Genomic DNA, 57,671 nt, shown 5'->3' on the forward strand with positions numbered 1-57,671 from the left:
ACGTCCGCCACGACGTGAACAGCCCGACACCACCTCCGCCGAAACGAGCGCCCGGCGTCGTCCCGCCCCCGCTCAGCCGCCCGCGCCCGAACGCGGCGACATCGAACCGCGACGCCGCGCCACTCGCACCGCGCCGGCCGCCGCGACCGCAGCAGGCTCGGCCGGGGCCGCGGAGACCGTGGCCGTCGCCGCCGAAGGCGCCGCGCCACCGCCGAACCGGCGGGCCCGCCGCGCCCGCACCGCACCGCCGCCGCGGCCGAATCGCGGCGGTAGGGCAGTGCGGGTCGGTGGTCGCCTGCTGGCCGCGGTGACGGCCGTGGTCGTGGTCAGCGGCACCGGCCTGGCCTACTACACCGAGCGCAGCGTCGATCAGGGTTTCACCCGGTCCAACGCGATCAGCGAGGCCGATGCGGCCGCGCTCGACGGCGATCTGAACATCCTGCTGATCGGCCTGGACACCCGCAAGGACCAGAACGGCAACGACCTGCCCAAGAACATCCTCGACCAGTTGCACGCCGGTGACGGCAGCGAAGGCGGCTACAACGCCAATTCGCTGATCCTGGTTCACATTCCGAAGGATCTGAAGAAGGTCACCGCCTTCTCCATCCCGCGCGACGACTACGTCTCGGTCTCCGGTATCCCCGGCTACGACCACGCCAAGATCAAGGAGGCCTACGGGCTGAAAAAGGCCTCGGTGGAACAGAAACTGGAGAACCAGGGCGTCAAGGACAAGGTCGAACTCGAACGCCAGGGCCGCGAGGCCGGGCGCGAATCGATCGTGCAGACGGTCAAACAGCTCACCGGGGTGCCGATCAACCGATTCGCCGAGATCTCGCTGGTCGGCTTCTACGATCTGGCCAACATCCTCGGCGGCGTCGACGTCTGTCTCAACCACGCCGTCGACGACGAGTACTACTCCGGTGCGGTCTTCCCCGCGGGCCGCCAGCATCTCGACGCCGCCAACGCGCTGTCGTTCGTGCGCCAGCGGCACGGCCTCGACAACGGCGACCTGGACCGCACCCACCGCCAGCAGGCATTCCTGACCTCGGTCGCCAAACAGCTCAAGGATTCGGGAACGCTGACCAATATCGGCAAACTGCAGGACCTGATCGCCGCGGCGCAGAACGACATCGTGCTCTCCCAGGGCTGGAACCTGCTCGACTTCGCCCAGACCCTCGGTCGCGCCGGATCCATTCCGATCGAATTCCAGACCCTGCCGGTGAAGGCCTACGACACCGTCGACGGCCAGGATGTCAACATCGTCGACCCGGCCGCGATCAAGAAGACCGTGCGCACCGCCTTCGGGGTGGCCGAACCACAGTCCAGCGCTCCGACCACCACCCCCACCAGCACCATCGACGTGGTCAACGCCGGCGGAGCCGGTGGAATGGCGGCCAAGGTGTCCGCGGCGCTGGTGGACAAGGGCTTCCGCAAGGGCAACGTCGGCAACGCCACCTACAGCGACGGATCCAGTTCGGTCGTGTACTTCGGCTCCGGCGCCGACACCGACGCCACCCAGGCCGCCGACATGCTGGGCGGACTGCCCACGGCCGCATCGAAATCCCTCGATCCGGGGACGGTGAAGATCGTCATCGGCAGCGATTTCAGCATGCCCGACAGCCTCACCTCCTCCGCGTCGACGGTGACCACCACCGACCCCACGACCGGGCTCACCACGACCAGCAGCGGCGGCTCGGCGTCGACCACGGCCACCACCGACGACCGCCCCGACTCCGGTAAGCCGGTCACCACCAGCATCGGATCCGACATACCCTGCGTGAACTGAGGCGCCGCCGCGGCGGCCGTCTACGATTCTCCGGTGACCGGATACGACGACGCATACGACCACCTCGACACCTCCCGGCTGCCCGAGCGGCAGCGGCGCATCCTCGGCGTGATCCGGGATGCGGTGCAGCGCAACGGGTATGCGCCGTCGTCGCGGGAGATCGCGGCCGCCGTCGGACTGAAATCGGGCTCGTCGGTGTCGAAACACCTGAAAGACCTCGAGGACAAGGGATTCCTGCGCCGCAGCGCGAGCGTCTCCCGGCCCATCGATGTGCGCCTGTTCCTCGCACCTGCGGAAAGCCGTGGCGGCGAACAGGATTCGGTGACCGTGCCGGTGGTGGGCGATATCGCCGCCGGCACCCCGATCCTCGCCGAGGAACACACCGACGACCAGCTCACCCTGTCGCGGCAACTGGTCGGGCGCGGAACCGTGTTCGGGCTGCGGGTGCGCGGTGATTCGATGATCGACGCCGCGATCTGCGACGGCGACATCGTGGTTGTGCGGCAGCAACACGAGGCCCACTCCGGTGACATCGTGGCCGCCATGATCGACGACGAGGCCACCGTGAAGGTGTATCGCCGGCGCAACGGCCACGTCTACCTCGAACCCCGCAATCCGGCCTACGAGGTGATCGACGGTGACCGCGCGGTCGTGCTCGGCAAGGTCGTGTCGGTGATGCGCCGAATGTGACGAGCTGCTCGACGCGCCCGCCGGACCGATCGCCAAACGGTTGCCGCTGAATTAGTCTGCCCAGGCAGGCAACCGCGCAAGACCGAACGGGATTCGGAGGTGCACGTGGCGAGCAGTAATCGGGCGGGCAGATTTGCGGGGCGATACCGGGTGCGGCGGCGCACCCGGGTCGCGACGGTGGCGGCCGCGGCAGTTCTGGCCGCGGTATCGGCGAGCATGGCGGCAGGACCGGCCGCCGCCGCAGGCGATCCGGTCGTCGATTCCGGTGCGCCGCTGGCACATCCGGTGTCCGCCGACGGATCGAAGATCGTCGGCTTCTCCGTCGTCGACGGCCGCAACGTCACCCTGCAGGTGTACTCCGCGGCCATGGACAAACCGATCACGATCAACGTGCAGCGACCCGCCGACGCCTCCACACCGCGTCCCGTGCTGTACCTGCTCAACGGCGCTGGCGGCGGTGAGGACAGCGCCACCTGGGACAACAAGGCGCCCGACGCGCTGAAGTTCCTCGCCGACAAGGACGTCAACGTCGTCCAGCCCGTCGGCGGCGCCTGGAGCTACTACACCGACTGGCGCGCGCCGGATCCGAAGCTGGGCGTCAACAAGTGGAAGACGTTCTTCACCGAGGAACTGCCGCCCATCATCGACGGCGCCATGGGCACCAACGGCCTCAACGCCATCGCCGGGCTGTCCACCTCCGGCACCTCGGTGCTGCAGTTGCCGATCGCCAAACCCGGGTTGTACAAGTCGGTGGCCGCCTACAGCGGGTGCGCCCAGATCAGCGACCCTGTCGGCTACACCGCGGTCAATCTCGCGGTCAACGTGTGGGGCGGTGGCAACACCGTGAACATGTACGGGCCGCAGAACGATCCGATGTGGGCGGCCAACGATCCCTACGTGCACGCCGATCAGCTGCGCGGGCTGAACCTGTTCATCTCCAGCGGATCCGGGCTGCCCGGACAGTGGGACACCCTCAACGGGCCCTACACGCTGCCCGGACCGGGTGGACTGGCCAATCAAGTGATCATCGGCGGCGTGATCGAAGCCGCGGTCAACTACTGCAGCCACAACCTGCAGGCCAAGCTCGACGGTCTCGGCATTCCGGCGACCTACGACTTCACGCCGACCGGAACCCATTCCTGGGGCTACTGGCACGACGCGCTGATCCAGTCGTGGCCGGTCCTCGCGGCCGGGCTGCAACTTCCCGCCTGAGTGGCCACCGCCGGGTTCGACCGTCCCCTACGGACTGCCGGACCCGGCGGCAGGCGATTACGGTGACGGCGTGGCAGCCGGATCCGCGCCGGGCAGCATCACCGGCTCGTCGCAACTGGCCGGCGGATCGACCTGAGAACACCCGACAGGGGCGCGGGTGGGCCGGTAATCGGCGGGCACCCCGCCCGCGCGGACGAGCGCCGCGAACGCCTCGACCGCGTCGGTGGGCCGGCGCACCAGATCCGGATCCGAGGTGACATCGACGGTGTAGAGGCCGAAACGCGGGGTGTAGCTGCCCCATTCGTAGTTGTCGGTGAGGCTCCAATAGTTGTAGCCACGCACATCGATACCGTCGGCCTTGGCACGCTGGATCCAGTACACGGTGTCGCGCAGTTGATCGGCGCGGGTGTAGCCGTCCGGGCGGGGTTTGCCGTCCTCTGTCGGCATCCCGTTCTCCACCACATACAGCGGCTTGCCGGGGAACTGGCGGGCATAGCGGCGCAATGCGTAGTAGACGCCCTCGGTCTGCAGCGGCAACTCCCACATGGCGGGCGCACCGGCCGAAGTCGCCGGCGAACCGTCCGCGGCCGGGGTGGGGCCGAAGTAGTAGTCGACGCCGACGAAGTCGAGTTTGTCGCGCACCTGGTCGATATACGGCTGATTCACCTCGGTGTCGACGCCGGGAACATAGCCGATGTTGCTGGTGACCATCGCCTTCGGATAGGCGGCGTGAATATCGTCGTAGATCCGGTTGTGGGCCTGCGCGAGCCGGTCCATCGCCGCCGGCCACTCCTCGTGGGAGAGGGCGCCGATGCGGATCTCGGTGCCGAGATAGGCGGCCGGTTCGTTGACGGTGACCCAGATCGGATCGCGAGAACCATAGCGCTGCACCACTTTCCGCGCGTTAGCCAGCCAGTCGTCGACCATGCCCTGGTTGCGCCAGCCGCCGCGGTCGGCCGCCCAGCCCGGATACACCCAGTGATCCAGGGTCAGCATCGGGGTCATGCCCGCGGCGTAGACGGCGTCGACGATCCGGTCGTAGCCGGCGAACGCCTGGTCGTCCCATTCGTCGGGATGCGGCTGTACCCGGGCCCATTCGATACTCATCCGGAAGCTCTTCGCGCCCAACTGCGCGGCGCGCTCGATATCGTCGGCGTAGGTGTCGAGGAAGCGCACCGAATCCCGATACGGTTCGGCCGCGCCGGTCGCGATGTAGCGGGTCCAGTTGCTGTCGGGGGCCTGGCCTTCGGTCTGGAACCCGGATGTGGCCACCCCCCACACGAAGTCGGGGCCCAGGGGAGCGAGGGCCGACGCCGCCCGGCGGACGGGGTCGGCGCCCGCGCGGCCCGGCAGCAGCAGTGCGGCTGCTGCTGCCAGGCCGGTGGCCAGCACCTGGCGGCGGTTCGGCTCTCGCATCCAGCAATCGTAGCTGTGAGATTGCTGAATTCCGGTGTGCGCAAGGGCGTGTCGAGCGGGCGATCGGCCCCTCACATCGTGATCAGTGCGGTGGTGCGGTGAGGTCGAAAACCTCGAGGCCACCGAGGTGCTGCGGCGTGTAATGCGCGGCCACCCAGGCATAGATATCGGTGTTGCCGACCGGATGCCACAATTCCGGCTCCGCTGGTGCGGCCGACGGGTTGTGCGCGGTCGCCGGGGTGGGCGTGGCGCCGGGGGTTCGGTGCTGGTCGCGGGTTCGCCACGAGTCCGGCAGCTTCATCTCGGGCGCCAGATAGTAGGTGATCCGGTGGTCGCGGACCAGGTCCTGGAATCCCGCCACGGTGGGGACCGGATCCTCGGAGGTGAATCCACCGATGGCGATCACCGGTGTGCGGCTGGCCAGTTCGAGCCCGGCCGCCGGTCCCGAGCGGTCGATGGCCGCAGACCACGTCGTATGCGTCGCCCGCAACATCTCCACCAGGTGCGGATCGGTGTCGGTGCCGCCCATCAGCATGCCGATCTGGCTGCGGAACGGATTCAGCGCCTGCGGTAGCTGCGGACGTGCCGGCCCGACGACCGGGCTGCCGCCGGTATGCGACTGCGGCAGCGTCGCCACCGCGTAGGCGCTCGACCCGGCCGTCGCGGCGAGCACACCGGCGCCCACGGCCACCGCCACCGCGCGGGCGGGCGCCCGGCGCGACACCGCCGGTAGCACTGTCACCAGCAGGGCGGCGGCCGCCGCGACGGTCACCGTGAGGATCGACCACCGCAGCCACGGCTGCCAGTCCGGATTCCGGTCGAGCAGCACGAAACCCCAGACACCGCCGGCCGCAACGAGTCCCGCCGCCCCGGCCCGGCCCCACGCCCGGTCCCGGCACCGCCACACCTCGGCCAGTCCCAGGACGAAACTGCCGACCACCGCGGGCGCGATGGCCAGGGTGTAGTAGGCGTGCATGCCGCCCTTCATCGCCGAGAACGCCACCCCGTCGATCAACAGCCACAGCCCGAAAACCAGTGCCGCCCCGCGCACGATATCGGTCCGCGGCGTGTTCCACCGCGTGACGAGCACGACGACGAAACCGAGCACGGCCGCGGGCAGCAGCCACGAGATCTCGAATCCGATCTCGCCGGTGAACAACCGGTCCGGACCCGACCCGAACCCGCCGCTCCCGCCACCCAGATGCGGCAACTCGTAGCCCGGGGGCAGTTCGAAGGGTTTGCGCCCGGCGTGGTTGTGTCCGAGGTAGCGGGCGAAACCGTTGTAACCCAGCACCAGATCCATGAACGTGTCGTCCTTGGAACCCGCCAGATAGGGCCGGGAATCGGCGGGCCACAGAATCGTCAGCAGCACATACCACCCCGACGAGACCACCAGCGCCACCGCCGCGGCCAGCAGATGCACGATCCGTTTGCCGAATCCCGCCGGCGCCACCACCAGATACGCCGCACCCAGCGCGGGCAGCACCATCAGCCCCTCGAGCATTTTCGCCAGGAACGCGAAACCCAATGCGACACCGGCCGATACGAGCCAGCGCGGGTTCGCGTGCCGCAACGCGCGCACGGTGCAGTAGGCGGCCGCGGTCATCAGCAGCACCATCACCGCGTCCGGATTGTTGAACCGGAACATCAACGCCACCACCGGTGTCAGGGCCAGCAGCAGACCCGCCAGCAGGCCCGCGCCGCGGCTGCCGGTGGCGCGGGCGATCGCGCCGTACATCAGCGCGACCGCCGCCACCGCCATCAACGCCTGCGGAATCAGCATCGAGGCGCTGGAGAAGCCGAACAGCTGCCCGGACAACCCCATCACCCATTGCGAGACCGGCGGCTTGTCGACGGTGATGAAGTTGGCCGGGTCCAGCGAACCGAACAGCAGCGCCTTCCAGTCGCGCGACCCCGACCAGGCCGCCGCCGCGTAGAACCCGTTGCCCATCCCGTTGACGGTGATGTTCCACAGATACGCGGCCGCGGTGGCGACCAGCAGCAGCGCGAGCACGATCCGGTCCCGGCGCCGTGGCGGCGGCAGATCCGGATCCGGCGGACGAGCCGATTCGGGCGATACGGGCACGGCGGTGTCGGCAGTCGTCACTGTCACCGCGGGAGCGTCTCAGCCGATCCGGTGACCACCCTGTCCGAACCCTTGGAACTTGCTGTGAGTTCGGTGCGATCGGGCGAATCGGACGCCGCAATCCGTCGCGGTCAGTACCGGCCGAACAGCACCGCCGCGTTGTGGCCGCCGAATCCGAACGAGTTGTTCATCGCGAACTCCACATCGGTGTGCCGCGGTTTGTCGCGCACGATGTCGAGGTCGATCTCGGGATCCTGGTTGTCGAGGTTGAGCGTGGGCGGAATGACCTGATCACGCAGTGTCAGCACCGAGATCGCGGCCTCCAGCGCGCCCACCGCGCCCACCGAATGCCCGAGCGCCGACTTCGGCGCGTACACCGCCGGGTGGGTGCCGATGGCGGCGGCGATGCCCTTGGCCTCGGCCAGATCGCCGATCGAGGTGCCCGTGGCGTGGGCGTTGACGTGATCGACATCGGCGGCGGCCACGCCCGCGGTCTCGATGGCCCGGCGCATCGCCCGGGCACACCCCAGGCCCTCCGGATCGGGGGCGACCATGTGATAGCCGTCCGCGGTCAATCCGGCGCCGAGCAGCCGGGCCAGCGGTCTCGCCCCGCGTGCCAGCGCATGCTCCTCCGATTCGACCAGCAGCAGCGCGGCCGCCTCGCCGAAGACGAAACCGTCGCGATCGCGGTCGAACGGCCGCGACGCCCGTTCGGGTTCGTCGACGCGGGAACTGAGCGCGCGCGCCATGGTGAATCCCGCGATCGCCATCGGATTGATGTAGCCCTCGACCCCGCCGGCGACGACGATGTCGGCCTCGCCCAGCACGATCGAGCGCCACGCGTGCACCAGCGCCTCGTTGCCCGAGGCGCACGCCGACACCGGCGTCACCAGGCTCGCGCGCGCACCGATCTCCAGGCCGACCACGCCCGAGACGCCGTTGGGCATACTCATCGGCACCGCGAACGGCGACACCTTGCGGTAGCCGTGTTCGCGCATCGTGTCGTTGGCGTCGACGATGACGTCGGCGCCGCCCAGGCCGGTGCCGATGCACACGCCGAGGCGGTCCTTGTCGACCTCGGGCGCACCCGCGGTCTCCCACAGCCGGTTACCCATCGCGTACGACATCTGCTGGACGTAGCACATGCGGCGCTTGCGTACCCGGTCCAGATCGGTGGTGGGATCGTGGATCAGTTTGCCGCCGATGGCATTCGGTAGATCCTGGCGCAGGATTTCCTCATCGGTGAGGACCTTGATCCCGCTGGCGCCGGAAAGCAGCGCCTGCCACGTACTTTCGGTATCCGCGCCGATGGAGGTGGTGATTTCCAGCGCGGTGACGACTACCTCGCGGAAGCCGCCGTTGCGGGTGTTGAAACCGGTATCGAGCGTGCGCACGGTCGTCGATTCCTCCCTGTCGGTCCCTCATTTCCCCGGACACGAAACTCGGCAGCACCCGCGAGCGCCGATGACCTCGCCGTCATCGGCCGCCCGTCCCGCCGCGCGGGCGGTGGGTGCGCCTCGGTCAGCGTAGCCCTCCCACCGCTCTCAGGGGTGCGAGAAACCAAGATGCCAGAAATTTGCCGCAGGGGTACCGTTGAGGGTCACGGATGGGTGCGTCCGCAGCGGTGCGCCCGACCGGACGGGCTAGGGAAGGGCGTGCCCGAGATGACTGTCAACGCTGTTCACGACGTATTCACAGCTCAGCTGGACAATGTGGGGCCGCAGGCTCCACCGGGCGCGGGGGTGACGACGGCGCTGCTGCGAAATCTCATCTGGTTGCATTTGCTGGCAACGGCGATCGCGGTTGGTTGCTGGATCCATCTGGCGAACCGGCGCGGGGTCGCGCGAGCCACGGTGTCGCGGGTGGCCGTCGGTGTCGTCGCGATCGGGCTGGCCACCGCGGGAGCGGGGGAGATCCTCGGCGCGGCCATGCACTGACCGCGCCGCCGACTCTGCTGCGACTAGACGTAACCAGAAATAACACGTAACCTTCGGGTATCCGGACGGCGAGGTCCGGGCTGACATTCGGACGAAACGGATACCTCAATGACGCGGCATGTCGACGTGTTGATCATCGGTGCGGGCCTGTCCGGGATCGGGATGGCCTGCCATCTCAGCCGGGAGAACACCGGACGCAGCTACGCGATCCTCGAACGGCGCAGCGCGATCGGCGGCACCTGGGACCTGTTCCGCTACCCGGGCATCCGCTCGGACTCCGACATGCTGACCTTCGGCTACGGCTTCCGCCCCTGGATCGGCACCAAGGTGCTCGCCGACGGACCGCACATCCGCCAGTACATCGCCGACACCGCCGAGGAATACGGCGTCACCCGCCACATCCGCTTCGGCCGCAAGGTCGTGAAGTCGAGCTGGTCGAGCGCCGAGCAACTGTGGACCACCGAGGCCGTCGACGCACAGACCGGCGACACCGAGACCTACACCAGCAACTTCCTGGTCGGCTGCACCGGTTACTACGACTACGACAAGGGTTTCCGTCCGCAGTTCCCCGGTGAGGAGAACTTCGGCGGGCAGATCGTGCACCCCCAGCACTGGCCCGAGGATCTGGACTACCGCGGCAAACGCGTCGTCGTCATCGGCAGCGGCGCCACCGCGATCACACTGGTCCCGGCCATGAGCGAGGACGCCGCGCACGTGACCATGCTGCAGCGCTCGCCTACCTACATCGCGCCACTGCCCGCGGAGGACCCCGTCGCGGTCGGCATGAAGAAGGCCAAACTGCCCGCCGCGCTGGCCTACAAGACCGGCCGAGCCCGCAATATCGCCCTGCAGCGCGCCAGCTTCGCCCTCTCCCGCAGCAACCCCGCCCTGTCGCGGAAACTGCTGCTGCAGGCCGTGCGGGTCGCCGTCGGACCCAACGTGGACATGCGTCACTTCAGCCCCAGCTACAACCCGTGGGATCAGCGGCTGTGCATCGTGCCCAACGGCGACCTGTTCAAGGTGCTGCGCAGCGGGCGGGCCTCCATCGTCACCGACCGCATCGCGACCTTCACCGAAACCGGCATCCGCCTGGAATCCGGCGAGGAACTGCCCGCCGACATCATCATCAGCGCGACCGGGCTCAACATCCAGATGCTCGGCGGCGCGGCGATCGATGTCGACGGCACCCCGATCGCGACCCGCGATCTGGTCGCCTACAAGGGCGCGCTGATGAGCGGGCTGCCCAACGCCATGATGATCATCGGCTACACCAACGCCTCCTGGACGTTGAAGGCCGATCTGGCCGCCGAATACTTCTGCCGGCTGCTCAATCACATGAAGGCCAAGGGGTATTCGAGCTTCGTCGCCGAAGCCGAGGACGCCGACCGGGCGCCCGAGTCGATGATGGGCGGCGCGCTGACCTCCGGCTACATCGCCCGCGGCGACGCGGTGATGCCGCGTCAGGGCCGCCGCGGTCCGTGGAAGGTCATCAACAACTACTACCGCGACCGCGCGCTGCTGCGCAAAGCCGATCTCGAAGACGGCATCCTGCGCTTCGGCACTCGTTCGGCGGCCGCTCGCCCGGTCGTCGAATCCCGTTCCGCCTGAACCTGTTCCGGCGGAACCCCGTCCGGTCGCGGCAGCGCACGCCACGACCGGACGGCCGAGACCTCAGCCCAGCAGATACGGGGGAGTCGCGGGCGGCTTGGTGTTGGCGACGAACTCGCGCCGCAACCGGTGATAGGACTCGCCGTCGCCGAAGAAGTTGCGATGCATATGCGCGAGCTCTTCGGCCCGATACCGCGCCAGCGGCCGCACCGCCTCGTCGGCCGCGCGGCGCTGTTTCTTCGCCAGCAGTAGATTCTGCAACTCCGGTGCGGCCGCGAGAATTTCGGCCTCGCGGCGAACCTGTGCCCGGAACCGCTCGGTGGAGCCCTCGAACACCTTGTCCACCAACCCCACTCGCGCCGCGGCCCGCGCCCCGACCGGCAGGGTGCGGCTGGTCAGCTGCGCCGCGACCTCCGGGCCCACCCGCTGCGGCAGCGTGTAGGTCCAATACTCCGAACCGTGCAGGCCCATCAGCCGGTAGTGCGGATTGAGCACCACCGATTCCCGGCACCACACGTGATCGGCGGCCAGGGCCAGCATCACCCCACCGGCGGCGGCATTGCCCGCCAGCGCCGCGATCACCAGTTTGTCGGTGGTGGTGAGGATCGCCTCCACCACATCGTCGATCGCGTTGATGTTGCGCCACGACTCCTCGGCCGGATCGGCGGCCGCCTCGATCACGTTGAGATGGATACCGTTGGAGAAGAAGTCGCGCCGCGGCCCCAGCACCAGCACATCCATCGGCCGATCGCAGGCCTCGCGATAGGCGGCCAGCAGCCGCCGGCACTGCCGGGTGTCCATCGCGCCACCGGGATAGGCGAATTCGAGATATCCGACGCCCGCGTCCTCGTGGTAGCGCAGCTCCGACCAGGTGTCGCGCACCGCCGCCTCCGCGGCGGAGACCGGTACCTCGGGGACTCCGGCGGGCAGATCGGCGCCCAGTGCGTCGGTGGCCGGCATCTTGAACGTCACAGGTCCGCCCGGCACGCGACGCGGACGCAGCTGCGGCAACCACACCGCACCGTCGACGGTGGCCCGGCAGATCGCGCCGTCGCGGGTGGCGATCACCGCACCCGGCTCACCCCGCAGCCGGTCCTCGTGATGACCGCCGTGGACGAAGTATTCGCGGCCGAACAGTTCGTCCAGCACACCCGGCTGGGAATCGGCCGCGCGCAGCGTGCGGATCACGGTCGCGGTATCGGCTGTGGCCCAATCGATGCGGCGCACCTGCTGAGTGAGGAACGGCCGCAGCCGGCCCGTGACATCGGGGCGGTCGTGGTCCAGCGGTTCGGGCACGTAGTCGCCGGATGCGAAGCGGCGCACCGCGGTCAGCACCGCCTCGACCGCCGCGTCGGACACCTCGTTGCGATACAACTCGCTCTTACCGCACGGCGCCACATCGAATCCCACCGACGCCCAGATCGGACCGGCGTCCATCTCCGCCACCGCCTGCAGCACCGTCACACCCCATCGGGTCGCGCCCTCGGTGATGGCCCAGTCCAGCGAGGACGGCCCCCGATCACCCATCGGCCCCGGATGCACGATGAACACCGGATGTTCGGTCCACACATCCTCGGGAATCGCCGTGGTGAGCATCGGCGCCAGAATCAGATCCGGCCGGAAGCGTGCGACCCGGGCGCGGAGCAGGTCGTCGCCGAGAGCCAGCTCGACTCCGACCTCGTGATCGCGTTCCCGCAATTCGGCATGCACTCGCTGGGTGAGACTGTTGAATGCGCTGGCGACCAACAGGATGCGCACGAGCTGTCCTCCATCAGGGTGGTTCGTCGGTCCGTGACCGGACCGCAACATTTGCCCCTCCGAAACTAGCCCAGCGCCCGGTGCCCGTATACCCGGTGGGGGAGATCAGTGCGGCACGGTCACCGGATCGGCGCAGCTGCCGGGGATATCGACCAGCGAACACGCCACCGGGCCGCGCGTGGGACGGTAGTCCGTGGCAACACCTCCGGCCCGCGTGATCGCGCGATAGGCGTCCACGGCGTCGGTGGGGCGCCGTGTCAGGGCGGGGTCGCTCAGCACGTCGACGGTGTACAAACCGAAGCGTGGTGTGTAGCTGCCCCATTCGTAGTTGTCGGTGATCGACCAGTAGTTGTAGCCGATCACGTCGATGCCGTCGGCCTTGGCACGCTGCAGCCAGTACACGGTGTCGCGCAGATCGTCGCCGCGGGTGTAGCCGTCGGGGCGGGGCGCACCGTTCTCGGTCGGCATGCCGTTCTCCACCACATACAGCGGCTTACCGGGGAATCGGCGCGAATAGTATTCCAGCGCATAGTAGACGCCCTCGGGCTGCAGCGGCATCTTCCACAATCGGTCGAGGTCCTCCGGCGACAGCCGGGCCAGGTCCTGCGGGGTGTGGCCGTAGTAGTAATCGATGCCGACATAGTCGAGTTTCGCGGCGATAGCGTCGATCATCGGGCCGTTGACCACCGGTTCCGCCGTGCCGACGATGTAGGCGAGATTGCTGGTCACCATGGCGCCCGGCTGCGCCCGATGGATGTCGTCGTAGATGGTGTTGTGCGCCTGGATCAGTCGCTGCTGCATCGCCGGGACGTCCGCCGGCGACAGCCCGCCGTTACGGGTTTCGTTGACGATGTAGAACGCCGGTTCGTTGAACGTGACCCACAGCGGATCGCGAGAGGCGTAGCGCTGCACCACCGTCCGCGCGTTGGCCAGCCAGTCGTCGAGCATCGCCGGATGCGCCCAGCCGCCGCGGTCGGCGGCCCAACCGGGATACACCCAATGATCCAGCGTCAGCATCGGGCGGATGCCGTGCGCGGCCATCGTGTCGAGAACGCTGTCGTAGAAGGCGAATCCGGCCTCGTCCCATTCGCCCGGCCGCGGCTGCACCCGTGCCCATTCGACGCTGATGCGGTACACGCCGACGCCGAGCCCGGCGGCCAGGCCGATATCGGAGCGATAGCCGGTGAAGAAATCGACCGCATCGTGGTAGCGGTCGTAGTCGGGATGCGTGGCCACGTACCGCAGCCAGTTGCTGTCGGGCGCATGGCCTTCGCATTGAAATCCGGCGCTGGCCACACCCCACAGGAAGTCGGCGCCCAGATTCGGCACGGTGGCCGGTGCGGCCGGGCGGGCCTGGGCGAAGGCGGCGGGACCGGCCACGGCGGCGGCGGTCCCGGCGGCGAGCAGACCGAAAGCCTGGCGACGGCTGAGATTGCGCATCGAACTCCTCGGTATCCGGCGGGGTACGGTCCGGCAACGGTAACCCCGGTCACCGCTTCCGCAGGGCCGGACGCGGCGCAGTCATTCTCACCCGCAATTGGGCGAGTGTCCAGATGTTGCGGAATTCGGTCGAACACTGTCGGTGCGCGCGGCTAGGGTGGCGGCCATGGTCACGCATATGACGCATTGGGGAGCGTTCGACGCCGTCAGCGACGGTGAGCGGCTGACCGCGGTACGGCCCTGGCCCGGCGACCCGGAGCCCACCCCGCTGATCGGCAATGTGGCTTCGGCGCAACATCATCCGACCCGCATCGATCGGCCCTACGTCCGGAAATCATGGCTCGAACACGGGCCGGGCGCATCCGGACGCGGCGGCGATGCCTACGTCCCGGTGAGCTGGGACCGGGCCCTCGATCTGCTCAGCGGCGAATTGCGCCGCGTCTACACCGAATTCGGCCCCGAAGGCGTCTACGGCGGCTCCTACGGCTGGGCCAGCGCGGGACGTTTCCACCACGCCCAGAGCCAGCTGCACCGGTTCCTGAACTGCCTCGGTGGCTACGTGCGCCACGTCAACAGCTACAGCCTGGGGACCTCCACGGTATTGCTGCCCTACGTGGTGGGGGACCTGTTCGCGCTGCTGGGACGCTTCACCGCCAAATCGGTGATCGCCGACCACACCGAACTGGTGGTCGCCTTCGGTGGTATCTCGCCGAAGAACGCCGCGGTCAATCCGGGCGGTGTCTCCCGTCACCACAACAGGGACTGGATCGAGCGGGCCCGGCGGCGCGGCTGCCGGTTCGTCACCGTCGCCCCGCTGCGCGACGACACCGCCGATATCGCGGAGGCGGAGTGGATCACCCCGCGACCGGGCACCGACGCCGCCCTGATGCTCGCGCTGGCCCAGGTTCTCGACGCCGATGGCCTGACCGACACCGCCTTCCTGAATTCCCACACCGTCGGCTACGAACAGTTCGCGCGATATCTGCGCGGCACGGCCGACGGCGTCGTGAAGGATCCCGCGTGGGCCGCCGCGATCACCGGGGTGCCGGCCGAACGCATCCGTACGCTGGCACACGAGATGGCCGCGGCGCGCACCCTTGTGACGGTGAGCTGGTCGCTGCAGCGAGCGCAGTACGGGGAGCAGCCGACCTGGCTGGGTGTGGTGCTGGCCGCCATGCTGGGCCAGATCGGATTGCCCGGAGGCGGTTTCGGCCACGGCTACGGCTCTTCGGCGAGCATCGGCGAACCCAGCCGCACGCTGCCGCTGCCGCGACTTCCGCAGGGCGCCAACCCCATCGACCGCTTCATTCCCGTCGCGCGCATCGCGGATATGCTGCTCGCGCCCGGCGCAGCGTTCCGATACGACGGGCGCGAGCTGCGCTATCCCGATATCCGGCTGGTGTATTGGGCAGGCGGCAACCCCTTCCACCACCATCAGGACTTGGCCCGTCTGCGCCGCGCGTTCGACCGGCCCGAGACCATCGTCGTCCACGACTCGTTCTGGACCGCCACCGCCCGCCACGCCGATATCGTGCTGCCGGCCACCATGACCATCGAACGCGACGACTACGGCACCGGCGACAACGACGGCATCCTGTTCCCCATGCCCGCCCTCACCCGCCCGCACGGACAGGCTCGCGACGACTACGACATCCTCGCCGAATTGTCCGAAAGACTCGGCACCGGTAAGGAATTCACCGAGGGACGCACCACGGGCGACTGGCTGCGGCACCTGTACGGGCAATGGTTGTCCGACCTGGGCGAACGGGGACGGGACTTCCCGGACTTCGACCGGTTCTGGTCCGGTTCCGGTATCGAACTGCCCGTCGCCGACCCGCCGCAGGTGGTGTTCGCGGACTTTCGTGCCGACCCCGGCGCGCATCCGCTGCCGACACCCTCCGGTCGCGTAGAGATCTTCTCCGAGACCATCGCCGGCTACGGCTACCTCGACTGCCCCGGGCACCCGGTTTGGATCGAGCCCGACGAATGGCTGGGTGGCGCTGCGGCACAACGGTTTCCGCTGCAGCTCGTCGCCAACCAGCCGCGTACCAAACTGCACAGCCAGCTCGACGTCGGCGCGCACAGCCGGTCGGTGAAGATCCGCGACCGCGAACCGGTGCGGCTGCACCCGTCGGAAGCGCGGGCGCGGGGAGTGGCCGACGGCGACATCGTGCGCCTGTACAACGACCGCGGCTCCTGCCTCGCCGGGCTCGTCGTCGACGACGCGGTCGCACCGGGCATCGCGCAGTTGTCCACCGGGGCCTGGTACGACCCGGATCCGGAAGATCCGTCGTTCTGCCGGCACGGCAACCCGAACGTGCTCACCGCCGACCGCCCCTCCTCCACGCTGAGCCAGGGCAGTACGGGACAACTGGCGCTCGTGCAGATCGAGGCCTATCACGGCGCGGTGCCGAACCTGACGGTGCTCAGTCCACCGCAGATCGTGGCAGACCACGACAGCTTGTAACCGGCTGCTGGACAGGAACATTCACTCCGGTTGTCAACCCGGTGGTGTGCCGATGATCCGGTCAGTCCTTCCGGCCGGTCAACGCCAAGCTGGTACCGAGTCCGATCATCACGAGCCCGCCGGCTCCGCCGACGGCGGCGAGTCGCCGTGGCGAACGCGCGAACCAGGCGCGTGCCGCGCCGGCGGTCAGTGCCCAGGTGGAGTCGAAGATCAACCCGAACAACGGGATACACAGGCCGAGCACCAGCATCTGCCCCGGCACCCACCCGTCCGGGTCGACGAATTGCGGTAGCAGCGCGGCGAGGAAGACCACGGACTTCGGGTTGGCAAAACCGACGACGAGGCCGTCACGCAGCATGGACACAGTGCCGCGCCGGATCGCGGGCGCCTCCGTGGTGAAAGCCTCGGCCAGACCGGCACGATGGCGGATCGCCTGAACGCCCAGATAGATCAGGTAGGACGCACCCAGAAGTTTGACCGCGGTGAAGGCGGTGGCCGACGCCGCAACGATTGTCCCGAGCCCGAAGGCCACCGCGGCGACCTGCAGGTAGACCCCGACCGCGTTACCAGCCACGGTGAACAGCGCCTCCCGCCGCCCGATCGTGATCGCCCGGGTGATCGCGAACAGGACGCTCGGCCCGGGAACGACGACGAGCACCAACGCCAGTCCGGCGAATTCGAGCAGATGATCGGGCGCCACCATGCGACGACCATAACGAGCGGAAGCCGAGACCGGCCACCGCTTTCCGCGGCAGGTTCCTCAGCTCGTTCCCGCGATGACCTCGCGCACCCAGTCCACCGGCACCGGCGCCAGATCGTGCGCGTCGAGACCCACGTGGATCATGCGGCCGCGGACCCGCACCGAACTGTGGGTGTGACCGTGCAACAGCCAGCGCCCGGCATTGTCGCCGGTCGCGGGCAGCCGCCACTCCTCGAATCGACTCTCGGCGGTGTGGTCACCGTCGGCGACGCCGTGAAACGGAAAGTGCGACAACAGCACTCGCTGACCGTCGATCCTGCGGACCGCGGACTGCTGCACCGAGGCGAACACCTCCAGATAGATCCGCTGCCACCGATGGGCCCGGCTGCGCATCGGATGGCAGCCGTCGTGATTGCCCGCCACCAGATGTTTTTCCCCGGGCCGCCGCGACATCCACTCCAGCGCGGCCATCTGCGCCCGTGTCCCGCCGACCGAGATGTCACCGAGCACCCAGATCTGATCCCCGGCGCCGACCCGGCTGTCCCACCGCTGCGCCAGCTCGGCATCGTGCTCCTCGGGCGTATCGAATCCGCGCAGGCCCGACACGAGACGATGGCCCACGTGCGGGTCGGCGAGAAACCACACCTCGCTCACAGTGTCTCCTCTTCCAGATGGGCGCGCCGGATGCGTTGCAGCAACGACTCGATCGGTTCCTCGTCGGGCTCCTGCGGAAGCGCCGAGGTCGCCTCCGCGAAAGCCGCCTCGTACTCGCCGAGCACCGCCCGCACCCGAGTCGCCCCGTCGACCGCGGCGCGCTGCCCGAAATCCAGATAGCGCTGCGGATTCGGCACCCGGATCGGCAGGAAACCGGTGGTATACAGCTGATGTCCCTGCCACAGCAGCCGCAACGTGTGCCGAGCCTGCTTGGCGCGCCGCTCCGGCGACGGATGCGGGCGCTGCTCCAGATCGCGCAGCTGCGCGGCCGCATACCCGACATACGCACGACGGACCCGGCTCGCCGACGCGAAACACCCACGCAGCGAGACGAGTTCACGTCCGAAATCCGTGGCGACCGTGTAGGTGTCGAGCCACAGCAGTTCGTAGGCGGTCGGATTGCACGACAGCATCAGCGTCATCGCCTTGCCGATCTCGTGGTAGACGGCGTCGTCGCCGTCGCGGCCGGTGCGGCTGGTTCGCGCCGGCGGATGCAAACCCAGCAGCGCGTTCGTCGGTTCCGCGTAGATCCCGGCATAGTCGGTATCGCTGCCCGCGGTCGCCAAGCCGTACGCCTGCGACCCGACCACTCCCTCCAACAGCAGATTCCGCACCTGCCCACCCCCATCCGTACGCCCTGTCGCAGGCTCCCCGAAGCTCACCGGCACGATCGCCGGAGAGGCAACGATAGTGCGGGCGAACGGCTGCGCGCACACGAATTTCCGGCGGCCGATCCGCGTAGGGAGGCAGGTCAGCTGTGGCTGCGCTCGTGCCAGCCGTGCGACAGCCACACCTGTTCGGCGCGGAGGGCGGCCTGTGGGGTGAAGTAGTCGCCGGTCCGCAGGTCGTCGAGCAATGTCGCGTGTTCGGGTGCCCACCCCAGCAACGCTCGGGTGTGTTCGCTGGAGACCGGGACGTCGAGGGAGAAGAATCGAGCCAGGAACGGGTTCCCCAGATGCGCGGCGGCCTGTTCGAGGGTCAACGAAGCGGTGGGAATGTCGAGCACGTGCGCGATCTGCTCCGCGAGACTTCTGATCGTGACAGCGCTTTCGCCGACGCCGTGCAACACGCTGCCGGCGGGCGCCTTCTCCAGCGCCAACCGGAACAAGACCGCGGCGTCGGCACGGTGGACCGCGGGCCACCGATTGGCGCCGTCGCCGATGTAGGCCGAGACGCCTGCCCTGCGCGCGGCCGCGATGAGCGCCGGAACGAACCCGTAATCGCCGGGTCCGTGCACGGTCGGCGCCAGTCGGACCACACTGGCGCGCACCCCCGATCCGGCGAGACTCAGACAGCTCTGCTCGCCCGCGATGCGGAAAGCGGCGACCGAATCGGGGTCCGGCGCCTCCTGCTCGGTGCTGACCTGCCCGGCCCTGGTCACCAAGGTGCCCGACGTGCTGACAAGGGGCTTGCCGGTGCCGGCCAGCGGCTGCCCGAGCGCCTCGATCGCGGCGCAGTCGCGGCGGATGAGGTCATCCGGATCCGCGTAGTCGCCCCCGTAGGCCATGTGCAAGACGCCGTCGGCGGCCGCTGCGCCGCTGCGCAGGCTGTCGAGGTCGTCCAGGGAGCCGCGATGCGGTGTCGCGCCCAACGATTTTAGCCGGGCGGCTGCGGCCTCCGAGCGGGCCAGACCGGTCACGGTGTGACCGGCCGCGATGAGCTCGGCGACGACAGCGGGTCCGGTCTGACCGGTGCCGCCGGTGACGAAGACATGCATGGAACTCTCCCTTTTGCGCCAGTGACTGACGCTAAGTAGTGTCAGTCACTGACTCTACGGGAAGTGTCAGTGACTGGCACCACGTTGTGCCGGTCACTGACGCATCGCGGTAGGCTCGGCGAATGCCACGAAGCGGAGCAGAGGTGCGTCGCCGCCTGCAACAGGCGGCCCTCGGGCTGTACCGGGAACGGGGATTCGACCAGACCACCGCCGCGGAGATCGCCGCCCTGGCCGGGGTCAACGAGCGCACCTTCTTCCGGCACTTCCCCGACAAACGCGAAGTCCTCTTCGACGGTGAAGCCGACCTGCGCACCACCCTGATGCAGGCAGTTGTCGAAGCGCCCCAGGGACTGAGCCCGTTCGAGGTTCTGCTGCGCGCCTTCCGGGAGTCGGCTCGGAACTTGGAACGCAACCGCCCGTTCTCCGATCCACGGTGGAAGGTCATCGCCGTGACACCGGCACTGCGCGAACGCGAGCTGGCCAAACACGCGGGGCTCACCGATGCCGTGGCGGAGGCGCTACGACAACGGGGTATCGACGCCGGCCCGGCCGACTTGGCCGCTCGCACCGGCTGGGCCGCCTATCAACACGCGGTCCGAGCCTGGATCGACGACCCCACGGACAATCTGGAGGCGCGTCTCCGCCGGGCCTTCGACGACCTGCGCGGCCTTGCCGCCGACATACTGACACGGGCGGATCGAGAGGGGAGATCGGGTCGGGTCCCGGATCCGAAGTGAGCCGGCGGCGGTGGGGGACCGCCGCCGACGATCGGTGCGCGCTACGGTGCCCGGAAGCCGCCGATCTTCTCCTCGAGCAGTTCGGCCAGCCGCAGCGGGGTGCGGTCCTCGAACATCGGACCGATGAGCTGGACACCCACGGGCAGGCCCTCGGGGGAACGGCCCGCGGGTACAGCGGTGGCGGGCAGGCCGGGCATGGTGGCCATACCGGCCCAGACGAGCTGGTCGAAGTACGGGTACTCGACGCCGTCGATGTCGATGTGCCGGTCCTCCAGCCCACCGTTGTGGTTGTGCGGATAGGCGGGAGTGGGTGTGATGGGGCAGACCACGGCATCGAATTCAGCGAACAGCTGCCGCCAGCCGTGGCGATGGAGTTCGCGACCGTTGTCGGCCCCCACCCAGTCTCGGTGGCTGAGCACCATGCCGCGCAGCCTCGCCGCATCGAGACTCCGGTCGTCGGCGCTCAACGCGGCGGCTCGGGTCTGCAGCTCTCGATACACCTCGAGCGGAAGACCCGCGGCGGCATTCGACAGCATCAGCTGCATGTAGAGCGTCGCCGCTTCGGCCGGATCGGGCAGCAGCGGGCTGTGCCGTTCGACCCGGGCGCCCTCGTCGACGAGCGCCTCAGCGACCCGGTTCACGCCCGCCCGCACCGCCGATCCGGTCGGAATCAGCGGATGCTCCTCGAGGACCAGTACGCGGAAGTCGGCCAGCCGATCGTGGCGCGCGGGCGGCAGTGCGAGGTCGTAGGCGACGCCGTGGGTCAGCGGGTCCGGTCCGGCCATCACATCGAGCAGCAACGTGAGATCGCGAGCGGTACGCGCCATCGGACCGGTGACAGCCAGGTCGAGATCGACCGGCAATGCCGGTGCGGGCGGCGCGACCATGCCGCGGGTCGGGGCCAGCCCGAGGGTCGGCTTGTGCGCGTAGATGCCGCAGAAATGCGCGGGGGTGCGCAGCGAACCGGCGAGGTCCGAGCCGATGGACAGCGCGCCGAATCCACATGCCAAGGCCGCCGCCGAACCGCCGGACGATCCACCCGACGTACGGTCGTGGTCCCACGGATTGTTGGTGGTGCCGTAGATCTCGTTGAAGCTCTGGATATCTCGCAGCATCTCGGGCACGTTCGTCTTGCCGAGGATCACCGCGCCGGCGGCCTCCAGCCGCGATACCTGCACCGCGTCCTCGGTCGGTATGTAGTTCGCGTGCTGTGGTATGCCCCAGGTCGTGGGCAGCCCGGCGATGTCGTAGGACTCCTTGACCGTCACCGGCACACCGAGCAGCGCGCGGTCCTCACCACGGGCGCGTGCCTGGTCGGCACGCTGCGCGGCCGCCCGCGCACGGTCGAAGGTCGGCACACAGATCGCGTTGATCGCCTTGTCCTCGCGCTCGATACGCGCGATCGCGTCCTCGGTCAGTTCCACCGAGGTCACCTCGCCCGCACGCATTGCCGCCACGATTTCTTCGGCTGACTGAAAGTTCCGCTCCATGAATCCGACGGTATGGGCCCGTCGCAGGGGGCATAAAACCCTTCTTCACGCAAAGCGCAAATTCGAACGGATCGACCTTCGGGGCGAATCGACGCATGCGTTCCGTCATATCCCAGGTCACGGCGTACGCTGCGCACGACGCGAGGCGTGCAGGCCATGAAATGCCCTTTCGCACAACAAGACAGATGTCACAACGGCTACCGCGTCTCGACTCCGGTCGCGGACCGTTCGGCCGGAGGGCCGGTCACGACGGACGGCGAGACACGCGAATCCGTGCAGGGCGGGAAATCGCAGGTCGTTGCATCAAGAGTCGGCCGGGATCACATCGACGACCACAGATTCGGGGTGCCCTCCGCCAGCCGCAGCACAAAGGTGTGCCGCATCGGGCGGATCGGCTCACTCCATGGTGTTGCATGGAATACAAGGTTGTACCTTGTCGAGGGAACGCTGGAATTACTCGGGGCGGACACGAATTTCACGACTACTCACCGGAGGGTGAATTCCACAGACCTGTGGGTCAGCCTTCGGCGCCGCAATTCCCAGAGGTGCATTCGATGCACTTCGAACCAGGTCCGGATTCACAACCCGAGTTTGGTTACCGCGTTGTCCTCCAGGGGATTCGCGGTGCGGATATAGCCGTGCACGGTGCGCGGGTTGGACCAGCGGCCCTGGCGCATGATCTCGCGGTCGCTGGCGCCGCCGAGTGCGGCCTGGGTGGCGAATCCGGCGCGCAGTGAATGTCCGGAGAACAGGGCCGGATCCAGTCCCGCCCGTGCGGCGTAGCGTTTCACCAGCTCGGCCACCGCACGTCCCGAGATCGGCTGCGCGCCGATACCGCCGTGCCGCGACACCGGCGGGAACAGCGGGGCCTGCGCATCCACGCGGGTGGCGCCGGTGAAGCCGTGGCAGCGGTGGATATCGCCGGTGGCGCAGGCGCGCTCGGTCCAGGACCGCAGATCGTCGGTGCCGCCCGCGGCGTGGATGTCGCGCAGGTCGATCCACTCGGCGAAGGCGCACACCGGGCACGTCGAGGGTCGCGCCCCACGCGGCAGGGCCACCGACTGGGCGCCGGCGCCGGTCGGATCGGTTTTGGTCGCCGGCAGCCGCACCAGCAGCACGGGTTCGCCGGTGCGGTGATCGAGGGTGACCGCCACATCGCCGACGCGGAGTCCGGCGAGTTCGCTGCGGCGCAGCGCCCCGGCGAATCCGACGAGCAGCATCAGCCGGTCGCGTCGGCGGGCCGGCTCGGTCGGCCAGCCCGGAGCCGGCAGTCCGTCCAGCAGTTGTGCCAGCGTGTGCAGCAGCACGGGACGTTTCCGGTTGGGAACGCTGCGACGCGTGCGGCGGATGCCGCGCAAGGTCAGCCGCACCACATCCGATCGGGTGGGGGAGGGTAGCCCGTTGGCGGCATGGACCGCGGCGATGGCGGCGCTCTTGCGTTCCAGCGTGGCCGGCCCGAATGCCCACTCGCCCGACGGTTTTCGCGCATCCGCGGCCGCGGCCAGATACACCGCGACATCGAGAGCGTCCGCCGGCAGTGCGCACCGCGCCTCGGCCGCGCACCACGCCGACCACCCGACCCAGTCGGATCGGTAGGCGCGCACCGTGTTCGGCGACTGCGAGGCCTCCAGATAGCGGCCCAGCGCCCCGGCCTGCTCGGTGTCGAAGCGCTCCCGCACCATCCGCAGGGCGACCGTGTCGACGAGTACGCTGCGCACTCCCCGCCGTAATTCGGTGCGAACCGCCTCCGGCACGGCGATATCGACGATCACGGGATCCGGTGAGACGCTCATCGCGAGACAGGTTACCGGGCAACGACGTTCGCCGCGCCCGTCCGCGCCGGGAAGAATGATCGACCGTGCCGCCCGTGACAGTTGCCGCCGATGATCCCGCCCGCGCCGATGTGCGAGCGCTGGCCGCCCGCCATCTGGCCTTCGCGCGGGCGCACACCCCGGCCGACGCCGTGTTCGCGCTCGACCTGGACGCGTGGGCCGATCCAGCGCTCACCCTGGTCGCCGCTCGCCGCGACGGGGTGCTACTGGGTATGGGCGCGGTGCGCGATCTCGGTGGCGGGCACGGGGAACTGAAATCCATGCACACCGACGAAGCGGCGCGCGGACACGGTGTCGGCACCGCGATCGTCACGCATCTGCTCGCGCTGGCGCGCGCCCGCGGCTGGGTGCGGGTGAGCCTGGAAACCGGTGTGGGCGAAGCGTTTCGGCCCGCACGGACGCTGTACGCACGGTGCGGATTCGTCGCCTGCGGCGCCTTCGGGGACTATCTCGACACCGGGACGAGTGCGTTCATGACTCGCGCGCTGTGAGCGCCGGGCGAAACGGAAGCAGGAGAACAGAAAGACATTCCCTCCCACTTCAATATATAGCGCACGGGGGGCCTTGCGGCAAGGCCCGGGGTGTGCTGCACAATCGTCGGGCCAACGCCACGACCTGCGGAAATCGGCTGTTCCGTGGGCTGTGCCCTCACCGTGTCGAATGGGGTTTCATGATTGACGTGATCGTTGCCGGTGCCGGACCCACCGGTCTGATGCTGGCGTGCGAGTTGCGGTTGCACGGCCTGAACCCGGTCGTGCTGGAGAAGGAGACCGAGCCGACGAAGGTGGTCCGCGCGCTGGGCCTGCACGCGCGCAGTATCGAAGTGATGGATCAGCGCGGGCTGCTGGAGCGGTTTATCGCGCTGGGCACGAAGTACCCGGTCGGCGGGTTCTTCGCAGGTATCACGGCACCGCAGCCGGAGCTGGACTCGGCGCACGCCTATGTGCTCGGCATTCCGCAGACCGTCACCGATCGGCTGCTCGCCGAGCATGCGGCCGAACTCGGCGTCGACATCCGGCGCGGCTGTGAGGTGGTCGGCGCCATCCAGGACGCGGACGGTGTGACAGTCGAACTGGCCGACGGCAGCCGGCTGCGTGCGCAGTATCTCGTCGGCTGCGACGGCGGGCGCAGCACCGTGCGCAAGCTCGCGGGAATCGATTTTCCCGGTGAACCGTCGCGGGTGGAGACGCTGCTGGGGGAGGTCGAGCTGGACGCGCCCCTGGAAACCGTGACCGCGGTGGTGACCGAGGTCCGCAAGACACAGCGGCGCTTCGGGGTCGGGCCGTCGGGCAACGGGACGTTCCGGTTCGTGGTGCCGGCCGAGGGACTGTCCGAGGACCGCACGGTGCCGCCGACGATGGAAGAGGTGAAGCGGCAGCTGGTGGCCACCGCCGGCACCGACTTCGGCGTACATTCACCACGCTGGCTGTCGCGTTTCGGCGACGCGACCCGGCTGGCCGAGCGGTATCGATCCGGGCGGATCCTGCTGGCCGGAGATGCCGCGCACATCCATCCGCCGGTCGGCGGGCAGGGCCTCAACCTGGGCATCCAGGACGCGTTCAATCTGGGATGGAAGCTGGCCGCCGAACTCGCCGGGTGGGCCCCGGCCGGTCTGGTGGACAGCTATGAGTCCGAGCGGCACCCGGTCGCCGCCGACGTGCTGGACAACACACGCGCCCAGATGGAGCTGATGTCGCTCGAGCCGGGCCCGCGGGCGGTGCGCCGGCTGCTCACGGAGCTCATCGATATCGACGAGGTCAACCGGCGGCTCACCGAGAAGATCACCGCCACCGCGATCCGCTACGACTTCGGTACCGGACACGAACTGCTGGGCCGGCGCCTGCGGGATGTGCGGCTGAAAGACGGGCGCCTCTATGAGCTGATGCACGCGGGCCGCGGACTGCTGCTGGATCAGACCGGCCGGCTGTCGGTGGCGGGATGGGCCGATCGGGTCGATCACGTCGTCGATGTCAGCGAGGAGTTGGATGTGCCCGCGGTGCTGCTGCGGCCGGACGGGCATGTCGCATGGGTCGGCGGCGATCAGGACGATCTGCTCGCCCATCTGCCGACGTGGTTCGGCGCGGCCTGATCACGCGCCCGAGCTAGGTCGCGGCACCGAAGGTGCGGGCGGTGGCGATGGTGGCGAGCCGGTCGTCGCTGCCGGTGTCGCGCAGATCGACACGCCCGACGCCACCGCGCACCGTCGCGGTGGCCGTCACCGGACCCACCTTGGCCGGTTGCAGATAGCGCAGACCGAGGAAGCCGAGGCTGTCGCCCGGAGCCAGGGACAGCACGGCTTCCTCGGCCGCGACGGCGATGAGGCCGCCGTTGACGCTGTCCGCGGCGTTGAGTACCTCGTCGGTGCGCGGGAGTACGGCCACGCCGGGGCGCACGCGTTCGCAGCCCAGGCGTTCGGCCAGGGGAGTGGTGAGCCGGTCGCGCCCGGCCGGCATATCGAGGCTGAGCGCGCGGGGAAGTTGCAGGTCCGGGTCGGGTGCGACCATGAAGGAGGCACCGGCCAGTGCCAGCGGTTCGCCGTCGACGGCGAAGTCGATCTCGGCCACGAAGACCGAGCGGCCCACCTTCACGGTGCGGCCGATCGCCTCGAGTTGCCCGGCGGCGGGCGCGGGCCGGTAGAGGTGGACGTCGAGTTCCAGGGTCACCGGGACCCGTGGATGCATCACCAGCGACGCCAGTAGTCCGGCCACGGTATCGGCCCAGGTGGCGAGGATGGAGGTGCGCAGATGCGTGGTTCCCGGCGCGTGCAGTTCCGGCACGATGGTCGCGGATCCGTGCACATCGTCGCCGGCGCGCCGGGTGGCGAAGCCGAGTTCGAGCAGCACGTGGCGGCGCGGGGACAGTCTGCTTTCGACACTCACGGCATCTCCTCCGGTGCGGTGCGTCCCGGCCGGGCCACACGCGAGCGATCTGATTCTACTTCAAGGAGAATTGCATTCTCGTCGGCTATCGCGGGGCGCTGATACGCGCCTTCATCGCGGCCAGCCGGGCGGCGAATTCCGCGGAATCCAGCGATGCCACCTGGGGCACGATCTCCGCGTCGACGGCCTCGGCATGCGAGTCCAGTGTGCGCGTGTGGCGCATGGTGCGTTTGGTGGTGATCAGCAACTCGCGCGGCGCCTCGGCCGCGCCGGCCGCCAATTCGACTGCGGCGGAAACCAAGTCGTCGTGGTCACCGAGCACGACACGATGTACCAGGCCCGCACTGTGCGCCGCGTCGGCATCGAGGATCTCGCCCAGCAGCGTCATGGCCGCGGCCCGCTGCGCACCGACGGCGCGCTGCAACATCCACGTCATGCCGCCGCCGGGATGGATACCCAGCCGCAGGAATCGCGCATCGAACCGGGCGCGGGGCCCGGCGAGGCGCACATCCGCGGCCAGAGCCAGATTCAGTCCCGCGCCGACCGCGGCCCCGCCCACCGCCGCGACGGTGGGCAGCGAACATTCGGCCACGGCGAGGAATCCGGCGTAGATGGCCCGCAGACCCTCCTCCGCCGCCTCGCCCAGTGCGCTGAGGTCGGCGCCCGCGCAGAATGCCGGGGGAGCCCCGGTGATCACCACCGCGTACACGCCGGCATCGGCCTCCGCCTCGGCGATCGCCGCCGCCAACTGCTCGGACAGCCCGAGTGTCAACGCGTTTCGGCGCTGCGGGTCCGATACCGTCACCACCGCGACCGTATCGCGCCGCTCCACCGTGATCTCCGCCATGGCGTCATCGTAAGGGAGTGTGCGGTCGATACGATCCGGGAATCCCGGTCGAACCGGCCGAGCAAGGGAGACCGCATGAAGGCCGTCATCGTCTGTGTCTCGGTATCGCACGGCAATACCCGGCGTATCGCCGATGCCCTGGGCGAGGTGCTCGGCGCCCGAGTCGTCGGGCCCGACGAACTCGATCCCGGCGAATTGGCCTCCTGCGACCTCGTGGGATTCGGGTCCGGAATCTTCACCATGAACTTCCATCCCCGTTTGCGCGAGCTGATCCGGGCGTTGCCGACGCAGTCCGGCACCAAGGCCTTCGTCTACGCCACCAGCGGCATGCCGGAAACGCCCCTGCGCCGCTACACTCGTTCCCTCGCAACACTTCTCACCGATCGCGGCTTCACGGTGGTCGACACGTTCACCTGCCGCGGGCTCGATACCTGGCTGCCGATGCGGATAGTCGGCGGGGTCAGCAAGGGCCATCCCGACGCCGCCGACCTCCACGCTGCGCGTAGCTTCGCCGAAGGATTACGCGCCCGCATCACGGCAGGGTCCTGACGCTTCCGCACCCCGATCATTCGCCCGGCGGGCAGACAGCACCCGGCCCGCCGCGGCGATCGGCCGGTCAGCCTGCGGTCCGGCCGTCCAGTGACTCGCGGATGATGTCGGCGTGGCCGGCGTGCTGCGCGGTCTCGTGGATGAGGTGCATCAGCACCCGGCGCACGCTACGGACCGCCCCCGCCTCGTGCCACGGCGCGTCGGGGAGCGGGTGCGTGGCAGCGAGATCGGGTACCGCGGCGATGATCTCCTCCGTGCGCGCGGCGATCTGCTCGTAGCGGGCCAGAATGTCGGCGAGTGTTTCGCCGGGCAGCATCACGAAGGTGTTGCGGTGGTCGATGGCCCACTGCGGGAACTCCCGCGCGGTGCCGGAGGCGAAGTCCGCCCAGGTGACGCCCTCGGGCAGCTCGTATTTCATGGCCGAGGGGCCCTCCACGACGAACCGCTGCCAGTTGTCCTCCATCGCCGCCACGTGTTTGACCAGCCCGCCCAGGCTCAGCGCGCTGACGGTGGGATGCGCGCCGGCCTGCTCGTCGGTCAACCCGTCGACGGTGGCGCGCAAGGCGCTGCGCGCGGCGGCGAGCTGGGCGAGCAGATCGGCCCGTTCGCCGTCGAGTGCGGCCGCCGGGGTGTTCTCGATGGTCATCGTGGTCCTTTCGGGTTGTTGTCGACTCGGCACCGACGATCGCAGGGAACTAGGTCGGATCATGTCCGCTTGTCGCCGATGTAAGAAATTCACGGCGCGGGGCGACCACCACGCGCCTGCGGGCGACGGCTTGCGCTATAGGTCACCACCTCATCCTCGTCGCCCGGCCCGCCGCTTGACGAGATTCGGCTCGGCGCCTCGACCCGGCAATCCATGAGGCGCCGCACCCATCTGCTGTCGCGCCCGCCGCGCCGGAGGCTCCGAGACCAGCAGCCGCGTCGATCTGGTGTTCGACTCGAACTCACAGCTGCGGTCGCTGGCGGAGATGTATTCCGACCTGTGAGTCGATTGGTACACACGTACCACCGAGCACAGTTTTCCGGCAGTTGCGTTGGGGTTACGTTTGGTTGATTGCGACCAAACGTAAACGTAACAGCCAGGGCGGATTCAACGGAGACGTGTGGGCTGACCTCCGATAAGGTTCACTTATCGGGGGTCAGACCCACACGGAATCATGTGGCGTCCACCCTCTTTCGTTTCGTGTCATTCCGTTGGGTACGACGAAACAAACGCTACGATTCCTCTGTGTCGAGCATCTGTAACTACCCGGGCTGTACGCGCACCATCACCCGCGGCGGAACGCCGGGACGGCCCTCGGAATATTGCGATCACCCCGAGCACACCCGATGGCGGGCATGGCGGGAGCGACAGCGCCGCCAGGAGGAGGGCGACGAGCGGGAGGCGAACGTCACTGTGACGCAACCGGGTCCGGTGACCGCCGCCCGGTTGCGGGCCGACGAGATGCTCACTCAATTCCGGAGCCTGGCCGATCAGCTGAGTAACACGTTGTCCGTAGCCGTGGCCGAATTGTCGACTCTGGCCGACCCCTCGGTGGCGGAGGCGCAGGTCCAGGCCGTGCAGGCCGATGCCGCGCGCCGCATCGCCGAAGCCGAGGTGGCGACCGTGGCGGCGGAGAAGGCGCGACGCGAGGCCGAGGAAGCCCGCGCCGCAGCCGAATCCGCGGCCGAGGATGCCGCTGCGGCCGCCGAGTCCGCCGAAGCGCGCATCGCGGAGGCGCTCACCGCACGCGACGACGCACTGCGAGAAGTGCAGCGCGTCAGCAAACAGGCGGCCGACGACGTCTTCGCCGCACGCACGGAGGCCGACGCCGAGATCCGCGCGGTTCGCGCACAGTGTGCCCACGACATCGAGGAGGCGCGGCGGCAGGCCGCCGAACAGACCGACCTGGCGCGCACCACGTTCACCGCCGAACTCGAACAGGTGCGTCGCGACAGTGCCCAGCGCATCACCGCCGCCGGCGCCGAACGCGACCTGGCCGTCCAGCGCGCCGCCGACGCCGAACGCGCCATCGAGCGCGCCGAATCGGCTGTCGCCGAACGTAACCGGACCCTGGACGAGGTCAGGGCGGAATTGGTCCGCGCCCGCGGCGACATCGACCGGATGCGCGCGGAAGCGATTGCGGCACAACAGCGCGCCGCCGACGATATCGCCGCCGTGCGCGCCGAAGCCGCCGCGGCCGCCGAACATGTCGCACAGCAGACCGCGGCCCGGCTGGCGGCGGTCGAGGACGCGCGCCGCCAGACCCTGGCCCGAGCCGAACGCGCCGAGGCGCAACTCGATGCCGAGCTGTCGCGGCGTACGGGCACGCGGACCGGCGATGCGCGCGAATCCGGCACTGGCGCACCAGAAATGGCCGATCCCCGCTGATGTGGTGAACATTCTCGCAATCAACCGGCGCCAGGTATCGAAAACCACGCCGAGACCGAGTCGATCGTCGGCTTCGGTCGGGGCCGACCGCTATGCTCGACAACTGAATCAGCCACGGCTGCGACGGGCGTCGTGGGAATCGAGAGGTGACTAGTGAACGACGACGCCATGCGAGCGCGGCAAGCAAGGCCGAGCGTGGCACGGGTATACGACTACATTCTCGGCGGGCGCGACAACTACGGCGTCGACCAGAACCTCGCCGATTACTTCATCGACTTCCTGCCCGGTTCCGAGCAGGTGGCGATCACCGCCCGGGCGGCCACGCTCCGCGCCGTACGTAGCATGTGCGCCAACGGAATTCGCCAGTTCATCGATCTGGGGTGCGGACTGCCCACCGCCGAGAACGTGCACGACGTGGTGCGCCGCCAGCATCCCGACGCGCCGATCGTCTACGTCGACAACGATCCGTTCGTCGTCGCCCACGGCCGCGCGCTGTTGTCGGTCGACGATCGGATCGCGGTGCTGGGTCGTGATCTGTGCCAGGTCGCGGACATCGCCGGCGATGCCGATGTGAAGCGGCTGATCAACTTCGACGAACCGGTGGGCCTGCTGTTCGGGGTCGTGCTGGCGTTCGTGGAGGACAACGAGAATCCGGTCGGTGTGGTCGGCGACTGGGCCGCCCGTGTTCCGGCCGGCAGCCAGGTCTACATCTCGCATTTCCGTTCCGGGCACAACCGCGAGACCAACACCACCGAGCGGAAGGTGCTCGACGCCTTCGGGCGCGGTCGCTGGCGCAACGACGACGAGATCGAGGCACTGTTCGGCGATTTGGAACTGATCGATCCGGGCCTGCAGCCGTGCGCGCGCTGGTGGCCGGAGTCGGCCGCCGACGATTCCGGCAGTGGACGCGAACTCAGCGTGTGGGAGCAGCTGATCGTCGCGGGGCTGGCCCGCAAATCCGCCTGAGCCGCAGCAGGATCGGCGCCCGCGCTCAGCGCAGGGTGCCGATCCAGCGGCGCGTCTGCGCCGGATCGATCACATCGTCGAGTTCGAGTACCGTCGCGGCGGTGAGCGCCTTCCCGCTCTCGTAGGCCGCGCGCACCAGATTGTCGAACGCGGCGCTGCGCTGCACCGGATCCTCGATCGCCGCCAGTTCCTTCGCGAAGCCCAGCCGCACCGCTCCCTCCAGACCCATCCCGCCGATTTCCCCGGTCGGCCAGGCGACGACGAACCGCAGGGCACGGAACGAGCCGGCCGCCATCGCCTGTGCACCCAAGCCGTAGCCCTTGCGCAGGATGACGGTGCCCCACGGCACCGACATGGCGGCCGCGTCGATGAACAGGCGACTGAACTTCGTGACCGTGGCATGCTTTTCTGCCTCCGGACCTACCATGAAACCCGGTGTGTCACACAGTGATACGATGGGCAGGCCGTGTGCGTCGCACAGCCGCAGGAAGGCGCTGAGTTTGTCGGCGGCGGGGGCGTCGATCGCGCCGCCGAGGTGATGGCAGTCGTTGGCGATGAGCCCGAAGGGTCTGCCCTGTACGCGGATCAAGGCGGTGACCACGCCCACGCCCCAGTCGCGGCGCAATTCCAAGACCGAACCGGTGTCGGCGATCGCGGCCACGGCCGCGCGGATGTCGTAGGCCCGCAGCCGATCCTCGGGCACCACATGGCGGGCCAGGCGCGGGTCCGGCTCCTCCCACGTGTCCACGGTCCCTTGGAAATAGCCGAGATAATCGCGGGCGATCGCCACCGCCTCGGCTTCGTCGGCCGCGACGATGTGCACCACACCGTTGCGGCGCTGCACCCGCACGGGGCCGATCTCCTCCGGTGCGTAGACACCCAGTCCACCGCCCTCGATCATCGCGGGCCCGCCCATGCCGATATTGGCGTCGGGGGTGGCGATGACGACGTCGCACATCCCGAGCAACGCCGCGTTACCGGCGAAGCAGCGCCCGGACACGATGCCGATCAGCGGGACCGTGCCCGACAGCGCGGCCATCGCACGGAAGGTCGTCACGTCCAGTCCCGAGATACCCCCGTGATCGGTGTCGCCGGGCCTGCCGCCGCCGCCCTCGGTGAAGAACACCACCGGAAGTCGTTGTTCGCGTGCCAGTTCCAGCATCCGGTCGGTCTTGGCGTGATTGCGCATGCCCTGGGTGCCGGCCAGCACCGTGTAGTCGTAGGACATCACCACCGCCCGCGCGCGGTCATGCCCGAATCGGGCGGCGTCGACGGTCGCGACCCCGGCGACGAGCCCGTCGGCCGGCGTATTCGCGATGAGATCCTCGATGCTGCGCCGGGACCGCTGCGCCGCCACCGCCAACGCCCCGTATTCGACGAAACTGTCGTCATCGACCAGATCCGCGATGTTCTCGCGGGCGGTGCGCCGCCCCAGCCGGTGCCGTTTGGCGACCGCCTCCGGGCGTGCCTCGTCGAGTCCGGCACGATGGCGGGCCCGCACCTGCGCCAGATCGTCGCGTTCGGCGTCGAGATCCACGGCCGTGACGTCGGCGTCCTCGCCGTCGTGATCCGCGTCGTCCCACACCAGCAGTGCCGCATGCGGATCCACCACCGTCGCGGGCTCGGCCAGAACCCGCACCACCCGCAACGGCTGTCCGGCGCGGACCACGTGATGCATCTTCATCGCCTCGACGACGGCGACCTCGGCGCCCGCGGCCACCACCGTGCCCGGTTCGACGACACTGATCACCGTGCCACCCAGCGGTGAGCGCAACACCTGCTCGTCGCCGTCGTACCGGTCCACCGCCACCGGCGCAGCCTCGACCGGCGGCGCCGGCGGGGGAGCCGATTCCTCGGCCCGGGCGGTCAATTCGGCGCTGTGGCGTTCGAACCACAGTGTGTCGACCATGGTGTCGCCGGGCAACGCGTCGAGGACGGCGCGTTGCAGGGCGACCGTGGTGTCGACGCCGTCGATCGTGGTTTCGGCCAGGGCGTCGGCGGCCCGCCGCAGCGCCGCCGGGAAGGTCGGTCCGCGCGCGATGATCTTGGCCAGCAGGGAATCGAAACCGGCGCCTTGGCGCATACCGCTGTAGGCGGCGGTGTCCACGCGCACACCGGATCCGGTCGGCGGGGTGAACCGGGTGAGCACACCGGTACTGGGCAGGACATCGCCTGTCGCGCTGAGGATTTCGGCATTGACACGCACCTGCACCGCATACCCGCGGCCGGTGGCGGACAGCTCGAGATCATCGAGGGCGCGGCCCTGCGCGAGATCGAACTGCACGGCCACCAGATCCAGGCCCGTCACCTCCTCGGTGACGGTGTGCTCGACCTGCAACCGCGGATTGACCTCCAGGAACCAGGCGGTGTCGTCGCGCACCAGGAATTCGACGGTGATCACGCCCCGGCAGCCGACCGTTTCGGCCAGTCGTACCGCCTCGGCGTGCAGGCGCTCGCGCAGATCCGGCACGAGGGAGGGCGCGGGCGCGATCTCGATCAGTTTCTGGCGGCGCCGCTGCACGCTGCAATCGCGATCGCCGAGCGCGACCGCGCGCGAACCGTCGGCGATGATCTGGACCTCGATGTGGCGGGCGTGTTCGACCAGCGCCTCGGCGTAGACGGTGTCGTCACCGAAACCCGCGCGGGCCTCGGCCCGGCAGTGCGCGTAGGCCTGCGCCAGCTCCTCGCGGCGGCGCACCACACGCATGCCGCGACCGCCGCCACCGGCGGTCGCCTTGATCATCACGCCCTCGGGGTGGGCGGTGAGCAGCGCCTCGATCTGCTCGGGCCCGGCGGCGCCGGAGGTGGCGGGCAGTACCGCGACACCGGCCTGTTCCGCGGCGCGCCGCGCGGCGACCTTGTCACCGAAAATCCGCAGCACCTCCGGAGCGGGCCCGACGAACACCAGACCCGCCGCCGCACAGGCGGCGGCGAAATCGGCGCTCTCGCTGAGGAATCCGTAGCCCGGATGGACCAGCGCGCCCGGTCCCGCGATGGCGGCGGCCGCGACGACGGCGTCGATGTCGAGGTAGGCCGCGGCTCCCGCGCCGGGGAGCCGGACCGCCTCGTCGGCCAGCCGCACCGGCATCGCGTCCGGTTCGTCCGCCGTCGACAACGCCCGTGTGCCGTAGCCGCGCTCTCGCGCCGTACGCAACACCCGGACCGCCACTTCACCCCGGTTCACCACCACCACCTGCATGCCGCCAGTCTGATTGACATTGACGTCAACGTCAATATGCTGGACGGTATGACGTCGGCGTGGAGAGTGCGCGCGGCCCGGGAACGCTCGGAGACCGACCGGCATCGTGGCCTGCTCGATGCCGCGGCCGACGTCTTCATCGAACGCGGCTACGCGGCGACCACCGTCGCCGCGATCACCGCCCGGGCCGGCGTCTCCCGCGCGACGCTGTATGTGTACTTCGCCTCCAAGGACGAAATCTTCCACGCCCTCGCCACGCGGGTGCGCGACGAATTCCTCGCCGCCCAGGAACCCGATCTGACCGACTCCGATCCGCGAGAGATGTTGCGCGCCACCATCGAATCGTTCGCCGAAGCGGTGCTGCACGCCGGGCCGCTGCTGCGATTGATCGAGGAGCGCGGCACCGTGGACCCCGAGATCGGCGAACTGGCCGCCGAAATCTCCGAACGCCCCATCCGCCGCTTCACGCGCTATCTGGACCGCGAACACCGCGCCGGCACCATCGCCCCCACGGCACCGGTCCGAGTCGTCGCCGAAACCGTCGGCTACGCATTGACCCGCGGCATACTCGACCGCCGCGCCGATCCGCCGCACGAGCGCGCCCGATACCTGGGGGAGATGCGGCGCATCGCCGAAACCCTGCTCGGGCTGCGTCCGGCCGCCGAGAATTCGGCTTGACCTTCACGTTACGGCAACTTCTACCGTCGAAGACGAGGCCGGAGCGACCGGCCTCAGGACAGATGGGAAGCACCATGAGCTGGTCGATCGCGGAGGTGGCGAAGATGTCGGGAGTCACCGCCCGCGCCTTGCGCCACTACGACGACATCGGCCTGCTCACCCCGGCTCACGTGGGCAGCAACGGCTATCGCTACTACGACGAGCACAGCCTGCTGCGGCTGCAGCAGATCCTCGTGCTGCGCGAGCTGGGGCTCGGACTCGCCGAGATCGCCGAGGCGGTCGACTCCGAACCGGACACGCTGGCGGCGCTCAAACGCCAGTACGCCCGGCTGCTCGCCGAACGCGACCGGCTGGGACGGGTGGCCGAGACCGTGGCGCGCACCATCGCCGAACTCGAAGGGAACAAGGAGATGTCAGTGCAGATCAATCGCCCGGAGAATCTGTTCGCGGGCTTCGATCACACGCAGTACGACGACGAGGCCCGGCAGCGCTGGCCCGAACAGTTCGAGCAGTCCCGGCAGGCGAGCGCCGACATGACCGCCGAGGATGTCGAGCGCATGCAGCGGGAACTGACGGCGACGATGATCCGGATGGCCGAGTTCATGGCGGCCGGGACACCGGTCGAGGATGCGGCGGTACAGGCCGAAATCCACACCCAGTACGAGGGAATCCGCTGTTTCTGGACCCCGAACCGCAGCGCCTACACGTGCCTCGGCCAGATGTACGTCGACGACGAGCGGTTCAAGGCGAACTACGACCGGATCGCGGCCGGCCTGGCCGAATACCAGCGCGACGCCATGGCCGTCTACGCCGAGCAGCGGCTCACCGACTGATCGGCGCCGGCGGTGGCCGCCTCGCCGCGGCGCACGACGAGCACGCCGGTGAGGACCAGCACCCCGCCGAGAAGCTGAACGGGGCGCGGGGCCTCACCGAGCAGTGCCCACGCGAAGATCAGGGCCGCTACCACCTCGAGCAGGCCCGTGAACGCCGCGGCGCGGGAGCCGAGCACGCGGGTGGCGGCAATGCCGGCGACGTAGGCGAGGGCGGCGGTCACGGTGCCGAGGATCGTGAGCGGCAGCCACCACGGCACCGTGACATCCTGGTACACAACGGGATTCGTGCTCGCGACCAGTGGAAGAACGCCCGCTCCGCCCGCGGCGAGCAGCCCGAGCCCACCCACCAGCAGTCCGCCCGCGGCCAGCACAGTTCCCGGCAGTGTGCCGTCACCGCGCGCGGAGAGCAGGAAATAGGCGACCCCGCAGGCCATGGCGAGCAGGGCCCACGCGATGCCGATCCGATCGGCTGCGCCACCCGAACGCAGATCGATCACCAGCACCAGCCCGGCCAGGCCGAGGAACGCGCCGACCACTGTCGGCACCGCCGGCCGTTGGTGATGACGCAGCCACAGCCAGCCGACCACCGCGATCGGGGAGGTGTATTGAATCAGCAACGCCTGCCCCACCGCCAGATGCGCGACGGCGGTGAAATAGGCCAGCTGCACCCCGGCGATCGCCACCAGGCCGTACCCGATGAGCAGAAACGCGTTGACACGCAACAATTTCCAGTTCCCCCGGAGCTGGGCGACCGCGAGCGGCGCGAGCACCGCCGCGGCAATGAGGACCCGCACGATCACCACCGCCGCGGAACTCCACCCGGCGTTCATCAGGGCGCGAGCCACGGGGCCGGACAGTGCGAACGACACCGCCGACACCACCGCGCAACTCGTGCCGGAGCCCAGCCGCCGCCCGGCGCCGGCGTCGGGCGCCATCCTCGACATGCGAGAACGCTAGGCCCGGCGTCGACGGCTGTCACATGATTTTCGCGGGGGCGGCGCCACGGTCAGCTACGGGGAGTGGTCACGGCCACGAGTTCCGCCACCGCATCGGCGGCGGGAGTGCTGCCGCCGGTGAGCTCCACGATGACCCGGTTCAGCGCCGGTTCGTGCAGGGCCGCGTCGATGAAGGCGGCGACATCGTCGCGGGCGACCGACCCGTATTCGATGGCCGGCCCGGCGGTGACGGTGCCCGAACCCGGATCGTCGAGCAGCGTGCCCGGGCGCACGATGAGCCAGTCGAGCGCGGTGTGGGTCAGGTGGACGTCCGCGGACTTCTTCACCCGCATGTAGTGCTCGAACCCCTCGGAGGTTTCGCGGTCGCGGCCGGCATCGGGGAATACCGATACCAGCACGAAGCGCGAGACGCCCGCCTGCGCCGCGGCGGCGGCCGCCTTCTCCAGGCCGGCGCCGTCGATCGCCGTGGTCTTGTCGGGGCCGGTGCCGTGTGCGCCCGCGGAGAACACCACGGCGTCGTGCCCGGCGATCTTGGCCGCCAAATCCTCGACGGTGTCGTGGATCAGGTCGCCCGCCACCGGCGTCGCCCCGGTCGCGGCGACGGTCTCGGCCTGTTCGGGATTGCGGTGCATACCGGTGACCTGGTCACCGCGGTCCGTCAGCCGTTGCGCGAGGCGGCGGCCCACGCCGCCCGCCGCGCCGATCTGGAACACCTTCACGAGTGATCACCTCTCTGTCGGCGAGTGCGGTCCAGTGCCGATTGTGGACTCCGCGCCGACACGCACCGCGCCCGGGTGTGCCACATCAGCCGCGACGAGTACCGGGGGGAACGGTTCGGAGGCGAGGCCGGATCGCGGCGGAAGATGGCGTGCAACTGGGCGCGGACCAGTCGGTTCCGGACGGAAATACCAGAGGGCGAGCGGTGAGTGCTACATGATCGCTGGAAACCGCCGTTATCGACTCCACATTCGTTGCCGCCGAAATACGCCGATTGCCAATGATCAGCGATTACGGTGCCAGTGTTCGTGTGACGGTGTGAGGCGATCGCGCGGGACGCCGCGATCCGGGCGAGAGGCGGGCAGATGGCACGTACCGCACGCGGGAACGGCGCGGCCCTGGATTCCGAAGTGACGGCAGCGCTGATTCGCAGTCGCCGGTTCTTCACCCGCGCCACCGTCTCCGCGGATCTGCGCACCGAATACGTGCGCGGCGGCCGCCAGGCCGACGAGTTCTACCGCGAACGCTGGGCCCACGACAAGGTGGTGCGCTCTACGCACGGCGTCAACTGCACCGGATCGTGTTCGTGGAAGGTGTATGTCAAGGACGGCATCATCACGTGGGAGACCCAGGCCACCGACTATCCGTCCGTCGGTCCCGACCGCCCCGAATACGAGCCCCGCGGCTGCCCGCGCGGCGCGGCGTTCTCCTGGTACACCTATTCACCCACCCGCATCCGCTACCCGTACATCCGCGGTGTGCTGCTCGAAATGTATCGAGAAGCCAAGGCGCGCACCGGCGATCCGGTCACCGCCTGGGAATCGATCGTCTCCGATCCGGAGGCTGCCCGGCGCTACAAGAGCGCGCGCGGCCGCGGCGGACTGGTCCGCGCCGGCTGGGAGGAGGCGGTGGAACTGGTGGCCGCCGCCCATGTGCACACCATCAAAACCTATGGGCCCGACCGGATTGCGGGCTTCTCACCGATCCCCGCGATGGCGATGGTGTCGTTCGCGGCCGGCTCGCGGTTCATCTCGCTGATCGGCGGGTCGATGCTGTCGTTCTACGACTTCTACGCCGATCTGCCCGTCGCCTCCCCGCAGGTCTTCGGCGATCAGACCGATGTGCCCGAGTCCGGAGACTGGTGGGACGCCGGCTATCTCATGATGTGGGGCTCGAACGTCCCGGTGACCCGCACCCCGGATGCGCACTGGATGACCGAGGCCCGCTATCGCGGCCAGAAGGTGATCGCGATCGCGCCCGACTACGCCGACAACGTGAAATTCGCCGACGAATGGCTCGCCCCGCATCCGGGCACCGACGCCGCCCTGGCAATGGCGATGGGCCATGTGATCCTGCGGGAATTCTTCGTCGACCGGCAGGTGCCGTATTTCGAGGACTACGTGCGCCGGTTCACCGATCTGCCGTTCCTGGTGCGGCTGGACGACAGCGACGGCGTGTACCGTCCCGGCAAATTTCTCACCGCCGCCGATCTCGACGAATTCGCCCGCACCGAAAATGCCGATTTCAAGACCGTCCTGCTGGATGAGCAGGGAAATCCGGTGGTGCCCAACGGTTCTCTCGGGTTCCGCTACGGCGCCGACGGTGCCGGACGCTGGAACCTGGAGTTGGACGGTGTGCAGCCGGCACTGTCGGCAGCCGGCGACCAGACGGTGGTGGTGGAACTGCCGCGCTTCGACACCGCCGACGGCGCCGTCGCGGTCATGCGGCGCGGCGTTCCCGTGCGCACGGTCGGCGGCCATCTCGTCACCACGGTGTTCGATCTGATGCTGGCCCGCTACGGTGTGCGGCGCGAGGGCCTGCCGGGGGAGTGGCCCACCGGTTACGACGATGCTTCCCATCCCGGCACTCCGGCCTGGCAGGAGGCGATCACCGGGGTGCCGGCCGCCGCCGCGGCGCGCATCGGACGCGAATTCGCCGCCAATGCCGAACAGACTCGAGGCCGTTCGATGATCATCCTCGGCGCCGGCACCAACCACTGGTTCCACTCCGACACCATGTATCGCACATTCCTGGCCCTCACCACCCTCACCGGCTGCCAGGGACGAAACGGCGGCGGCTGGGCGCATTATGTGGGCCAGGAGAAGTGCCGGCCCGTCACGGGCTGGGCGACGGTGGCCAACGCCACCGACTGGACCCGACCGCCACGCCATATGAACCAGACCGTCTACTGGTACCTGCACACCGATCAGTTCCGCTACGACCCCTTCGCCGCCGACACCCTCACCACGACCACCGGCCCCGGTGACCTGTCCGGGCGCAGCACCGCCGACCTCATCGCACAGGCAGCGCGTATGGGCTGGACCCCCTCGTATCCGACTTTCGACCGCAACCCCCTCGACCTGGCCGACGAGGCCGCACGTTCGGGCCGCACTCCCGCGGACCATATCGTCGACCAGCTGACGAAGGGAAAGCTGCGGTTCGCCTGCGAAGATCCCGACAACCCGGCGAATTTCCCTCGCGTGCTGTCGATCTGGCGATCCAATCTGCTCGGCTCCTCCGCGAAGGGCAACGAATACTTCCTGCGTCACCTCCTCGGCGCGGACTCCTCGCTGCGCGCCGAGCAAGCCCCGCCGGATGCCCGGCCACGCGAGGTGGTGTGGCACGAACAGGCACCGGAGGGGAAACTCGATCTGCTGCTGACGCTGGATTTCCGGATGACCAGCACCACCATGTACTCGGATGTGGTGCTGCCGGCCGCGACCTGGTACGAGAAATACGATCTGTCCTCCACCGATATGCACCCGTTCGTGCATTCGTTCAGCCCGGCGATCGCACCGCCGTGGCAGACCCGCACCGACTGGGACGCGTTCGCGAGCATCGGCGCCGAATTCAGCCGCTTGGCACGCCGCCACCTCGGGGTGCGCACCGATATCGTCGCGACACCACTGCTGCACGATACCCCCGACGAACTCGCCACCCCGCACGGTGCGGTGCGGGACTGGAAAACCGGTGCCTGCCAACCGGTTCCGGGTCTGACGATGCCTCGGCTGACCGTCGTCGAACGCGACTACGGCGCGGTCCGCGCGAAGATGGGCGCACTCGGGCCACTGGTCGACCGGCTCGGCGCGGCCACCAAGGGCGTCACCTTCGACGTGAGCCGGGAAGTGTCGGACCTGGCCGCGCGCAACGGCATCGTGCGCGGCGGGCCGGCCGCCGGGCGCCCCAGCCTCGAACGCGATATCGACGCCTGCGAGGCGATCCTGGCACTGTCGGGCACCACCAACGGCCGTCTCGCGGTGCAGGGCTTTCGCACCCTCGAACAGCGCACCGGCACCCCGCTGGCCGATCTGGCCGCCGAACACGCGGGCACGCGCATCACCTTCGCCGACACCCAGGTCGCGCCCGTGCCGGTGATCACCTCACCGGAATGGTCCGGATCCGAAAGCGGCGGGCGGCGATACTCGCCGTTCACCGTCAATGTCGAACGCGCCAAACCGTGGCACACCCTCACCGGACGCCAGCACTTCTATCTCGACCACGACTGGATGGCCCAGGTCGGTGAGCAATTGCCGGTCTTCCGGCCGCCGCTGGACATGTCGGCCCTGTTCGACGAACCCCGATTGGGGCAGCACGGTGAGCGCGGACTGTCGCTGCGCTATCTGACCCCGCATTCGAAGTGGTCCATCCACTCCGAATATCAGGACAACCTGTTGATGCTGAGCCTGTCGCGCGGCGGCCCGACGATCTGGATCTCCGATCGGGACGCGGCGAAACTCGGTGTGCGCGACAACGAGTGGATCGAGGCGGTCAACCGCAACGGCGTCGTGGTGGCCCGCGCCGTCGTCTCGCATCGCATGCCGGAAGGCACGGTGTACATGCATCACGCCCAGGACCGATTGATCGACGTCCCCCTGGCCGAAACCTCCGGCAAGCGCGGCGGCATCCACAATTCGCTCACCCGGCTGCTGATCAAACCCACACATCTCATCGGCGGCTACGCGCAATTGTCGTTCGCCTTCAACTATCTCGGCCCCACCGGCAATCAACGCGACGAAGTGACCGTGATCCGCCGCCGCAGCCAGCAGGTGAGCTACCGATGAGGCCCATGGCGCACCTGGCGATGGTGATGAACCTCGACAAATGCATCGGCTGCCACACCTGCTCGGTGACCTGCAAACAAACCTGGACCAACCGCGCCGGAGTCGAATACGTCTGGTTCAACAACGTGGAAACCCGTCCGGGACAAGGGTATCCGCGCACCTACGAGAATCAGAGCCGCTGGAAAGGGGGCTGGGTCCTCGACCGCAAGGGCCGGTTGCGGCTGCGGCGCGGCGGCCGCATGCGGACACTGTTCACGATCTTCGACAATCCGACTCTGCCCGAGCTGTCGGACTACTACGAACCCTGGACCTACGACTACGACACCCTGACCACCGCTCCGCTGCAACGGCATCCGCCGGTCGCGCGGCCGCGCTCGCTGATCACCGGCCGCGACACCGCCGTCACCTGGTCGGCCAACTGGGACGACAACCTGGGCGGCGCCCCCGAACTCGCCGCGGCCGATCCGCTGCTGGACAAGGTCGGCGACAAGGTCAGATTCGAGTTCGAGCAGACCTTCATGTTCTATCTGCCGCGCATCTGCGAACACTGCCTCAACCCCGCCTGTATGGCGGCGTGTCCGTCCGGGGCGATCTACAAGCGCGCCGAGGACGGCATCGTGCTGGTCGATCAGGACCGGTGCCGCGGCTGGCGCATGTGCGTATCGGGATGCCCGTACAAGAAGGTGTATTTCAACCACCGCACCGGTAAGGCGGAGAAATGCACCTTCTGCTTCCCGCGGCTCGAGGTCGGCCTGCCGACGGTGTGCGCGGAAACGTGTGTGGGACGGCTGCGCTATATCGGCGTACTGCTCTACGACGCCGACACCGTCACCGATATCGCGTCCACCCCGGACGAACGCGATCTGTACGCCGCGCAACGCGACGCCTTTCTCGATCCGTTCGATCCGCAGGTGATCGCGGCGTGTGAGCGCGCCGGAATTCCGCGCGACTGGGTACAGGCCGCGCAACGCTCCCCGGTCTACGCGCTGATCCGCACCTATCGGGTCGCGCTGCCACTGCATCCGGAATACCGCACCGTGCCGATGGTCTGGTACATCCCGCCGCTGTCACCGGTGGTGGATGTGCTGCGCGATACCGGCCACGACGCCGAGGACCACGGCAATCTGTTCGGCGCGATCGAGGCCCTGCGCATCCCCGTCGACTATCTGGCGCAACTGTTCACCGCGGGTGACACCGCACCGGTCGAGGCGGTGCTGCGGCGAATGGCGGCGATGCGCAGCTATATGCGCGATGTCAACCTCGGCCGTCCGCCGCGCCCGGAGATCGCCGCCGCCGCCGACATGTCCGAGGAACAGCTCTACGACATGTATCGGCTGCTGGCACTGGCGAAATACGAGCAACGCTACGTCGTTCCGACGGCTCATGCCGAACAAGCGCACGGGCTCGAGGAACTCGCCACCGAATGCGATCTGGACCGCGACGGCGGCCCGGGGATGGGCGGCTGGGGACCGTTCGGCGAAAGCTCCGGCGGACCCACTCCGGTGGCGGTGGAGAACTTCCGCATGTTGCAGGACCGCCAGACCGCCGACGCGCCCACCTCGGAACCGACGCGGGTGAACCTGCTCAACTGGGACGGGCGCGGGCGGCCGGAGGGCCTGTTACCGCGGCGCCGCGGCGGGAGGCATCGCCCATGACCCGCACGACGACGCGCTGCGCGGCATGGCAGATCCAGTCGCTGCTGCTCGGCTATCCCGATGCGGCGCTGCTGGATTCGCTTCCACTGCTCACCCGGGCGACGGCGGCGCTGCCGGTCGCGGTCGGCACCCCCGTGCGTCCGCTGCTGTCGCACCTGGCGAGCACGCCGCCGATGCTGCTGGGCAGCGAATACGTCGACACCTTCGACCACCGCAAGCGGTTCAGCCCCTACCTCACCTACTTCTCCCACGGCGACACCCGCAAACGCGGAATGGCGTTGCTGCGCCTCAAACAGCTCTACCGGCGCGCCGGGTGGCAACTCGACGACGCGGAACTACCCGACCATCTGGCCGTCGTCCTCGAATTCGCCGCCACCGAACCGGAAGCCGGACTGCGGGTGCTGACCGACCACCGCGCCGGCGTCGAGGTCATGCGAGCAGCCTTGCGCGAGTACGGATCTCCGTGGGCCGGAGTACTGGATTCGGTATCGGCCACATTGCCGCCGCTGCGTGGCACCGACAGCGAGGCCGTGGCCCGGCTCATCGCCGCCGGCCCGCCCGGTGAGGAGGTCGGCACGGAGCCGTTCGCACCGCCCACCTACATGCCGACACCGATCGGAGGCCGCCGATGACCGTGAGCGCGATCGACGTGCTGCTGTGGGTGGCGGTGCCGTACGCGGCGCTGGCGGTCTGCGTGGTGGGGCTGATCTGGCGCTACCGCTACGACAAATTCGGCTGGACCACCCGCTCCTCGCAGCTGTACGAGAACCGGCTGCTGCGCCTGGGCAGTCCGCTGTTCCACTACGGCATCGTGTTCGTGTTCCTCGGTCACGTCCTGGGTCTGGTGATCCCGCAGTCGTGGACCGAGGCGATCGGTATCAGCGAAAGCGCTTATCACATCGTGTCGTTCAGCCTCGGCGCGATCGCCGGCATCGCGACGGTGGCCGGGCTGGGCATCCTGATCTACCGCCGCCGCACCGTCGGCTCGGTGTTCTCCGCGACCACCCGCAACGACAAGATCATGTACGTGCTGCTGGGCCTGACCCTGGCGCTCGGCCTCGCCGCCACCGTCTACGGCAACGCGACCGGCGATCCGCACAACTACCGCACCGACGTGTCGCCGTGGTTCCGGTCGCTGTTCTATCTCGACCCGCACCCCGAATTGATGGCCGGGGCGCCGGCGGCCTTTCGGCTGCACGCGCTCTCGGCCTGTGCGCTGTTCGCGTTCTGGCCGTTCAGCCGGCTCGTCCACGTATTCTCCGCGCCCGTCGGCTATCTGACGCGGCCCTATCTGGTCTATCGCAGCCGGGACGTGTCGCTCGGGGCGCACCGGCCGCCGCGCGGCTGGGAACGGGTGCCGTAGCGCGCCGGAATTCTCCGAGAGGGGTTCTGCCGGATCAGAGCGTGCCCGGATGTGGTCGCAGCAGTACCGGCGCACCGTGGGCTGGCACGTTGGTGATGTTGCGGATGCGCCCGCGTTCGCGAGTCCGCACCGGAGCCAGGGCGAATCGGCCCAGCACCTCCGACAGCACCGCCGTGCCCTCCATCAACGAGAATCCCGCGCCGATACAGCGGCGCACGCCCCCACCGAACGGCAGCCAGGTATTGGCGGCGACGCTGCCGTCGAGAAAGCGTTCGGGACGGAAACTTTCAGGTTCGGGATGATTGTCGGGATTCGCATGCGCCAGCACGATCGAGGTCTGCACGACGGTGCCGCGGGGCAGGGTGTACCCGCCGATCGTCGTCTCGCGCGTCAGCCGGCGCAAGGTGCCGCCGATGACGGGATGGCGGCGCATCGCCTCCTTCAGCACCGCTTCCAGATATTTGTCGTCGCCCTCGGCGGCGGCGCGCCGCGCCCGCTGCTGCACCTCGGGGTGGGCGGCCAATTCGAACATCGCCCACGACAGCGCCGACGCGGTGGTCTCGTGCCCGGCCAGCAACAGGGTCACCAGCTGATCGCGAAGTTCGGCATCCGAGAGCGGCTCGTCACCGGCCTCCGCGCCCACCGCGAGCAACCGGGCCAGCACATCGGCGCGGTCGCCGGGACCCGGCTCGCCGCGCCGGCGCGCGATCTCCTCGTAGAGCAGCGCGTCGATCGCGTCCTTGTTGTCGGCGAACCGCTTCCACGGGCCGAAACGCTGCAGCCGATGCCATTTCCAACCCAGGAAGATCAGCGGGCCCACATCGACCAGATAGCGCAGCCGCGGCGCGAGCTCGGCACGCCCGCGCTGCTCGCTGATACCGAACACCACCTGCATGATCACATCGAGTGTCAGTTCGTTCATCCGTGGCAACGTCACGAGGGTGGTGCCCGGCTGCCATTGGTCGATGTGATGTTTGGCGATGGCCTCGACCACGTCGCGATAACCGCGCAGCGCCGAGCCGGTGAACGCCGGCATCAACAATCGGCGGGCGCGGGCGTGTTCGTCCTCATCGGTGAGCAACAGCGAATGCTGCCCCATCACCGGCTCCAGCACCCGATTGCCCTCGCCGGCATGCAGATCCGCCGGGGCGCCGGCGAAGATTTCGCGGATGTGCTCCGGCCGCGAGAACACCACCAGATTCTCGGCATACGGTGCGATCATGCGCATCGTGTAGACATCGCCGTAGCGGCGCGACGCCACCCCGGCGAACCAGCCCCGCCATTTCGCGTGCAGCAGCGTCTGCGCCACTCGCGGTAGCCGGGGACCCGGCGGAAAAACAGTGCTCATGAGGCAACCTCCCGGCGGGCCGCAACGGTGCGAGATCCGATACCCCACCTACGGTAGCCCGGTAGCCGTTACCGAACCACACACGTTCTACGAGCGGATGTGCGGCTGCCCGATAGCTGATCGGCCGGGCCGAACCTGTGAAATTGCGCAGTGCGCATCGTCCGGGGCCATATCATCAGGGCCATGCCCACCTTCCGAGCGGCCGGACGCAGGGATGTCTTCGCTGGTGATGCTTGGCACCTGGCGTGCGCGATCGGCTGTGGGTCGATCGTCGTCGGGGTGGTTCTGCTCGTTTGGCCCGATAAGTCCGTTCAGGTAGCGGAGCTATTGCTCGGCACGATGCTGCTGTTGACCGCCGCCTGGCAATTCACGGTGGCGTTCCGGGCGCGCATCCGCGGCGGGCTCAAGGCGCTGGAATTCGTGAGCGGGGCCCTGTCCGTACTACTGGCGCTGTGGTGCATGCGCAGCGGAGACTGGGTGGCGTTGCTGGCCATGTGGGTCGGGATGGGATGGATGATCCGCGGCATCGTGCAGGCCATCGTCGCGGCCTGGTCGGAAGATCTGCCGAAGCCGGGCCGGCGCGAAGGCTACGGCCTGGCGACACTGCTGGCCGGGCTGATCGTGCTGGTGTGGCCGATCGACACCGTCGCGGCCCTGTCGGTTCTGGTCGGTGTCTGCCTGATCCTGCTCGGCGCGATGGAGATCCGCATGGCCGTACGCGTGCGTCGTCCGGAACGCGGCGGCGACCAGGTCGGGGTGCGCGGCCTGCTCGGTCCGCGCGCACCCACCCCGGTCCGGGCCGCGGATTAGGGTCGGCATATGGCTGTCGTTCACCACACCACCCTCGAGCCCGGCAAACTAGAGCTGCTCACCGCATGGCTGCCGACGCGCGAATGGTTCACCGGCACAACGCCACATCTGCACAAGGCGGGTGGTTTCCGCCTCGACGACCCCGACGGCGAGGTGGGCATCGAGCACATGCTCGTCGTCGACACCGCCGATGCCCGGCAGCCGGTCTACCACGTGTCGATGACCTATCGTGGCGCCCGGCTTCCCGGCGCGGACGCGGCCCTGATCGGTACCTCCGAACACGGCGTGCTCGGGACCAGGTGGATCTACGACGCCGCGCATGATCCCGTGGCACTCGCGCAGATGGCGGCGCTGCTCACCGGCCGCGCGGTGGCCCAGGACCAGAACCGCAGCGACACACCCGCCGGCACCGTCGAGGTGTCCGTCGTCGATCCGGAAACACCGAAGGCCGTGCGCGTCAACCGGATTCCGTCACGGTCGGCCGCATCCGCGCGCGGGTGGGTCCGAGTGGGCTGGACCGATGCGGAGGGCGCCACGGCCGAGGGGGTCGTGCTGGAGGCAGCGGTGAACTGAACGCGCACGCGTGCGGCCGGAAGGAGTCGAGGTGATGATCGGCAGATACGGAGACCGGACGGCAGCGGTGGTGGTTTTCGGCGTGGCCGCCGCCACCGCGCTCGCCGGTTGTGCGCAGCACGACTCCGGAACCGGCACATCGGCTCGCCCGGCCACCGAAACCTCCGCCGCACAGGCGCCTTCGCCGCAGGCGAGCCCCCCGGCGGGGCCCACCACCTCCTCGGCCGTCGCCGCATGCCGGCCGCGCCAACTGGACATCGCCGCCCACACCCTGTCGCCGGGCATGATGCATCGCGGCGTCGAACTGACCTTCACCCTCGCCGCCGATAACCCGCCCTGCACGATCGGCGGCTATCCCGGCGTCGACACCGGCGAGGGCGGCCCGGTCCTGCACGCCCGACGCACCCCACGCGGCTATATGGGTGGCCTGCCCTCGGACGACGACACTCCGCCCACCGTCACCGTCCTGCCCGGCCGCCCCGCCCGCGCGGTCGTGGAGGGGTCCGCGATGGGCCCGGCCGGGGAGGATTGCCCGCTGTACACGAGTCTGGCTGTGACAGCCCCCGATTCGACCGACACCCACACCGTGCACACCACCATCGACACCTGCGCCCTGGAGGTGCATCCGGTCACCGGCTGAAGCTACCCGCGTCGCGGTGCGCCGGATCTCAGGTGAGGGCGAGCATCCGGCACGGCCCACCCGTACCGCCGATGTGATCGGGCACGCCGACCACGACGGTGGCACCGGTCGGCGGAACCGAGCCGAGGTTGGCCACCATCTCCACGCCGTAGCGGCCGCCGCCGAGGAATGCGGTGTGTGCGCCGTAGTCGAGATCGGCCGCGTGGTCGAGGCTGAGCGTATCCACCCCCGCGCCGGCGATATCGCGCTGGTGCACAAGGTATTCCGCGGCCTCGGCGCAGAAGCCGGGGGCATGCGGGGTGCCCTCGACGTCGAGATTGACGAAGGCCGCCGGATGAGCGAGCCGACGCTCCCACCCGGAATACATGGCGACGAAGGCACGCGGCGGAATGCGGCCGTAGATCCGCTCGAAAGCATCGATGTCGTCGATCGTGACCGTGGCGTCGACGTCGAACGACGCCTTCGCGCTGATGTCGATCACGATGAGCGGAGCCACCAGATCGCGCGCCGAGAAGGTGTCGGGCCCCACCCCGCCGGATGCGCGGCGCAGCGGTGCGTCGACATGTGTTCCGGTGTGCTCCCACAGCGCGATCGCGTTCTGATCGAAACCTCCCAGCGCATGCCATCCCACCGGAACCATCGCGAACGGCGGATTGCCCGGCCACATCGGCGTATTCGGCCCCACCCGATGCGTGAGGTCGACGACTGCTCCCGTGCCCGCGCGTGCGACCGGCGCGGTGGCCGCCGCCAGTGCCGCCAGGCCCGCGGCGCCCGACAAGGCGCGCCGCGACGGAACCGCCGGGAAATCGGCGCTGTCGTGGGCGATCCGGACGATCCGAGGTGCGCACATGGTGACCGGCAGCTTAGTCGCTGCCTGGGCACACCGGCAGGGGACGGCGAGTGGCCCTCAGGCCGGGATGCGAGGTGGCCGGTGCCGCAATGCTTCTCGTTCCCGATCGATGAATTCGGCGAACGTCGTGGCCGGTCGTCCGGTGAGATCGGCCACCGCCGAGGTGGTTTCGGACAGTCTCTACGGCCATTTCGCCGCGCGCTGGTCGCCGCACTGTTGTCCGAACGCAACGAGACACTGTTCGATCGCGGCGAGAACCTCTGCGATCGGCAGGAGGAACCCGCCGAGAACCTGGCGGCATGGGTCGCACTCGTGGTCGAGCACGCCGCCACCTGTCAGGGATCGGCCGCCCTGCTCGCCGAGGGTGCACACGACGACGACCATGAACTGCACGCCGACTGCGCGAGGATGGATCACATCACCGAACGACTGACCGAGCGTGCGCGGGATGCGGGCGCGCTGCGCGCCGAGGTCACGGCCGCGGATATCGCCACCCTGATCAACGCCGCGGCCTGGACGCGCGAGCAGGCCGGGGCGGACCGCGCGCACCGCCTCATCGCGGTGGCGCGGACCGGCCTGTTCGAGTGAGCCGGAGCGAGCCTCAGTGGCTCTTCCGGGCCAGGGCGCACGCGATCAGTTGTTCCCACAGGGTCGGTTCGCGCTCGGCCGGACCGATGCGTGCGACCGAGGCGTCGGCTTCGGCGGGCCGCCAGCGGGCGCAGATCTCGAGCCCCGGCTCGAGCACCTCCAGATCACCGAACAGGCCGAGGATCTCCTCGTCCGAACGCCAGCGCCCGCGCCCGAACGTCGCCTGCAATTTCTCTTCGGCGGCCTGCGTCTCCTCGTTGAAGCCGGAACGGAAATGCGAGATGTAGATCTGCGAGCCGACCGGGATCCGGTCGGTCCACCACCGCACCAGTTCGGCCGGATTCTCGTCGTCGTTGAGGTGGTGCAGGATCGCGCTGAAGATCACCGCCACCGGCTTGTCGAAATCGATCAGCCGCTGCAGATCCGGATGGGAGAAGATGGCGTCCGGATCACGCAGATCCGCGTGGATGACCGTGGTGTCGTCGTCGGAGGACAGCAGTGCGCGACCATGGGCCAGCACGATCGGATCGTTGTCCACGTACACCACGCGCGGCGCCTCGAGGTGACGCTGCGCGACCTGATGCACATTGTCGACGGTCGGCAGCCCGCTGCCCATATCGATGAACTGGCGCACACCGGAGTCCGCGATATCGGCGACCGCGCGAATCATGGCCTGCCGGTTGGCATAGGCGATGGCGACCGAGCCGGGCAGATCGTTGATGAAGTAGTCGCCGACCTTGCGGTCGACGGCATAGTTGTCGCGCCCGCCCAGCAGATAGTCGTACACGCGGGCGATGCTCGGCTTGGATTGATCCACCTGTGCGGCGCTGTCGGTCATGACACCTGTTTCTGTGCGCGGAGGTCTCGTCGGGCTCGATCCTAGGGCTACCGTTGACTTTTCGGTGCGACGTCGCCGAGAACCGTTGTCTGCGAAATGTTTTCCTTGATCACCCGGTGACGAATCCGACCGCGCGGTTCGCCAGATCGAGCAGCGGCTGCGGCACGATACCCAGGGCCAGTGTGGCGGCGCCGGTGACGATGACGACCATCGTGGTCACCGGTGCGGTGACCACGGCGGGTGGTGCCTCCGGCGGATCGGTGAAGAACATCTGCACGATGACGCGGATGTAGAAGAACACGGCGATCGCGCTGGAGATCACACCCACGATCACCAGATACGCCGCGTGCCCGGAGGCGGCCGCCGAGAACACGGCGAATTTCCCGACGAAACCACTGGTCAGCGGAATGCCCGCGAACGACAGCAGAAACAGCGCGAAAACCGTTGCCAGCCATGGTGAGCGGCGGCCGAGCCCGGCCCATGCCGACAGTGCGGTGGCCTCGTCTCCCACCCGGTCGCGTACCAGCGTGACCACCGCGAACGCGCCGACGGTGCTCACGCCGTAGACGGCGAGGTAGAACAGCACCGACGACACCCCGTCGGAATTGGCCGCCACCAGCGCGGTGAGGATGAACCCGGCGTGCGCGATCGAGGAGTAGGCGAGCATGCGCTTCACATCGGTCTGGGTGACGGCGAGTACGGCGCCCAGCACCATCGTGGCCACCGCCACGGCTCCCAGGATCGGACGCCAGTCCGCACTCAGTCCCGCAACCGCGACCTGCAGGATGCGCAGCAGCGCGCCCACGGCCGCGATCTTGGTCGCCGCGGCCATGAACGCGGTGATCGCCGTCGGCGCGCCCTGATACACATCGGGCACCCACGACTGGAACGGCACCGCGCCGATCTTGAACAGCAACCCGACCACCAGCATCGCCACACCCAGCACCGCAAGGGTTTTCGAGCCGGAATCCCGGGCCACCGCGTCGGCGATGCCCGACAGCCGAACCGTGCCGGCGTAGCCGTACAGCAGCGCCATTCCGTACAGGAAGAAGGCCGAGGCGAACGCGCCCAGCAGGAAGTACTTCAGTGCCGCCTCCTGCGACAGCAGCCGACGCCGCCGCGCCAGCCCGCACAGCAGATACAGCGGCAGCGACAGCACCTCGAGCGCGACGAACATCGACAGCAGATCGTTGGAGGCGGGGAACAGCAGCATGCCGCCGACCGCGAACAGGGTCAGCGGAAAGACCTCGGTGGTGGCGATACCCGCCCGCGCGGCGGCGATCTCGTCGGAACTTCCCGGCACCGCCGCGGCCTGCGGGGTGAACGCGTCGACCACGACCGCGCCGGAGGCCACCGCGGCCGCCCGGCTCCAGGTTCCGGGGCCCTCCCGGCTTTCGCGCGCCAGCCGCGGTTCGATACCGCGTTCGGCCATCAGCGCGACCGCGAGGATCGCGACTACCAGGATGGTGCCTTGCAGCATCAGCGTCACGTTGTCGACCGCGACCGCGCCGACGGCCACCGTGGCATGGGTGCCCGCGAGTGCGATCACCGCCACCAGTGCCGCCACCAGACCGCCCAGCGCGAGCACCAGATGGAGCGGGTAGCGCCACGAACGCGGCAGAAACGCCTCGACGAGCACCCCGGCGACAGCGACACCGAAGACGATGAGCATCGGTGACAGGGCGTGGTATTCGATCGAGGGAGCCGGAACCGTCGCGGCCAGATACTGATTCACCGGTGGTTACCTCCGCTCGGAGTGGTCGCGGCCGGTACGGTCGCCGCATCCGGCGCGACGGTGGGCGCCGGATCGTGTTTGCCGATGGTGGTGAGGGTGCCGGCCACCGCCGGATTGATCCGGTCGAGAACCGGTTTCGGATACGCGCCGAGGACCAGCAGCGCCGCCAGCAACGGCACCACGACCACCAGTTCGCGCGGCAGCAGATCCGGCAAGCGCTCGTTGCCCTTGCGGACCGGTCCGGTCATCATGCGCTGGTACATCCACAGCACGTAGAGCGCCGCCAGCACCAACGCGCCCGTGGCGAACACCGCCGCCACCGGATATCTCGTGAACGTGCCGACAAGCACGAGGAATTCGCTGACGAACGGCGCCAGCCCGGGTAGTGACAGCGTCGCCAGGCCCGCGATCAGGAAGGTGCCCGCCAATATCGGCGCCACCTTCTGTACGCCGCCGAATTCGGCGATCGCCCGAGTTCCGCGGCGCGAGACCAGGAATCCGGCGATGAGGAACAGCGCCGCGGTCGAGATGCCGTGATTGACCATGTACAGCGTCGCACCCGCGCCACCCTGGTTGGTCATCGCGAAGATGCCGAGGATGATGAAGCCGAAATGCGAGATCGAGGTGTAGGCGATCAGGCGCATCACATCGGTCTGCCCGATGGCCAGCAGCGCGCCGTAGAGGATACCGATCACCGCCAGCACGCTGATCATCGGCGCGTAGGTGGTCGAGGCGGCGGGGAACAGCAGCAGGCAGTAGCGCAGCATGCCGAACGTGCCGACCTTGTCGACCACCGCCATCATGAGCACCGCGCTCGCGGGTGTGGCCGACACCGCGGCGCCGGGCAGCCAGGTGTGCAGCGGCCACAGCGGCGCCTTCACCGCGAAGGCGAACATGAAGCCGAGGAACAGCGCGTTGAGCACGGCCGGTCCGGCGCCGAGCTGCCCGGAATTCGCGGCCGCCGTGACCGCCCGGAAATCGAAGGTCCCGCCCTCGCCGCCGAGATGGGCCCGCGCGGTGAGCACGTACAGCCCGATCACCGCGGCCAGCATGATCAGGCCGCCGAACAGGTTGTACAGCAGGAACTTCACCGCCGCGCGCGAACGCTGCTGCCGCAGTGCCAGTTCCACGGCCGCCGATTCACCGCCGGTGGTGCGCGGCCCGAATCCGCCGATGAGGAAGTACATCGGGATGAGCATGACCTCGAAGAACACGTAGAACAGCAGGATGTCGAGCGAGACGAACGAGATCAGCACCATCGCCTCGACGATCAGGGTCAGCGCGACGTAGATGTGCGCGACCCGCCGTCCGCTGCCCGCCTCGCGGTCGTCCTTCCATCCGGCGAGGATCAGCAGCGGCACCAGTGCGGCGGTCAACAGCAGCAGCACCAGGGCGATCCCGTCGACGCCGAGGGTGTAGCCGGCGCCGAAAGCCGGTATCCAGCGGTGTGATTCGACGAGTTGATACTGTGGGCCGCTCGGATCGAAGCGCACCGCGACCACGATCGCGACGGCCAGGGTGGCCAGCGACAACACGAGTCCGGTCACCCGGGCCAGCATGCGCCGGCCGGCCGGGACCGCCAGCACGACGACGGCGCCGGCCAGGGGCAGCACCCACAGTGTGGTCAGCCAGGGATACTCCGTCACAGCAACCTCACCGCCAGCAGGGCCGCGACCACCAGGGCCGCGCCGGTGAACATGGACAGGGCGTACGAGCGCACGAAACCCGTTTGCACGCGCCGGATTCGCGCCGACAGACCGCCGATCACGGCGGCCGTGGTGTTGACGATGCCGTCGATTCCGCGGTTGTCGAGGAAGACCAGCGAGCGGGTCAGGTGGGTGCCCGGACGCATGAACGCGGCCTCGTTGAACGCGTCGCCGTACAGATCGCGGCGAGCCGCGACGGTCAGTGGCGTGACGTCCTGCGGGGCGGTGCGCGGCACCGGTCGCCGCGCGTACTGGCGGTAGGCGACCGCGACACCGATCGCCACCACGACCAGCGCCGCCACGGTGACCGCCCACGCCGGCACGGCGCTTTCGGCATGTTCGGTGCCGACCACCGGCGCCAGCCAGTTCTGCAGCGACGATCCGAACACGAACACCCCGCCGGAGAACACCGAGCCGAGTGCCAGCACGATCATCGGGCCGGTCATCACCGCGGGCGCCTCGTGCGGATGCGGCTCGGCCTCGGTTTCGCCTGCAGCCCAGCGCTTTTCACCGAAGAAGGTCAACAACATCACGCGCGTCATATAGAAGGCGGTGATCCCGGCGCCGAGCAGTGCGGCGGCGCCGAGGGTGATGCCGTTCGCACCGCCGTACCCGAACGCGGCCTCGATGATCCGATCCTTGGAGAAGAACCCCGCGAACGGCGGCACCCCGATGATCGCCAGATAGCCGAGCCCGAAGGTGACGAACGTGATCGGCAGATATTTGCGCAGCCCGCCGTAGCGGCGCATATCCGTTTCGTCGTTCATCGCGTGCATGACCGATCCGGCGCCGAGGAACAATCCGGCCTTGAAGAAGCCGTGGGTGAGCAGATGCATGATCGCCACGGCATATCCGGCCGGGCCCAGTCCGGCGGCCAGCACCATATAGCCGATCTGGCTCATCGTGGACGCGGCCAGCGCCTTCTTGATGTCGTCCTTCGCGCAGCCGATGACGGCGCCGAACAGCAGCGTCACCGCACCGACCACCAGCACGCCGGCGCGCGCCGCCGGTGCGGCGTCGAAGATCGCGTTCGAGCGCGCGATCAGATATACACCGGCGGTCACCATGGTGGCGGCGTGGATGAGCGCCGACACCGGAGTCGGGCCTTCCATCGCGTCACCGAGCCAGGACTGCAGCGGCACCTGCGCGGATTTACCGCAGGCGCCCAGCAGCAACAGCAGCCCCAGAGCCGTGAGGGTGCCTTCGCTCGCATGCGGGACACCGGCGAAGACGTGCCCGAAATCGACCGAGCCGAAGGTGGCGAACATCAGGAAAAGTGCGATCGCCAAGCCCATGTCGCCGACGCGGTTGACTACGAAGGCCTTCTTCGCCGCCGCGGCCGCCGACGGCTTCTCGTGCCAGAACCCGATCAGCAGGTACGAGGCCAGGCCCACGCCCTCCCAGCCGAGGTAGAGCACCAGGTAGTTGTCGGCCATGACCAGGATCAGCATCGCGGCCAGGAACAGGTTGAGGTAGGCGAAGAACCGCCGCCGCGCCGGATCGTGTGCCATGTAGCCGACCGAGTAGATGTGGATCAGCGAGCCGACGCCGGTGATCAGCAGGACGAAACACATCGTCAGCTGATCGAGTTGCAGCGAGAACTCCGCCTGCAGCCCGGCCACCGGTACCCAGTTGAAGAAGTTGTGCGACACCGCGCGATCGGCGTCGGCGCGGCCGAGCATCTCGGCGAACGCCCACACCGCCACGCCGAACGAGGCCAGCGCGGTCGCGCAGCCCAGCCAATGCCCCCAGCGGTCGCTCATACGTCCCGCCAGCAGCAGGATCAGCGCACCGGCGGCGGGCAGGGCCGGCAGCAGCCAGAGCAGATTCCCGGTACCCACGTCAGTACTTCAGCAGGTTGGCGTCGTCGACCGAGGTCGAGCGGCGGGTGCGGAAGATGGTCATGATGATCGCCAGGCCCACGACGACCTCCGTGGCGGCGACGACCATCGTGAAGAACGCGAAGACCTGCCCGTCGAGGTTGTGGTGCTGCCGGGCGAAGGTGACGAAGGTGAGATTGACCGCGTTGAGCATCAACTCGATGCACATGAACACCACGATCGCGTTGCGCCGCACCAGCACCCCGGCCGCGCCGATGGTGAACAGCAGGGCGGACAGATACAGGTAGTTGTCCGGATTCACCGCGGAGCCTTCCTCTCGTTGTCGCCGGTCGCGTGGGCGGCGTTGCCGCCGTTGCCGTTTCGCATGCCGATCTCCGCTGCCTCGGTGTGGGCGCGGCGGCGGCGATGGCGCAGGATGGTGCTCACCGACAGTTCGGCGAACGAGCCGTCGGGCAGCCGGGCCGGCACGTCGACGGCGTTGTGGCGGGCATAGACACCGGGGGTGGGCAGGGGAGTGATGCGGTGGCCTTCGCGCAGGCGGCGCTGCGATTGTTCGCGCTGCCCGGTGCGCGGACCGAACCGTTCCCGGTGCGCGAGGATCATCGCGCCGATGGTGGCGGTGATCAGCAACGCGCCGGTGAGTTCGAAGGCCCACACGTAACGCACGAAGATCAGCTCGGCCAGCGCCGCGATTGGGTCGGCGCCGAATCCGGGCCCGGTGGCCGCCACCGAATCGTCGCGCACCCCCCGAGCGATCGCCGCGATCAGCAGCAGCCCGAAGCCGGCACCCACCACGACGACGGCGATGCGGTGCCCGCGCAACGTCTCCCGCAGCGATTCGGACGAATCGACGCCGACGAGCATCAGGACGAACAGGAACAGCATCATGACCGCGCCCGTGTACACCACGATCTGCACCACGCCGAGGAACAGCGCGTCCTGGGCGATGTAGAACACCGACAGGGTGATCATGGTGGCCGCCAGACACAGCGCGGAGTGCACGGCCTTGCGGGCACACACCATGCCGAGGGCACCCGCCACCGCGACCACGGCCAGGACCCAGAACAGCACCGCTTCGCCGGTGGACGTACGCGTAACCGCTTCGGCGGCAAGCACATTGACTCCAGGACTCACTGCGCACCTCCTTGTGTGCCGGTGGCGGCCGGTTGCCGTCCCGCCGCATCGGCGGCCGAGTCCGCGGAGTTCGGACTCACGAGATCCGAACCGGAACCGGATCGGCGCGGCACCGCGATTCCGGTGGAGCCGAGGCCCGTGTCGCGGTCGGTGCCGGGGGCTGCGGGAACGGCGCCGAGGTAGTAGTCCACCTCGGTGGCGCCCGGATAGGCGGCGTGCGGCGGCCCGATCATTCCGTCGCCCAGCGGGGCGAGCAGCCGGTCCTTCTCGTAGATCAGATCGGCGCGATTGTCGTCGGCCATCTCGTATTCGTTGGTCATCGTCAACGCCCGGGTCGGGCATGCCTCGATGCACAGACCGCAGCCGATGCAGCGCAGATAGTTGATCTGGTACACGCGGCCGTAGCGTTCTCCGGGGGAGTAGCGCTCGCTGTCGGTGTTGTCGGCGCCCTCGACATAGATCGCGTCGGCGGGGCAGGCCCAGGCGCACAGTTCGCAGCCGATGCACTTCTCCAGGCCGTCGGGATGCCGGTTGAGCTGGTGGCGGCCGTGGTAGCGCGGTGCGGTGGGCACCTTCTCCTCGGGATAGAACTCGGTGTTCTTCTTCTTGAACATCGTGACGAAGGTGACCCAGAATCCGCCGATCGGTTCCAGCAGACCGGCTTTGGTCGCCGGCGGCGCGGTATCGGGCATCGGCGGCACCGGGAAGTCCGAGAACTGTTGTGTCCCAGCTGTTTCCGGTGCCGGATTGGCACCGGCACGCCCGGCGCGCAGCATAATCGCCAGCAGACCCACCGAGATGATCACCCCGGCGGTCACCAGGCCCACGGTCTGCACGTCGTGGCCGTTGTCCTGCACCACCTTCAGCGTCGCCACGATCATCACCCACAGCAGCGACACCGGAATGAGCAGCTTCCAGCCGAGATTCATGAACTGGTCGTA

General features: G+C 68.8%; 48 protein-coding genes (1 of these 48 running past the window's edge). 22 read left to right on the forward strand and 26 right to left on the reverse strand.

Going from position 1 to position 57,671, the window contains the following annotated elements; translation table 11 throughout:
• Positions 1 to 178 precede the first annotated feature (178 nt).
• From C8258_RS16920 to C8258_RS16930, 3 genes are all read left to right on the forward strand, one after another.
• Positions 179 to 1,786 carry an LCP family protein gene (locus C8258_RS16920; protein WP_233225161.1) on the forward strand — a complete coding sequence of 536 codons (1,608 nt, stop codon included), beginning with the start codon at positions 179 to 181 and terminating at the stop codon, positions 1,784 to 1,786.
• A gap of 33 nt (positions 1,787 to 1,819) precedes the next feature.
• A complete protein-coding gene (lexA, locus tag C8258_RS16925; RefSeq protein WP_106956004.1) occupies positions 1,820 to 2,476 on the forward strand; it encodes a transcriptional repressor LexA in 657 nt (218 codons plus the stop codon).
• 216 nt (positions 2,477 to 2,692) lie between these two features.
• The gene (locus C8258_RS16930) at positions 2,693 to 3,688 is read left to right on the forward strand and encodes an alpha/beta hydrolase family protein (RefSeq protein WP_106956138.1); all 996 of its coding nucleotides are present in this window, start codon (positions 2,693 to 2,695) and stop codon (positions 3,686 to 3,688) included.
• Between the two features lie 57 nt (positions 3,689 to 3,745).
• Here C8258_RS16930 and C8258_RS16935 read toward each other — a convergent pair whose 3' ends face one another.
• The 3 genes from C8258_RS16935 to C8258_RS16945 all read right to left on the reverse strand — a co-directional run bounded on the left by C8258_RS16935 (position 3,746) and on the right by C8258_RS16945 (position 8,584).
• The gene (locus tag C8258_RS16935) at positions 3,746 to 5,104 is read right to left on the reverse strand and encodes a family 1 glycosylhydrolase (protein WP_106956005.1); all 1,359 of its coding nucleotides are present in this window, start codon (positions 5,102 to 5,104) and stop codon (positions 3,746 to 3,748) included.
• Between the two features lie 82 nt (positions 5,105 to 5,186).
• Entirely contained in the window at positions 5,187 to 7,217 is a 2,031-nt protein-coding gene (locus tag C8258_RS16940; protein ID WP_106956006.1) for a glycosyltransferase family 39 protein, read from the reverse strand.
• 104 nt (positions 7,218 to 7,321) lie between these two features.
• Positions 7,322 to 8,584, reverse strand: a complete 1,263-nt coding sequence (locus C8258_RS16945) for a KasA/KasB family beta-ketoacyl-ACP synthase (protein WP_106956007.1) — start codon at positions 8,582 to 8,584, stop codon at positions 7,322 to 7,324.
• A 270-nt stretch (positions 8,585 to 8,854) separates the two neighbouring features.
• Here C8258_RS16945 and C8258_RS16950 point away from each other — a divergent pair, with 270 nt between their 5' ends.
• Both C8258_RS16950 and C8258_RS16955 read left to right on the forward strand, forming a co-directional pair.
• Positions 8,855 to 9,127, forward strand: coding sequence for a hypothetical protein (locus C8258_RS16950; RefSeq protein ID WP_106956008.1), 273 nt, complete (start codon positions 8,855 to 8,857; stop codon positions 9,125 to 9,127).
• Positions 9,128 to 9,235: 108 nt separating this feature from the next.
• Entirely contained in the window at positions 9,236 to 10,735 is a 1,500-nt protein-coding gene (locus tag C8258_RS16955) for an NAD(P)/FAD-dependent oxidoreductase (RefSeq protein ID WP_106956009.1), read from the forward strand.
• A 63-nt stretch (positions 10,736 to 10,798) separates the two neighbouring features.
• Here the strand turns inward: C8258_RS16955 and C8258_RS16960 are convergent, their stop codons facing one another.
• Positions 10,799 to 12,493, reverse strand: a complete 1,695-nt coding sequence (locus C8258_RS16960; RefSeq protein ID WP_106956010.1) for a hydrogenase maturation protein — start codon at positions 12,491 to 12,493, stop codon at positions 10,799 to 10,801.
• Between the two features lie 105 nt (positions 12,494 to 12,598).
• Complete coding sequence (locus C8258_RS16965) at positions 12,599 to 13,933, reverse strand: family 1 glycosylhydrolase (protein ID WP_106956011.1); 1,335 nt, start codon at positions 13,931 to 13,933, stop codon at positions 12,599 to 12,601.
• A gap of 166 nt (positions 13,934 to 14,099) precedes the next feature.
• Here C8258_RS16965 and C8258_RS16970 point away from each other — a divergent pair, with 166 nt between their 5' ends.
• Entirely contained in the window at positions 14,100 to 16,400 is a 2,301-nt protein-coding gene (locus tag C8258_RS16970; protein ID WP_106956012.1) for a molybdopterin-dependent oxidoreductase, read from the forward strand.
• 61 nt (positions 16,401 to 16,461) lie between these two features.
• On the opposite strand, the gene C8258_RS16975 is transcribed toward C8258_RS16970, so the two are convergent.
• From C8258_RS16975 to C8258_RS16990, 4 genes are all read right to left on the reverse strand, one after another.
• Positions 16,462 to 17,103: a LysE family translocator gene (locus C8258_RS16975; protein WP_063063253.1), complete on the reverse strand. Its 642-nt coding sequence runs from the start codon at positions 17,101 to 17,103 to the stop codon at positions 16,462 to 16,464.
• Between the two features lie 57 nt (positions 17,104 to 17,160).
• Complete coding sequence (locus C8258_RS16980; protein ID WP_106956013.1) at positions 17,161 to 17,754, reverse strand: metallophosphoesterase; 594 nt, start codon at positions 17,752 to 17,754, stop codon at positions 17,161 to 17,163.
• Positions 17,751 to 18,428: a DNA polymerase beta superfamily protein gene (locus tag C8258_RS16985; protein WP_199195735.1), complete on the reverse strand. Its 678-nt coding sequence runs from the start codon at positions 18,426 to 18,428 to the stop codon at positions 17,751 to 17,753. Before C8258_RS16985 ends, C8258_RS16980 begins: the two co-directional genes overlap by 4 nt.
• A 137-nt stretch (positions 18,429 to 18,565) precedes the next feature.
• Positions 18,566 to 19,531 (reverse strand): SDR family oxidoreductase, encoded by a 966-nt coding sequence (locus C8258_RS16990; protein WP_106956014.1) that lies wholly within the window; start codon positions 19,529 to 19,531, stop codon positions 18,566 to 18,568.
• Positions 19,532 to 19,653: 122 nt separating this feature from the next.
• Here C8258_RS16990 and C8258_RS16995 point away from each other — a divergent pair, with 122 nt between their 5' ends.
• Positions 19,654 to 20,268, forward strand: a complete 615-nt coding sequence (locus tag C8258_RS16995; protein ID WP_106956015.1) for a TetR family transcriptional regulator — start codon at positions 19,654 to 19,656, stop codon at positions 20,266 to 20,268.
• Positions 20,269 to 20,309: 41 nt separating this feature from the next.
• On the opposite strand, the gene C8258_RS17000 is transcribed toward C8258_RS16995, so the two are convergent.
• Both C8258_RS17000 and C8258_RS17005 read right to left on the reverse strand, forming a co-directional pair.
• Positions 20,310 to 21,758, reverse strand: a complete 1,449-nt coding sequence (locus C8258_RS17000) for an amidase (protein WP_106956016.1) — start codon at positions 21,756 to 21,758, stop codon at positions 20,310 to 20,312.
• Positions 21,759 to 22,336: 578 nt separating this feature from the next.
• Positions 22,337 to 23,551, reverse strand: coding sequence for a site-specific integrase (locus C8258_RS17005; RefSeq protein WP_106956017.1), 1,215 nt, complete (start codon positions 23,549 to 23,551; stop codon positions 22,337 to 22,339).
• A 74-nt stretch (positions 23,552 to 23,625) separates the two neighbouring features.
• Here C8258_RS17005 and C8258_RS17010 point away from each other — a divergent pair, with 74 nt between their 5' ends.
• On the forward strand, positions 23,626 to 24,081 hold the full coding sequence (locus C8258_RS17010) for a GNAT family N-acetyltransferase (protein ID WP_106956018.1): 456 nt from the start codon (positions 23,626 to 23,628) through the stop codon (positions 24,079 to 24,081).
• 179 nt (positions 24,082 to 24,260) lie between these two features.
• Entirely contained in the window at positions 24,261 to 25,679 is a 1,419-nt protein-coding gene (gene rox, locus C8258_RS17015; RefSeq protein WP_106956019.1) for a rifampin monooxygenase, read from the forward strand.
• 13 nt (positions 25,680 to 25,692) lie between these two features.
• Here rox and C8258_RS17020 read toward each other — a convergent pair whose 3' ends face one another.
• Positions 25,693 to 26,469: a hotdog domain-containing protein gene (locus tag C8258_RS17020; protein WP_106956020.1), complete on the reverse strand. Its 777-nt coding sequence runs from the start codon at positions 26,467 to 26,469 to the stop codon at positions 25,693 to 25,695.
• Positions 26,470 to 26,554: 85 nt separating this feature from the next.
• Positions 26,555 to 27,316 (reverse strand): enoyl-CoA hydratase, encoded by a 762-nt coding sequence (locus C8258_RS17025; RefSeq protein WP_106956021.1) that lies wholly within the window; start codon positions 27,314 to 27,316, stop codon positions 26,555 to 26,557.
• A 75-nt stretch (positions 27,317 to 27,391) separates the two neighbouring features.
• Between C8258_RS17025 and C8258_RS17030 the strand changes: the two genes are divergently transcribed.
• On the forward strand, positions 27,392 to 27,865 hold the full coding sequence (locus tag C8258_RS17030; RefSeq protein ID WP_106956022.1) for a flavodoxin family protein: 474 nt from the start codon (positions 27,392 to 27,394) through the stop codon (positions 27,863 to 27,865).
• 67 nt (positions 27,866 to 27,932) lie between these two features.
• Here the strand turns inward: C8258_RS17030 and C8258_RS17035 are convergent, their stop codons facing one another.
• On the reverse strand, positions 27,933 to 28,511 hold the full coding sequence (locus C8258_RS17035; RefSeq protein ID WP_106956023.1) for a DinB family protein: 579 nt from the start codon (positions 28,509 to 28,511) through the stop codon (positions 27,933 to 27,935).
• Between the two features lie 585 nt (positions 28,512 to 29,096).
• Here C8258_RS17035 and C8258_RS17040 point away from each other — a divergent pair.
• Together C8258_RS17040 and C8258_RS17045 are read left to right on the forward strand one after the other, a co-directional pair.
• Positions 29,097 to 30,239 carry a hypothetical protein gene (locus C8258_RS17040; protein ID WP_233225144.1) on the forward strand — a complete coding sequence of 381 codons (1,143 nt, stop codon included), beginning with the start codon at positions 29,097 to 29,099 and terminating at the stop codon, positions 30,237 to 30,239.
• Positions 30,240 to 30,407: 168 nt separating this feature from the next.
• A complete protein-coding gene (locus C8258_RS17045) occupies positions 30,408 to 31,205 on the forward strand; it encodes an SAM-dependent methyltransferase (RefSeq protein ID WP_106956140.1) in 798 nt (265 codons plus the stop codon).
• A gap of 25 nt (positions 31,206 to 31,230) precedes the next feature.
• On the opposite strand, the gene C8258_RS17050 is transcribed toward C8258_RS17045, so the two are convergent.
• Entirely contained in the window at positions 31,231 to 34,404 is a 3,174-nt protein-coding gene (locus C8258_RS17050) for a carboxyl transferase domain-containing protein (protein WP_106956024.1), read from the reverse strand.
• A gap of 48 nt (positions 34,405 to 34,452) precedes the next feature.
• Between C8258_RS17050 and C8258_RS17055 the strand changes: the two genes are divergently transcribed.
• Positions 34,453 to 35,082, forward strand: a complete 630-nt coding sequence (locus C8258_RS17055) for a TetR/AcrR family transcriptional regulator (RefSeq protein ID WP_158271270.1) — start codon at positions 34,453 to 34,455, stop codon at positions 35,080 to 35,082.
• Positions 35,083 to 35,156: 74 nt separating this feature from the next.
• A complete protein-coding gene (locus tag C8258_RS17060; protein WP_106956141.1) occupies positions 35,157 to 35,915 on the forward strand; it encodes a MerR family transcriptional regulator in 759 nt (252 codons plus the stop codon).
• Here C8258_RS17060 and C8258_RS17065 read toward each other — a convergent pair.
• Both C8258_RS17065 and C8258_RS17070 read right to left on the reverse strand, forming a co-directional pair.
• Positions 35,888 to 36,859, reverse strand: a complete 972-nt coding sequence (locus tag C8258_RS17065) for an EamA family transporter (RefSeq protein ID WP_106956026.1) — start codon at positions 36,857 to 36,859, stop codon at positions 35,888 to 35,890. The two genes, C8258_RS17060 and C8258_RS17065, sit on opposite strands and share 28 nt — an antisense overlap.
• A 62-nt stretch (positions 36,860 to 36,921) precedes the next feature.
• Complete coding sequence (locus C8258_RS17070; RefSeq protein ID WP_106956027.1) at positions 36,922 to 37,590, reverse strand: NAD(P)H-binding protein; 669 nt, start codon at positions 37,588 to 37,590, stop codon at positions 36,922 to 36,924.
• A 363-nt stretch (positions 37,591 to 37,953) separates the two neighbouring features.
• Between C8258_RS17070 and C8258_RS17075 the strand changes: the two genes are divergently transcribed.
• From C8258_RS17075 to narI, 4 genes are read left to right on the forward strand one after another with little or no spacing between them, the layout of a single operon-like run.
• The gene (locus C8258_RS17075; RefSeq protein WP_199195737.1) at positions 37,954 to 41,649 is read left to right on the forward strand and encodes a nitrate reductase subunit alpha; all 3,696 of its coding nucleotides are present in this window, start codon (positions 37,954 to 37,956) and stop codon (positions 41,647 to 41,649) included.
• Positions 41,646 to 43,304, forward strand: a complete 1,659-nt coding sequence (gene narH / locus C8258_RS17080; protein ID WP_106956028.1) for a nitrate reductase subunit beta — start codon at positions 41,646 to 41,648, stop codon at positions 43,302 to 43,304. Before C8258_RS17075 ends, narH begins: the two co-directional genes overlap by 4 nt.
• Entirely contained in the window at positions 43,301 to 43,936 is a 636-nt protein-coding gene (narJ, locus tag C8258_RS17085; protein WP_106956029.1) for a nitrate reductase molybdenum cofactor assembly chaperone, read from the forward strand. The genes narH and narJ overlap by 4 nt, the downstream gene beginning before the upstream one ends.
• Positions 43,933 to 44,667, forward strand: a complete 735-nt coding sequence (gene narI / locus C8258_RS17090) for a respiratory nitrate reductase subunit gamma (RefSeq protein ID WP_106956030.1) — start codon at positions 43,933 to 43,935, stop codon at positions 44,665 to 44,667. The genes narJ and narI overlap by 4 nt, the downstream gene beginning before the upstream one ends.
• Before the next feature lie 34 nt (positions 44,668 to 44,701).
• Here the strand turns inward: narI and C8258_RS17095 are convergent, their stop codons facing one another.
• Entirely contained in the window at positions 44,702 to 46,015 is a 1,314-nt protein-coding gene (locus tag C8258_RS17095) for a cytochrome P450 (protein ID WP_106956031.1), read from the reverse strand.
• Between the two features lie 183 nt (positions 46,016 to 46,198).
• Here C8258_RS17095 and C8258_RS17100 point away from each other — a divergent pair, with 183 nt between their 5' ends.
• Genes C8258_RS17100 through C8258_RS17110 form a run of 3 tightly spaced genes read left to right on the forward strand, consistent with a single transcriptional unit; the run spans position 46,199 to position 48,038 of the window.
• The gene (locus C8258_RS17100; RefSeq protein WP_106956032.1) at positions 46,199 to 46,825 is read left to right on the forward strand and encodes an HdeD family acid-resistance protein; all 627 of its coding nucleotides are present in this window, start codon (positions 46,199 to 46,201) and stop codon (positions 46,823 to 46,825) included.
• A gap of 9 nt (positions 46,826 to 46,834) precedes the next feature.
• The gene (locus C8258_RS17105; RefSeq protein ID WP_106956033.1) at positions 46,835 to 47,398 is read left to right on the forward strand and encodes a 1,4-alpha-glucan branching protein; all 564 of its coding nucleotides are present in this window, start codon (positions 46,835 to 46,837) and stop codon (positions 47,396 to 47,398) included.
• Positions 47,399 to 47,432: 34 nt separating this feature from the next.
• Positions 47,433 to 48,038 (forward strand): DUF4232 domain-containing protein, encoded by a 606-nt coding sequence (locus C8258_RS17110; protein ID WP_106956034.1) that lies wholly within the window; start codon positions 47,433 to 47,435, stop codon positions 48,036 to 48,038.
• Positions 48,039 to 48,066: 28 nt separating this feature from the next.
• Here C8258_RS17110 and C8258_RS17115 read toward each other — a convergent pair whose 3' ends face one another.
• The gene (locus C8258_RS17115) at positions 48,067 to 48,888 is read right to left on the reverse strand and encodes a cyclase family protein (protein ID WP_106956035.1); all 822 of its coding nucleotides are present in this window, start codon (positions 48,886 to 48,888) and stop codon (positions 48,067 to 48,069) included.
• An 81-nt stretch (positions 48,889 to 48,969) separates the two neighbouring features.
• On the opposite strand from C8258_RS17115, the gene C8258_RS17120 reads away from it, so the two are divergent.
• A complete protein-coding gene (locus tag C8258_RS17120) occupies positions 48,970 to 49,476 on the forward strand; it encodes a TetR family transcriptional regulator (RefSeq protein WP_106956036.1) in 507 nt (168 codons plus the stop codon).
• A gap of 13 nt (positions 49,477 to 49,489) precedes the next feature.
• Here the strand turns inward: C8258_RS17120 and C8258_RS17125 are convergent, their stop codons facing one another.
• The 7 genes from C8258_RS17125 to nuoH form a co-directional block, all read right to left on the reverse strand.
• Positions 49,490 to 50,314, reverse strand: coding sequence for an SAM-dependent methyltransferase (locus C8258_RS17125; protein WP_106956037.1), 825 nt, complete (start codon positions 50,312 to 50,314; stop codon positions 49,490 to 49,492).
• Positions 50,315 to 50,423: 109 nt separating this feature from the next.
• The gene (nuoN, locus tag C8258_RS17130) at positions 50,424 to 52,049 is read right to left on the reverse strand and encodes an NADH-quinone oxidoreductase subunit NuoN (RefSeq protein WP_106956038.1); all 1,626 of its coding nucleotides are present in this window, start codon (positions 52,047 to 52,049) and stop codon (positions 50,424 to 50,426) included.
• On the reverse strand, positions 52,046 to 53,695 hold the full coding sequence (locus C8258_RS17135) for an NADH-quinone oxidoreductase subunit M (protein ID WP_106956039.1): 1,650 nt from the start codon (positions 53,693 to 53,695) through the stop codon (positions 52,046 to 52,048). The genes nuoN and C8258_RS17135 overlap by 4 nt, the downstream gene beginning before the upstream one ends.
• Positions 53,692 to 55,596: an NADH-quinone oxidoreductase subunit L gene (gene nuoL, locus C8258_RS17140; RefSeq protein ID WP_106956040.1), complete on the reverse strand. Its 1,905-nt coding sequence runs from the start codon at positions 55,594 to 55,596 to the stop codon at positions 53,692 to 53,694. Before nuoL ends, C8258_RS17135 begins: the two co-directional genes overlap by 4 nt.
• Before the next feature lies 1 nt (position 55,597).
• Positions 55,598 to 55,897 (reverse strand): NADH-quinone oxidoreductase subunit NuoK, encoded by a 300-nt coding sequence (gene nuoK / locus C8258_RS17145; RefSeq protein ID WP_106956041.1) that lies wholly within the window; start codon positions 55,895 to 55,897, stop codon positions 55,598 to 55,600.
• Complete coding sequence (locus C8258_RS17150) at positions 55,894 to 56,730, reverse strand: NADH-quinone oxidoreductase subunit J (RefSeq protein ID WP_106956042.1); 837 nt, start codon at positions 56,728 to 56,730, stop codon at positions 55,894 to 55,896. The genes nuoK and C8258_RS17150 overlap by 4 nt, the downstream gene beginning before the upstream one ends.
• A protein-coding gene (gene nuoH / locus C8258_RS33650) for an NADH-quinone oxidoreductase subunit NuoH (protein ID WP_106956043.1) crosses the window boundary here: on the reverse strand, positions 56,727 to 57,671 show its 3' portion. The gene runs 969 nt beyond the window's last position; 945 of the gene's 1,914 nt are visible here — the last part of the coding sequence; the start codon falls outside the window, past its right edge; it ends in the stop codon at positions 56,727 to 56,729. Before nuoH ends, C8258_RS17150 begins: the two co-directional genes overlap by 4 nt.

Source organism: Nocardia sp. MDA0666, assembly GCF_003023875.1.
Classification (GTDB): domain Bacteria; phylum Actinomycetota; class Actinomycetes; order Mycobacteriales; family Mycobacteriaceae; genus Nocardia; species Nocardia aobensis.

Bases quoted from the DNA above. Each gene is read 5' to 3' on its own strand.
- C8258_RS16930 (WP_106956138.1), top strand. From the start codon at position 2,693: ATGGCGGCAGGACCGGCCGCCGCCGCAGGCGATCCGGTCGTCGATTCC.
- C8258_RS16935 (WP_106956005.1), bottom strand. From the start codon at position 5,104: ATGCGAGAGCCGAACCGCCGCCAGGTGCTGGCCACCGGCCTGGCAGCA.
- C8258_RS16950 (WP_106956008.1), top strand. From the start codon at position 8,855: ATGACTGTCAACGCTGTTCACGACGTATTCACAGCTCAGCTGGACAAT.
- C8258_RS16955 (WP_106956009.1), top strand. From the start codon at position 9,236: ATGACGCGGCATGTCGACGTGTTGATCATCGGTGCGGGCCTGTCCGGG.
- C8258_RS16965 (WP_106956011.1), bottom strand. From the start codon at position 13,933: ATGCGCAATCTCAGCCGTCGCCAGGCTTTCGGTCTGCTCGCCGCCGGG.
- C8258_RS16970 (WP_106956012.1), top strand. From the start codon at position 14,100: ATGGTCACGCATATGACGCATTGGGGAGCGTTCGACGCCGTCAGCGAC.
- C8258_RS16975 (WP_063063253.1), bottom strand. From the start codon at position 17,103: ATGGTGGCGCCCGATCATCTGCTCGAATTCGCCGGACTGGCGTTGGTG.
- C8258_RS16990 (WP_106956014.1), bottom strand. From the start codon at position 19,531: ATGCATGTCTTCGTCACCGGCGGCACCGGTCAGACCGGACCCGCTGTC.
- C8258_RS16995 (WP_106956015.1), top strand. From the start codon at position 19,654: ATGCCACGAAGCGGAGCAGAGGTGCGTCGCCGCCTGCAACAGGCGGCC.
- C8258_RS17000 (WP_106956016.1), bottom strand. From the start codon at position 21,758: ATGGAGCGGAACTTTCAGTCAGCCGAAGAAATCGTGGCGGCAATGCGT.
- C8258_RS17005 (WP_106956017.1), bottom strand. From the start codon at position 23,551: ATGAGCGTCTCACCGGATCCCGTGATCGTCGATATCGCCGTGCCGGAG.
- rox (WP_106956019.1), top strand. From the start codon at position 24,261: ATGATTGACGTGATCGTTGCCGGTGCCGGACCCACCGGTCTGATGCTG.
- C8258_RS17025 (WP_106956021.1), bottom strand. From the start codon at position 27,316: ATGGCGGAGATCACGGTGGAGCGGCGCGATACGGTCGCGGTGGTGACG.
- C8258_RS17030 (WP_106956022.1), top strand. From the start codon at position 27,392: ATGAAGGCCGTCATCGTCTGTGTCTCGGTATCGCACGGCAATACCCGG.
- C8258_RS17035 (WP_106956023.1), bottom strand. From the start codon at position 28,511: ATGACCATCGAGAACACCCCGGCGGCCGCACTCGACGGCGAACGGGCC.
- C8258_RS17045 (WP_106956140.1), top strand. From the start codon at position 30,408: ATGCGAGCGCGGCAAGCAAGGCCGAGCGTGGCACGGGTATACGACTAC.
- C8258_RS17050 (WP_106956024.1), bottom strand. From the start codon at position 34,404: ATGCAGGTGGTGGTGGTGAACCGGGGTGAAGTGGCGGTCCGGGTGTTG.
- C8258_RS17055 (WP_158271270.1), top strand. From the start codon at position 34,453: ATGACGTCGGCGTGGAGAGTGCGCGCGGCCCGGGAACGCTCGGAGACC.
- C8258_RS17060 (WP_106956141.1), top strand. From the start codon at position 35,157: ATGAGCTGGTCGATCGCGGAGGTGGCGAAGATGTCGGGAGTCACCGCC.
- C8258_RS17065 (WP_106956026.1), bottom strand. From the start codon at position 36,859: ATGTCGAGGATGGCGCCCGACGCCGGCGCCGGGCGGCGGCTGGGCTCC.
- C8258_RS17075 (WP_199195737.1), top strand. From the start codon at position 37,954: ATGGCACGTACCGCACGCGGGAACGGCGCGGCCCTGGATTCCGAAGTG.
- narH (WP_106956028.1), top strand. From the start codon at position 41,646: ATGAGGCCCATGGCGCACCTGGCGATGGTGATGAACCTCGACAAATGC.
- narJ (WP_106956029.1), top strand. From the start codon at position 43,301: ATGACCCGCACGACGACGCGCTGCGCGGCATGGCAGATCCAGTCGCTG.
- narI (WP_106956030.1), top strand. From the start codon at position 43,933: ATGACCGTGAGCGCGATCGACGTGCTGCTGTGGGTGGCGGTGCCGTAC.
- C8258_RS17095 (WP_106956031.1), bottom strand. From the start codon at position 46,015: ATGAGCACTGTTTTTCCGCCGGGTCCCCGGCTACCGCGAGTGGCGCAG.
- C8258_RS17100 (WP_106956032.1), top strand. From the start codon at position 46,199: ATGCCCACCTTCCGAGCGGCCGGACGCAGGGATGTCTTCGCTGGTGAT.
- C8258_RS17105 (WP_106956033.1), top strand. From the start codon at position 46,835: ATGGCTGTCGTTCACCACACCACCCTCGAGCCCGGCAAACTAGAGCTG.
- C8258_RS17110 (WP_106956034.1), top strand. From the start codon at position 47,433: ATGATCGGCAGATACGGAGACCGGACGGCAGCGGTGGTGGTTTTCGGC.
- C8258_RS17115 (WP_106956035.1), bottom strand. From the start codon at position 48,888: ATGTGCGCACCTCGGATCGTCCGGATCGCCCACGACAGCGCCGATTTC.
- C8258_RS17125 (WP_106956037.1), bottom strand. From the start codon at position 50,314: ATGACCGACAGCGCCGCACAGGTGGATCAATCCAAGCCGAGCATCGCC.